The organism is Klebsiella sp. OBRC7 (genome assembly GCF_000293135.1).
GTDB classification, from domain to species: Bacteria; Pseudomonadota; Gammaproteobacteria; order Enterobacterales; family Enterobacteriaceae; genus Klebsiella; species Klebsiella michiganensis.
This window is the reverse complement of record NZ_ALNJ01000031.1, coordinates 1-56611: the sequence shown is the minus strand read 5'-3', so window position 1 is coordinate 56611 and position 56611 is coordinate 1. Positions and strand designations below refer to the sequence as shown.

At 55.4% G+C, this 56611-nt stretch carries 56 protein-coding genes (1 of these 56 cut by a window edge); 26 read left to right on the top strand and 30 right to left on the bottom strand.

Annotated features, from left to right (window positions below):
* The 14 genes from leuA to HMPREF1144_RS08885 form a co-directional block, all read right to left on the bottom strand.
* Positions 1-51 carry the start of a 2-isopropylmalate synthase gene (gene leuA, locus HMPREF1144_RS08950; protein ID WP_009652537.1) on the bottom strand. It extends 1626 nt beyond the left edge of the window, so 51 of the gene's 1677 nt are visible here — the first part of the coding sequence; the start codon lies at positions 49-51; the stop codon falls past the left edge of the window.
* A gap of 144 nt (positions 52-195) precedes the next feature.
* The gene (gene emrB, locus HMPREF1144_RS08945; RefSeq protein WP_042927333.1) at positions 196-1734 is read right to left on the bottom strand and encodes a multidrug efflux MFS transporter permease subunit EmrB; all 1539 of its coding nucleotides are present in this window, start codon (positions 1732-1734) and stop codon (positions 196-198) included.
* 15 nt (positions 1735-1749) lie between these two features.
* A complete protein-coding gene (gene emrA / locus HMPREF1144_RS08940; protein WP_004853464.1) occupies positions 1750-2922 on the bottom strand; it encodes a multidrug efflux MFS transporter periplasmic adaptor subunit EmrA in 1173 nt (390 codons plus the stop codon).
* A gap of 132 nt (positions 2923-3054) precedes the next feature.
* On the bottom strand, positions 3055-3585 hold the full coding sequence (mprA, locus tag HMPREF1144_RS08935) for a transcriptional repressor MprA (RefSeq protein ID WP_004104785.1): 531 nt from the start codon (positions 3583-3585) through the stop codon (positions 3055-3057).
* A 91-nt stretch (positions 3586-3676) separates the two neighbouring features.
* A complete protein-coding gene (gene ygaH, locus HMPREF1144_RS08930; RefSeq protein ID WP_009652550.1) occupies positions 3677-4012 on the bottom strand; it encodes an L-valine transporter subunit YgaH in 336 nt (111 codons plus the stop codon).
* Positions 4002-4748, bottom strand: coding sequence for an AzlC family ABC transporter permease (locus tag HMPREF1144_RS08925; protein ID WP_009652545.1), 747 nt, complete (start codon positions 4746-4748; stop codon positions 4002-4004). The genes ygaH and HMPREF1144_RS08925 overlap by 11 nt, the downstream gene beginning before the upstream one ends.
* Before the next feature lie 275 nt (positions 4749-5023).
* Positions 5024-6019, bottom strand: a complete 996-nt coding sequence (proX, locus tag HMPREF1144_RS08920; RefSeq protein ID WP_004853458.1) for a glycine betaine/L-proline ABC transporter substrate-binding protein ProX — start codon at positions 6017-6019, stop codon at positions 5024-5026.
* 62 nt (positions 6020-6081) lie between these two features.
* Positions 6082-7146 carry a glycine betaine/L-proline ABC transporter permease ProW gene (gene proW, locus HMPREF1144_RS08915; protein WP_004853456.1) on the bottom strand — a complete coding sequence of 355 codons (1065 nt, stop codon included), beginning with the start codon at positions 7144-7146 and terminating at the stop codon, positions 6082-6084.
* On the bottom strand, positions 7139-8341 hold the full coding sequence (proV, locus tag HMPREF1144_RS08910) for a glycine betaine/L-proline ABC transporter ATP-binding protein ProV (RefSeq protein WP_004853455.1): 1203 nt from the start codon (positions 8339-8341) through the stop codon (positions 7139-7141). The genes proW and proV overlap by 8 nt, the downstream gene beginning before the upstream one ends.
* A 345-nt stretch (positions 8342-8686) precedes the next feature.
* Positions 8687-9649 carry a class 1b ribonucleoside-diphosphate reductase subunit beta gene (nrdF, locus tag HMPREF1144_RS08905; protein WP_009652553.1) on the bottom strand — a complete coding sequence of 321 codons (963 nt, stop codon included), beginning with the start codon at positions 9647-9649 and terminating at the stop codon, positions 8687-8689.
* Positions 9650-9659: 10 nt separating this feature from the next.
* Positions 9660-11804 (bottom strand): class 1b ribonucleoside-diphosphate reductase subunit alpha, encoded by a 2145-nt coding sequence (gene nrdE, locus HMPREF1144_RS08900; RefSeq protein ID WP_009652555.1) that lies wholly within the window; start codon positions 11802-11804, stop codon positions 9660-9662.
* Positions 11777-12187 (bottom strand): class Ib ribonucleoside-diphosphate reductase assembly flavoprotein NrdI, encoded by a 411-nt coding sequence (nrdI, locus tag HMPREF1144_RS08895; protein WP_004104769.1) that lies wholly within the window; start codon positions 12185-12187, stop codon positions 11777-11779. Before nrdI ends, nrdE begins: the two co-directional genes overlap by 28 nt.
* Positions 12184-12429, bottom strand: coding sequence for a glutaredoxin-like protein NrdH (nrdH, locus tag HMPREF1144_RS08890; RefSeq protein WP_004853449.1), 246 nt, complete (start codon positions 12427-12429; stop codon positions 12184-12186). Before nrdH ends, nrdI begins: the two co-directional genes overlap by 4 nt.
* Before the next feature lie 183 nt (positions 12430-12612).
* Entirely contained in the window at positions 12613-13044 is a 432-nt protein-coding gene (locus HMPREF1144_RS08885; protein ID WP_004853446.1) for a carboxymuconolactone decarboxylase family protein, read from the bottom strand.
* Between the two features lie 87 nt (positions 13045-13131).
* Here HMPREF1144_RS08885 and HMPREF1144_RS08880 point away from each other — a divergent pair, with 87 nt between their 5' ends.
* Positions 13132-14490, top strand: a complete 1359-nt coding sequence (locus HMPREF1144_RS08880) for a PLP-dependent aminotransferase family protein (RefSeq protein ID WP_004853445.1) — start codon at positions 13132-13134, stop codon at positions 14488-14490.
* A 63-nt stretch (positions 14491-14553) separates the two neighbouring features.
* Here the strand turns inward: HMPREF1144_RS08880 and HMPREF1144_RS08875 are convergent, their stop codons facing one another.
* Positions 14554-14880 (bottom strand): DUF883 family protein, encoded by a 327-nt coding sequence (locus HMPREF1144_RS08875; protein WP_004123945.1) that lies wholly within the window; start codon positions 14878-14880, stop codon positions 14554-14556.
* A 149-nt stretch (positions 14881-15029) separates the two neighbouring features.
* On the opposite strand from HMPREF1144_RS08875, the gene HMPREF1144_RS08870 reads away from it, so the two are divergent.
* Positions 15030-15380, top strand: a complete 351-nt coding sequence (locus HMPREF1144_RS08870) for a DUF2002 family protein (RefSeq protein ID WP_004123942.1) — start codon at positions 15030-15032, stop codon at positions 15378-15380.
* A gap of 41 nt (positions 15381-15421) precedes the next feature.
* Here HMPREF1144_RS08870 and alaE read toward each other — a convergent pair whose 3' ends face one another.
* Entirely contained in the window at positions 15422-15871 is a 450-nt protein-coding gene (gene alaE / locus HMPREF1144_RS08865; RefSeq protein ID WP_004853442.1) for an L-alanine exporter AlaE, read from the bottom strand.
* A 705-nt stretch (positions 15872-16576) separates the two neighbouring features.
* Here alaE and stpA point away from each other — a divergent pair.
* On the top strand, positions 16577-16978 hold the full coding sequence (stpA, locus tag HMPREF1144_RS08855) for a DNA-binding protein StpA (protein ID WP_004853439.1): 402 nt from the start codon (positions 16577-16579) through the stop codon (positions 16976-16978).
* Between the two features lie 46 nt (positions 16979-17024).
* On the opposite strand, the gene HMPREF1144_RS08850 is transcribed toward stpA, so the two are convergent.
* The 3 genes from HMPREF1144_RS08850 to HMPREF1144_RS08840 all read right to left on the bottom strand — a co-directional run bounded on the left by HMPREF1144_RS08850 (position 17025) and on the right by HMPREF1144_RS08840 (position 18126).
* Positions 17025-17204, bottom strand: a complete 180-nt coding sequence (locus tag HMPREF1144_RS08850; RefSeq protein WP_004853438.1) for a hypothetical protein — start codon at positions 17202-17204, stop codon at positions 17025-17027.
* Positions 17205-17295: 91 nt separating this feature from the next.
* Positions 17296-17817, bottom strand: a complete 522-nt coding sequence (locus tag HMPREF1144_RS08845; RefSeq protein ID WP_009652543.1) for a rhodanese family protein — start codon at positions 17815-17817, stop codon at positions 17296-17298.
* Positions 17818-17826: 9 nt separating this feature from the next.
* Complete coding sequence (locus HMPREF1144_RS08840; RefSeq protein ID WP_004853434.1) at positions 17827-18126, bottom strand: ArsR/SmtB family transcription factor; 300 nt, start codon at positions 18124-18126, stop codon at positions 17827-17829.
* Positions 18127-18308: 182 nt separating this feature from the next.
* Between HMPREF1144_RS08840 and HMPREF1144_RS08835 the strand changes: the two genes are divergently transcribed.
* Positions 18309-18905, top strand: a complete 597-nt coding sequence (locus HMPREF1144_RS08835; protein ID WP_042927329.1) for a phosphatase PAP2 family protein — start codon at positions 18309-18311, stop codon at positions 18903-18905.
* A 13-nt stretch (positions 18906-18918) separates the two neighbouring features.
* On the opposite strand, the gene HMPREF1144_RS08830 is transcribed toward HMPREF1144_RS08835, so the two are convergent.
* Positions 18919-20706 carry a sigma-54-dependent Fis family transcriptional regulator gene (locus tag HMPREF1144_RS08830; RefSeq protein ID WP_009652547.1) on the bottom strand — a complete coding sequence of 596 codons (1788 nt, stop codon included), beginning with the start codon at positions 20704-20706 and terminating at the stop codon, positions 18919-18921.
* A gap of 250 nt (positions 20707-20956) precedes the next feature.
* Between HMPREF1144_RS08830 and HMPREF1144_RS08825 the strand changes: the two genes are divergently transcribed.
* The 7 genes from HMPREF1144_RS08825 to HMPREF1144_RS08795 all read left to right on the top strand — a co-directional run bounded on the left by HMPREF1144_RS08825 (position 20957) and on the right by HMPREF1144_RS08795 (position 29965).
* A complete protein-coding gene (locus HMPREF1144_RS08825) occupies positions 20957-22477 on the top strand; it encodes an aldehyde dehydrogenase family protein (RefSeq protein WP_004853428.1) in 1521 nt (506 codons plus the stop codon).
* Positions 22478-23146: 669 nt separating this feature from the next.
* On the top strand, positions 23147-23743 hold the full coding sequence (locus tag HMPREF1144_RS08820) for a fimbrial protein (protein WP_009652531.1): 597 nt from the start codon (positions 23147-23149) through the stop codon (positions 23741-23743).
* 149 nt (positions 23744-23892) lie between these two features.
* On the top strand, positions 23893-24552 hold the full coding sequence (locus tag HMPREF1144_RS08815; protein WP_009652535.1) for a molecular chaperone: 660 nt from the start codon (positions 23893-23895) through the stop codon (positions 24550-24552).
* Positions 24553-24578: 26 nt separating this feature from the next.
* Positions 24579-27113: a fimbria/pilus outer membrane usher protein gene (locus HMPREF1144_RS08810; protein WP_009652544.1), complete on the top strand. Its 2535-nt coding sequence runs from the start codon at positions 24579-24581 to the stop codon at positions 27111-27113.
* Between the two features lie 48 nt (positions 27114-27161).
* Entirely contained in the window at positions 27162-28226 is a 1065-nt protein-coding gene (locus tag HMPREF1144_RS08805) for a fimbrial protein (RefSeq protein WP_049077509.1), read from the top strand.
* A 135-nt stretch (positions 28227-28361) separates the two neighbouring features.
* A complete protein-coding gene (locus HMPREF1144_RS08800; RefSeq protein ID WP_004853416.1) occupies positions 28362-29156 on the top strand; it encodes a CatB-related O-acetyltransferase in 795 nt (264 codons plus the stop codon).
* Between the two features lie 35 nt (positions 29157-29191).
* Complete coding sequence (locus tag HMPREF1144_RS08795; protein WP_009652524.1) at positions 29192-29965, top strand: transporter substrate-binding domain-containing protein; 774 nt, start codon at positions 29192-29194, stop codon at positions 29963-29965.
* A 39-nt stretch (positions 29966-30004) separates the two neighbouring features.
* On the opposite strand, the gene HMPREF1144_RS08790 is transcribed toward HMPREF1144_RS08795, so the two are convergent.
* The gene (locus HMPREF1144_RS08790; RefSeq protein ID WP_009652529.1) at positions 30005-30925 is read right to left on the bottom strand and encodes a LysR substrate-binding domain-containing protein; all 921 of its coding nucleotides are present in this window, start codon (positions 30923-30925) and stop codon (positions 30005-30007) included.
* Positions 30926-31070: 145 nt separating this feature from the next.
* Between HMPREF1144_RS08790 and HMPREF1144_RS08785 the strand changes: the two genes are divergently transcribed.
* Positions 31071-31847 (top strand): SDR family NAD(P)-dependent oxidoreductase, encoded by a 777-nt coding sequence (locus tag HMPREF1144_RS08785; RefSeq protein ID WP_004853412.1) that lies wholly within the window; start codon positions 31071-31073, stop codon positions 31845-31847.
* A 63-nt stretch (positions 31848-31910) separates the two neighbouring features.
* Positions 31911-33104: an MFS transporter gene (locus HMPREF1144_RS08780; RefSeq protein WP_004853410.1), complete on the top strand. Its 1194-nt coding sequence runs from the start codon at positions 31911-31913 to the stop codon at positions 33102-33104.
* On the opposite strand, the gene HMPREF1144_RS08775 is transcribed toward HMPREF1144_RS08780, so the two are convergent.
* Positions 33101-34003 carry a LysR family transcriptional regulator gene (locus HMPREF1144_RS08775; RefSeq protein ID WP_009652525.1) on the bottom strand — a complete coding sequence of 301 codons (903 nt, stop codon included), beginning with the start codon at positions 34001-34003 and terminating at the stop codon, positions 33101-33103. The two genes, HMPREF1144_RS08780 and HMPREF1144_RS08775, sit on opposite strands and share 4 nt — an antisense overlap.
* A 136-nt stretch (positions 34004-34139) precedes the next feature.
* Between HMPREF1144_RS08775 and speB (HMPREF1144_RS08770) the strand changes: the two genes are divergently transcribed.
* The 6 genes from speB (HMPREF1144_RS08770) (at position 34140) to HMPREF1144_RS08745 (ending at position 38649) form a co-directional block, all read left to right on the top strand.
* Positions 34140-35111 carry an agmatinase gene (speB, locus tag HMPREF1144_RS08770; protein ID WP_009652541.1) on the top strand — a complete coding sequence of 324 codons (972 nt, stop codon included), beginning with the start codon at positions 34140-34142 and terminating at the stop codon, positions 35109-35111.
* A gap of 15 nt (positions 35112-35126) precedes the next feature.
* Positions 35127-35942: an ABC transporter substrate-binding protein gene (locus HMPREF1144_RS08765; protein WP_042927328.1), complete on the top strand. Its 816-nt coding sequence runs from the start codon at positions 35127-35129 to the stop codon at positions 35940-35942.
* Positions 35943-36170: 228 nt separating this feature from the next.
* Positions 36171-36452: a PTS sugar transporter subunit IIB gene (locus HMPREF1144_RS08760; protein WP_009652557.1), complete on the top strand. Its 282-nt coding sequence runs from the start codon at positions 36171-36173 to the stop codon at positions 36450-36452.
* A gap of 3 nt (positions 36453-36455) precedes the next feature.
* Positions 36456-37820 carry a PTS galactitol transporter subunit IIC gene (locus tag HMPREF1144_RS08755; protein WP_004853400.1) on the top strand — a complete coding sequence of 455 codons (1365 nt, stop codon included), beginning with the start codon at positions 36456-36458 and terminating at the stop codon, positions 37818-37820.
* Positions 37817-38272 carry a PTS sugar transporter subunit IIA gene (locus HMPREF1144_RS08750; protein ID WP_009652558.1) on the top strand — a complete coding sequence of 152 codons (456 nt, stop codon included), beginning with the start codon at positions 37817-37819 and terminating at the stop codon, positions 38270-38272. The genes HMPREF1144_RS08755 and HMPREF1144_RS08750 overlap by 4 nt, the downstream gene beginning before the upstream one ends.
* Before the next feature lie 50 nt (positions 38273-38322).
* On the top strand, positions 38323-38649 hold the full coding sequence (locus HMPREF1144_RS08745; protein ID WP_004853397.1) for a hypothetical protein: 327 nt from the start codon (positions 38323-38325) through the stop codon (positions 38647-38649).
* A 17-nt stretch (positions 38650-38666) separates the two neighbouring features.
* Here HMPREF1144_RS08745 and HMPREF1144_RS08740 read toward each other — a convergent pair whose 3' ends face one another.
* The 8 genes from HMPREF1144_RS08740 to speB (HMPREF1144_RS08705) all read right to left on the bottom strand — a co-directional run bounded on the left by HMPREF1144_RS08740 (position 38667) and on the right by speB (HMPREF1144_RS08705) (position 46459).
* Positions 38667-39461 (bottom strand): SDR family NAD(P)-dependent oxidoreductase, encoded by a 795-nt coding sequence (locus HMPREF1144_RS08740; protein ID WP_009652522.1) that lies wholly within the window; start codon positions 39459-39461, stop codon positions 38667-38669.
* Between the two features lie 74 nt (positions 39462-39535).
* On the bottom strand, positions 39536-40468 hold the full coding sequence (locus HMPREF1144_RS08735; RefSeq protein ID WP_009652533.1) for a 2-hydroxyacid dehydrogenase: 933 nt from the start codon (positions 40466-40468) through the stop codon (positions 39536-39538).
* 5 nt (positions 40469-40473) lie between these two features.
* Positions 40474-41202, bottom strand: coding sequence for a class II aldolase/adducin family protein (locus tag HMPREF1144_RS08730; protein ID WP_004853394.1), 729 nt, complete (start codon positions 41200-41202; stop codon positions 40474-40476).
* Positions 41203-42723 carry an amino acid ABC transporter permease/ATP-binding protein gene (locus HMPREF1144_RS08725; protein ID WP_004853393.1) on the bottom strand — a complete coding sequence of 507 codons (1521 nt, stop codon included), beginning with the start codon at positions 42721-42723 and terminating at the stop codon, positions 41203-41205.
* A gap of 24 nt (positions 42724-42747) precedes the next feature.
* Positions 42748-43551, bottom strand: coding sequence for an ABC transporter substrate-binding protein (locus HMPREF1144_RS08720; protein ID WP_009652546.1), 804 nt, complete (start codon positions 43549-43551; stop codon positions 42748-42750).
* A gap of 9 nt (positions 43552-43560) precedes the next feature.
* On the bottom strand, positions 43561-44637 hold the full coding sequence (locus HMPREF1144_RS08715) for an isopenicillin N synthase family dioxygenase (protein ID WP_009652534.1): 1077 nt from the start codon (positions 44635-44637) through the stop codon (positions 43561-43563).
* Positions 44638-44649: 12 nt separating this feature from the next.
* On the bottom strand, positions 44650-45498 hold the full coding sequence (locus tag HMPREF1144_RS08710) for a sugar phosphate isomerase/epimerase family protein (protein ID WP_009652556.1): 849 nt from the start codon (positions 45496-45498) through the stop codon (positions 44650-44652).
* A gap of 10 nt (positions 45499-45508) precedes the next feature.
* A complete protein-coding gene (gene speB, locus HMPREF1144_RS08705) occupies positions 45509-46459 on the bottom strand; it encodes an agmatinase (RefSeq protein ID WP_009652521.1) in 951 nt (316 codons plus the stop codon).
* A 116-nt stretch (positions 46460-46575) separates the two neighbouring features.
* Between speB (HMPREF1144_RS08705) and HMPREF1144_RS08700 the strand changes: the two genes are divergently transcribed.
* From HMPREF1144_RS08700 to HMPREF1144_RS08670, 7 genes are all read left to right on the top strand, one after another.
* The gene (locus HMPREF1144_RS08700) at positions 46576-47487 is read left to right on the top strand and encodes a LysR family transcriptional regulator (protein WP_009652526.1); all 912 of its coding nucleotides are present in this window, start codon (positions 46576-46578) and stop codon (positions 47485-47487) included.
* Between the two features lie 296 nt (positions 47488-47783).
* Entirely contained in the window at positions 47784-48188 is a 405-nt protein-coding gene (locus HMPREF1144_RS08695; protein WP_004853381.1) for a hypothetical protein, read from the top strand.
* The gene (locus HMPREF1144_RS08690) at positions 48185-50098 is read left to right on the top strand and encodes an FKBP-type peptidyl-prolyl cis-trans isomerase N-terminal domain-containing protein (protein ID WP_009652532.1); all 1914 of its coding nucleotides are present in this window, start codon (positions 48185-48187) and stop codon (positions 50096-50098) included. Before HMPREF1144_RS08695 ends, HMPREF1144_RS08690 begins: the two co-directional genes overlap by 4 nt.
* A gap of 284 nt (positions 50099-50382) precedes the next feature.
* A complete protein-coding gene (locus tag HMPREF1144_RS08685; protein WP_009652538.1) occupies positions 50383-51291 on the top strand; it encodes a dihydrodipicolinate synthase family protein in 909 nt (302 codons plus the stop codon).
* 15 nt (positions 51292-51306) lie between these two features.
* Positions 51307-53274, top strand: coding sequence for a YjhG/YagF family D-xylonate dehydratase (locus tag HMPREF1144_RS08680; RefSeq protein WP_009652554.1), 1968 nt, complete (start codon positions 51307-51309; stop codon positions 53272-53274).
* A gap of 288 nt (positions 53275-53562) precedes the next feature.
* Entirely contained in the window at positions 53563-54942 is a 1380-nt protein-coding gene (locus HMPREF1144_RS08675; RefSeq protein WP_009652523.1) for a glycoside-pentoside-hexuronide (GPH):cation symporter, read from the top strand.
* Between the two features lie 12 nt (positions 54943-54954).
* On the top strand, positions 54955-56574 hold the full coding sequence (locus HMPREF1144_RS08670; RefSeq protein WP_009652551.1) for a glycoside hydrolase family 43 protein: 1620 nt from the start codon (positions 54955-54957) through the stop codon (positions 56572-56574).
* Positions 56575-56611: the final 37 nt, after the last annotated feature.

Genomic DNA, 56611 nt, shown 5'->3' with positions numbered 1-56611 from the left:
CAGGGCAATCGGCGGATAGGGACGGTATTTTTCACCGGGTTGAGTCAGCATGATTTTCTCCTTCTTAGCGGATCTTCATCGTGCATGACAAGGCGAAAAGTCATCTCCAGCGAACTGGACATCAACTAGCGTAAACCGGACAACCTGCGTTTTGGGCAATAAAAAAGGGATCCGCAGATCCCTTCAGGTCAAACCTTAGTGCGCGCCGCCGCCGCCGCCGCCGGCGCTAAATGGCGGCCTGGCAAACCACACCAGCCCGAGCAGTAGGATAAATATCGCCGCCGAGAACCAGAAAATTTCGTTGGCGGAGATAATCAGCCCCTGGTTGGTTATCTGCTGCGCTATCCAGCCGGACGCCTGCTGTTGCGTCATCCCTAATCCCTGCAGCTGATCGTACATCTGCTGGGCGTTGGGATTATACGGCGTCACCGACTCGGTAAGCTGAGCATGGTGCAGCGCCTCGCGGTTCGTCCACATGGTGGTGGTAATCGAGGTGCCGATGGAGCCCGCAAGGGTACGCGTGAAGTTCGACAGGCTCGACGCCGCCGCCAGCCGTTCCGGCGGCAGGCCGGAGAGCGTGATGGTCGTCAGCGGCATAAAGAAGCAGGCCACCGCGAAGCCCTGGATAAACTGCGGCCACGCCGAGGCGCCGAAGTCCATACCCGGTTCGAAGGTCCATGCGCGCCAGTAGAAACAGACCGCGTACATGATAAAGCTGAAGGTGACCAGCCGACGCATATCCAGCTTATGCGCAAAGCGGCCGATAATCGGCGACAGGATAACCGGGATCACCCCGACCGGCGCCGAAGCCAGACCGGCCCAGGTGGCGGTATAGCCGTATACCTCCTGCAGTAGCTGCGGCAACAGCACGATAGCGCCGAAGTAGAGCATATAGGCGAGGCTGATACACAGGCAGCCGATGGTGAAGTTTCGCGACTTAAAGAGCGACAGGTCGACTATCGGGTTGTCGTCGGTTAGCTCCCAGACGATCAGGAAGCTTATCGCCACCACCGCGACAATGGTCAGGATGATTATCTCCTTTGAGGCGAACCAGTCCAGCTCTTTACCCCGGTCGAGCATCACCTGCAGGCTGCCGATACCAATGATCAGCAGCGCCAGGCCGACGCTGTCAATCCGCCGCTGCTCGGTGCGGGTTTCGCGGTTGCGCAGGGTCTGTAGCGTCATGACCACCACGGCGATGCCAATCGGCACGTTGATAAAGAAGATCCAGCCCCAGTGGTAGTTGTCGCTAATATAGCCGCCGAGGATAGGGCCGCAAATCGGCGCGACGATCACCGTCATTGACCACAGCGCCAGGGCGATAGAGCGCTTGGCGGGCGGGTAGTTGCTGAGCAGCAGACTTTGCGACAGCGGGATCAGCGGACCGGCGACGATCCCCTGAATCACGCGGAAGAAAATCAGCATTGTCAGGCTGTTTGACATGCCGCAGGCCCAGGAGGCGATGGCGAACGCCACCGTCGACCAGAGGAACAGCTTCACTTCGCCAACGCGCTTTGCCAGCCAGCCGGTAATCGGAATGGAGATAGCGTTCGCCACCCCAAACGAGGTGATAACCCAGGTCCCCTGGCTCAACGATGAGCCAAGGTTACCGGCGATGGTGGGGATGGCCACGTTGGCGATGGTGGAGTCCAGCACCTGCATAAAGGTCGCGAGCGACAGCGCAATGGTCATAATGACCAGCTGCGCGCCTTCCAGCGGTTTTTGCTGTTGCATTACGCTCACCCCGAATTATCCGGCGTTGGCCTGGATGATGTCGTTTATCAGCTTATTGACCGGCTCAAGGCCGATTTCGCGGGCATTACTTTCGTAAACCGGCGAGCTGCGCACCTGGCTTGCCAGCATCTCGCCGCCGCGGTCGGTGGTGTTCACCTCAACCAGGGTAGAAAGGCCGATGCGCAGCGGGTGCTCTGCCAGCTGTTTTTCATCGAGCTCGATACGTACCGGCAGGCGCTGAACCACTTTGATCCAGTTGCCGGTGGCGTTCTGCGCGGGCAGCAGCGAGAAGGCGCTACCGGTACCCATATCGAGGCCGACCACTTTACCGGTGTATTTCACATCGTCGCCGTAAATATCGCTGATCACGGTGGCCGGCTGACCGATGCGCATATGCGCCAGCTGCGTTTCTTTAAAGTTGGCGTCAATCCACAGATTGGTCGCCGGAACGACGGCCATCAGCGGCGTGGTGCTGCTGATTTGCGCGCCGGGCTGTACGGAGCGACGCGATACGTAGCCGCTAATCGGGCTGACGATTTTCGTCCGCTGCAGGGCCAGCCAGGCGTTACGCACTTCAGTGGCCGCCTGCAGCACCGCAGGCTGCTGTTCCAGCTTCGTGCCCAGAACGATCGCCTGATTGGCGTTGTATTGCTGAATCGCCACGTCCAGTTCGGCCTGCGCGCTGGCAACCGTGTCGCGCGCGTGCTGCAGCTCTTCGCGGCCAATCAGGTTGGCGGCCCCCAGCGGAATACGGCGGTTAAGGTCGGTCTGCGCCTGGGAAAGCGCGGTTTTTTTCACGTCGATGCTGGCCTGCAGCTGCTTGCTGTTGATCATCTGCTGGCGCGTTTGACGCACGCTGGCGGCCAGCTGGGTTTGCGCTTTTTCAAACGCCTGCTGGGCATCGGTCTGGTCGAGGGTGACCAGCGGATCGCCTTTTTGCACGTAGTCGGTGTTGTCGGCCCAGACTTTCGTCACGCTGCCGGACACCTGCGCCATAATTTGTACCTGATTCCCTGCCACGTACGCGTCGTCGGTCTCTTCGAAGTGACGCAGTACCAAAAACCAATAAATCCCGTATGCCACGGCAACAATAATAAAGAGCAAGGTCAGCAGCAGGAGGGCGCCTTTACGTTTCCCTTTTTTGCTGCCCGGTTGCTGCGGGGTTTGGCTCTCCGCATTTGCGCTCATGTTATTCTCCACGATCTTATTATTTCACATCGGCTGAGCCGACCTGTTTATCAGAAAGGCCAGCAGAAGATCTGCTGGCCTGTCCGTTTTCCTTGTCAATCCAGAAAAATTGTTGAGCGGTTGGTTCCGCGCTTAGCGCAGAGACTCCGCAAGCACGCCATCCTCTTCCATTTGGTCAAGGCGACCAAGCAGCTTACGGGTGATGTGCTCGAGCTGATCTTTTTCGCTGGTGCTTAAAGAAGACCAGAGTTGATGCAGGCAGTTGTGCTGCGGGGGTAACACTTCGCGCAGGAACTGATGCCCCTTTTCGGTAAGCTGTAAATGCAGGCAGCGACGATCGTTATCGCTTTCGCGGCGCTCAATCCAGCCGCGTTTTTCCAGCTCGTCGGCAATGCGCGTGGCGTTGGTACGCGAAGAGCCCAGCGCGCAGCTCAGCTCGGAAGGCTGAATGCTGTGGTTTTCCTGAGACTCGAGCGTGATCAGCGCCATAAACAATGTCTCGTTAATCCCTTGCGCTTTCAGCATCTTGTTGCGATTTTCCAGCAGTTTTCCCTGCATATGCATGCAAAGACGGGTAAGCAGAATCTCCTGAAAAGGAAAGTCTTCGTGACGGCTGGCGCGGAACTTGAGCATTTGCTCAATGGGAGTAAACGAACTATCCATTTTGGTTATGACCTCATTAATTACAGTCGATATAATAACTATTGTGACAAATAAATCAAATGAATTATTGACAGAAATTGATACTTTAAGCTTATAGCCATGTGCCGATTTTCCAGACAACACCGTAGGTTAGGGCGCTTAATAGTGTAGGCAAAATAATGCTGCGCGTTTTCCAGAAAGCCAGGCCCAGCACGGCGAAGCCAGCCAGCGTGGGCAGCAGGCGGCGGGCATCGTGGAGAATTTCCGGTACGCTGGAGACCACCAGCAGCGCGCAAATAGAGGCGATGCCGATGGTGTCCAGCAGCACGCTGACCGGCCCGCGACGCGTCGGACGCGCGTTCCCGGCGCGCAGACGCAGCGGCAGATAGCGGAACAGATAATTTACGCAGCCGACCACGACGCCGATAATTAAAACATCACTGTTCATCGGGCATCCCCTCAATGCTGGCCTGCACCAGCGCTGTCAGACAGCCGCAGACGATCCCGGCAAGGATGGCGGCGGGAATGGAAAACAGGTTGATCCCCCCCAGCGCCCCTGCCAGCGCGGCGGTTACGCTAAGCGACTGCTTGCGCTGGAAAGAAGCCAGCAAAAAGCTCATAAACAGCGCGGGAAGCATAAAGCCCAGCGCCGCTTCCACCGCCGGAAAGCCGGTCAGCAGGCCGCTGCCCGAATAAGCGCCGATCAGCGTACCGAAGACCCATGACGCCCAGGACATCAAAGCGATACCGATCATCCAGTTTTCGCTCCAGCGTCGATTGTCGCGTACCAGTTTAGCGGTGGCGGCGGCAAAGACCTCATCGGTCAGGCCGAATGCCCACATCGCGGTTTTTTTCTTGCTCAGCGCGCGCTGGATGCGGCTGCGCAGGGAAGGGCCGTAGAGAACGTGGCGAACGTCCATCGCCATGACGGTGAGCGCGGCGACCCACAGCGAGCTTCCCGCCGCCAGCATCGCGGTGATGACGAACTGGCTGGCGCCCGCGTAAATAATGCAGGAGAAAAACAGGCTTTCCAGCGGAGTGAAGCCGAGCTTAGTGGCGTTGAGGCCGAAGGCAAAGGCCACGGGAATATAGCTGATGACGATCGGCAGGCTGTCTTTCAGGCCTTCAGCCAGCGTGGCCGCGTTAGCGGGAGGAGAGTGCGTCAATGCGTCAGGATCTTCCATAGGAATTGCTTATTAATAACTCACGTGAAAATCACATGATTAAACAGGTGGATTTACCTTAGCAGAGAGCGGTGTGGCTTAACAGTAACGAAAACGTTGATGGCTAAAGTTATGCAGTTTATTTGCATATCAATCCATCATTTAGAACAGGAGATGTCGTGTTGTGCAGGATGCCGTTTTCCCCGGGGGCGGCGCAAAGCGCCTTGCCCGGGCTACGGGTTGTGCAGCCCGGGCAGATGCGTAGCATCGCCTCCGGGAATTGGTTATTTGGGAGATTATTTCTGCGCGGCCAGCGCTTCGTTCACCCAGCCGTCAAACTGCTGCTGGTGGGCTTTGATCCAGCCGTCGACGTGGCTCTGGATATCTGCTTCTGAACCATGTCCCTCGTGCATCATGGCATTCTCGGCGTTGATGTCGGCAATCGGCAGCTTCATGATGCTAAACAGCTTCGCCGCCGCCGGGTTTTTCTCGGCCCAGGCCTTATTGGCGACGATATGCATGGTGCTGACCGGGAAGCCGTAGTTGGCGCCATTAGAGAGCTTAGTGTCGATATTTTTTTGCACACCCGGCAGGGAGGAGAATGGCACCTGCAGCCAGACGACGTCTTTACCCGGCTTCAGCACATCGCTGACCCAGTAAGGCGTCCAGGTGTAGTAGATGACCGGCTTGCCCTCTTTATAACGGGCAATGGTGTCGGCCATCATGGCGGCATAGTTACCCTGATTGTGGGTGACGGTATTATTCAGGCCATAGGCATCAAGCTGATGGTTGATCACCGCTTCACAACCCCAGCCCGGGGTACAGCCGGTCAGGTCGGCTTTGCCGTCGCCGTTGGTGTCAAACAGTTTGGCGATTTTCGGGTCTTTTAACTGATCGATAGATTTAATGTGGTACTGCTCGGCCGTTTTCTTATCAATCAGATAGCCCTGCGCTGCGCCGTTCACAAACACGCCTTCGCGGTAGAACTTTTTATCCCCGCCGGCGGCAGCGTACATATCGTCGTGCAGGGGCTGCCAGTTGACGGCGGTAAAAGTGGCGTCGCCGGAGGCGAGCGAAGTATAGCCAACGTTGTAATCCACTTCGCTGGGCTTATCGACGGTATAACCGAGTTTCTCCAGCGCGCGGCTGACCAGCAGGGTCTGGAAGGTCTCTTCCGAAATGGTGCTCTGAATCGGCTTAACGGTAATGCCTTTGCCAGGCAGATCCGCCGCGAAGGCGGTGGTGGAAATGAGGGCGGTTAACGCTGTGGCAAGGATCGCTGTATGTCGCATCGTTGTTCCTTTTACTTATCAGAAGGGAAGTCTATCCCCCCGGCTGCCGGGGGGATGGGCTCTTATTTACAGAAAGGGCGAGTTATCAGCCCCAGTGGGCCGGTTGCATACCAGCGGCGGTTGCCGCGGCTGCGCGAGTCCCGTCCTACGGCCTGAGTCAGACGGTCAAGAATAATGGCGAGGATAACAATCCCGACGCCGCCAACGGTGGCCAGGCCCATATCAAGGCGACCGATGCCGCGCAGTACCATCTGGCCGAGACCGCCAACGGCAATCATTGAGGCGATGACCACCATCGACAGGGCCAGCATCAGCGTCTGGTTGACCCCGGCCATAATCGTCGGCATGGCCAGCGGTAGCTGAACCTTAAACAACAGCTGACGCGGGCTGGCGCCGAAGGAGCGCGACGCTTCAATCAGATCAGCCGGTACCTGGTTAATCCCCAGAATGGTCAGACGAACAATCGGCGGCAGGGCGAAGATAATGGTGACCACCACGCCCGGAACGTTGCCGATACCGAACAGCATCACAATGGGCACCAGGTAGACAAACGCCGGCGTGGTCTGCATCGCGTCGAGCAGCGGACGGATAATTTTCGCCGCCCGCGGGCTCCGCGCCAGCCATATCCCAAGCGGCAGGCCGATCAGCATACAAAACAGCAGCGCGGTCAGCACCAGCGCCAGGGTCACCATCGCCTGCGACCAGGCGCCGATAGCGCCGATAGCGATCAGCGAAATCAGCGTCGCCGCGCCCATGCCGACGCTGGAAATCTGCCAGGCAATCAGCGAGAAAATAATAATCGCCACCGGCGCCGGCATACCCAGCAGCAGCTGCTGGAAGGCGCTCAGGATGTAATCCACCGGTACGCGTATCCCCTGGAATACCGGACGAAAATGCATCACCACCCAGTCGATACCGTGCGTGACCCAGCTGTCGAGCGGGATCAGCGTTTTATGGAACGGGTCCATAATATTGAAGTGTTCCGGCTGCGGCGCGGGCGCGCTGCTCAGCCAGTCGGCACCGCCGCCATCGGTCGGCGCCGGCGTAGAGGTGCCCCAGGCATCGGCGGATTGCGCTGCGCTATCCGCCGCCGGTGCGGTGTCCCACGGGTTAGATTGATCAGCCATTGTTTGCCCCCTCGCGATCTAAAGCCTGCAGCAGCATCCGTTTGGAAATGATGCCGATGTACTGGTGCCCCTCGTCGACAACCGGCACCGCGCACGGTGCATGGCCGACGTGAGAGAGCAGCTCGCTGAGCGGCGTTTGCGCATCCACCGCCTGCGGTGAGTCGATTAACGCCGCATCAATTCCCTGACCTTCGCTTAGCGCGGCTTTCAGGGAATCAATGGAGACAATGCCAACAAACTTATTCCCGCGTTCAATGACGTAGCCATATTCGCGGTCTTCATCCTGCAGCAATTTCAGCGCGGAACGCGGGCCAAAGCCGGGCGTTTTGCGAATCAGCCCCACCGGGCTACGGCGGGCAATATCTTTGGCGCTGAACACCTGGCTAATATCGACGCCGCGGAAGAAGGTTCGGACATAATCATTGGCCGGATTATTGAGTATTTCATCCGGCGTGCCGACCTGAACCACTTCACCATTTTGCATAATGGCAATCCGATCGCCAATACGCATGGCTTCATCAAGATCGTGGGAAATAAATACCACGGTACGCTGATGTCGGGCCTGTAATTTAGTTAACTCATCCTGCATTTCGGTACGAATTAATGGGTCGAGCGCGGAGAAGGCTTCATCCATTAACAGAATATCGGGGTTAATCGCCAGCGCGCGGGCGAGACCAACGCGCTGGCGCATGCCGCCGGAGAGTTCGTCCGGGTATGCATGAGCATAGTTTTCCAGGCCGACCTGACGCAGCGCCTCCAGCGCTTTCTCCTGGCGTTCCTGAGTCGGCACGCCTGCCAGCTCCATGCCGAAAGCGGCGTTGTCGAGCACGGTCATATGCGGCATAAGCGCAAAGGATTGAAAAACCATCGCAATCTTTTTTCTGCGCACCTCGCGGAGCTCGGCGTCAGAGATTTTAGCGATATCGATGCCGTCGATCAGGACCTGGCCGCGGGTGGGTTCAATCAGGCGATTGAGAAGGCGAACCATGGTGGATTTCCCCGACCCGGAGAGCCCCATGATGACGAATATCTCGCCTTCTTCAATGGTCAGACTGGCGTTCTTTACGCCAAGCGATAGCCCCGTCTTTTCCAGTATTTGTTCTTTCGATAGTCCTTTATCGATATATTTGAAAGCCCGCTGCGGGTGCTCGCCAAATATCTTATAGAGATTCTTGATTTCTAATTTAATTGCCATGCAATAGAGTGTTTCCTGTTATTTATTAATATCGATACGGTACCCGGTGGTGATAATTGCTTTTTTACACCCTAACATACTGAGAATCTGTGACAACCCTTTATGTGGCGTTGCCAGGGAAATGCGCAAGGGAGAATTCCGGTGCATCCCCCGTGATATAAGGGCTGAGCGCGAATGACTTGTGGCCGATATTTTTTAGTTATGTTGCGTTAATTCAGGCGAAAATCGCGGGCATGCTGTTGAATATGACACGGTGATGACCGAAAGATATTGAGTGAGGCGAAAACAAATAATGTGAAATAAATCACCAGGAAATATGCTGATATATTCCTGGTGAAAGTAAGGCTAAAAGTCCCAATCGCCGTCGACGGTTTCTTCCGCTTTTCCCATCACATACGATGAACCTGAACCGGAAAAGAAGTCGTGGTTTTCGTCGGCATTCGGCGAAAGCGCGGCGAGGATCGCCGGATTGACGGCGGCCATTTCCGCCGGGAACAGCGCGTCGTAGCCGAGGTTCATCAGCGCCTTGTTGGCGTTGTAGCAGAGAAAGGCGTTGACCTCCTCAATCCAGCCGCTATCAGCGTACAGTTCGCGGGTATAGGCCAGTTCGTTGTCATACAGATCCATCAGCAGGTCGAGGGCGAAGTTTTTCATCTCTTCGCGCTTCTCGGCGCTGGCTATTTCCAGCCCTTTCTGGAATTTGTAGCCAATGTAATAACCGTGTACCGCTTCATCGCGGATAATCAGGCGAATCAGATCGGCGGTGTTGGTCATCTTCCCCCGGCTGGAGAAGTACATCGGCAGCCAGAAGCCGGAGTAGAAGAGGAACGATTCGAGAAAGACGCTGGCGATTTTTTTCTTCAGCGGTTCATCTGCCTGATAGTACTCCAGCATCAGCTGCGCTTTGCGCTGCAGCGGCGCGTTTTGTTCGCTCCAGGCATAGGCGGCATCGACGTCTTTGGTCTGGCAGAGCGTCGAGAAAATGGAGCTGTAGGAGCGGGCGTGCACCGCCTCCATAAAGCTGACGTTCGACAGCACCGCTTCCTCATGCGGGGTGAGGGCGTCGGCCATCAGCGCTGGGGCGCCAACGGTATTCTGGATGGTATCGAGCAGCGTCAGGCCGGTGAAGACGCGAATCGTTAGCTGCTGTTCCGCCGGGGTGAGCGTTTGCCAGGCGGGGATATCGTTAGACAGCGGCACCTTCTCCGGCAGCCAGAAGTTGCTGGTCAGCCGATTCCAGACCTCCAGATCCTTATCATCTTCAATTTTGTTCCAGTTGATGGCGCTGATGCGCGATAAATGGGTCATCCTGTTCTCCTTACAGCGCGCAGGACACGCAGCCTTCGATTTCGGTACCTTCCAGCGCCAGCTGGCGCAGACGGATGTAATAGAGCGTTTTGATGCCTTTCTTCCACGCGTAGATTTGCGCTTTATTGATATCGCGCGTGGTGGCGGTATCGGGGAAGAACAGGGTCAGCGACAGCCCCTGATCGACATGGCGCGTCGCCTCGGCGTAGGTGTCGATGATCTTCTGCGGGCCGATTTCGTAAGCGTCCTGATACAGCGCCAGGTTGTCGTTGGTCATAAACGGCGCCGGATAGTAAACGCGTCCGGTTTTCCCCTCCTTGCGGATCTCTATCTTCGACACGATCGGATGGATGCTGGAGGTCGCGTGGTTGATGTACGAAATAGAGCCCGTCGGCGGCACCGCCTGCAGGTTGCGGTTATAAATGCCGTAGCGCATCACGTCATCGCGCAGCTGCCGCCACATATCGCGGTCGGGCAGGACAATACCGGCACGGGCAAACAGCGCGCGGACTTTCGCCGTTTTCGGCTGCCAGTTGCCTTCCAGATAGGGGCGGAAAAAGTCGCCGCTGGCGTACCGCGACTGCTCGAATCCGGCAAAACGCGTGCCTTTTTCCCGCGCTATCAGCATCGAGGTGCGCAGCGCGTGCCAGGTGATGGTATAGAAATAGAAATTGGTGAAATCCAGCCCCGCTTCGCTGCCGTAGGCAATACCTTCGCGCGCCAGATAGCCGTGCAGATTCATCTGCCCAAGGCCGATGGCGTGCGAAGCGGCATTGCCCGCCGCGACCGACGGTACCGAACGGATATCGCTCATTTCGGACACCGCGGTCAGACCGCGCACCGCGACCTCGACCGTGCGGGCGAAATCAGGAGAGTCCATGGTATGGGCGATATTCAGCGAACCGAGGTTACAGGAGATATCCTGGCCGATGCTGGCGTAATCCAGGTTTTCGTCAAAGGTAGAAGGCGCGTTAACCTGCAGGATCTCCGAGCACAGGTTGCTCATATTGATGCGCCCGGCAATCGGATTCGCGCGATTAACCGTGTCTTCAAACATGATGTACGGATAGCCGGATTCAAACTGAATTTCCGCCAGCCGCTGGAACAGATCGCGGGCGCGGATCCAGCGCTTGCAGACCCGCTCGTCGGCCACCAGTTGCGCATACATTTCGCTCACCGCGATATCGCCGAACGGTTTACCGTACAGGCGCTCGACGTCGTAGGGCGAGAACAGCGCCATCTGCGCATCTTCTTTCGCTAGCTGAAAGGTGATATCCGGAATCACCACCCCGAGTGAGAGCGTTTTAATGCGGATTTTTTCATCGGCGTTCTCGCGTTTGGTATCAAGGAAACGCAGGATATCGGGATGATGGGCGTGCAGATAGACCGCGCCGGCCCCCTGGCGCGCGCCAAGCTGGTTAGCGTAGGAGAAGGCGTCTTCCAGCATTTTCATTACCGGCACCACGCCGGAGGACTGATTCTCGATGCGCTTGATTGGCGCCCCGGCTTCGCGAAGATTGGAGAGCAGAAACGCCACGCCGCCGCCGCGCTTGGATAGCTGCAGCGCCGAGTTCACCGCCCGGCCAATGGATTCCATATTGTCTTCGATGCGCAGCAGAAAGCAGGAGACCAGTTCGCCGCGTTGCTGTTTACCGGCGTTGAGGAACGTCGGCGTGGCGGGCTGAAAGCGCCCGGAGAGGATCTCATCGGTTAGCTGCCGGGCCAGCGCCTCGTGACCCTGCGCCAGGACCAGGGCCACCATGCAGGTGCGGTCGGCAAAGCCTTCAAGGTAGCGCTTACCATCGAAGGTTTTCAGCGCGTAGCTGGTATAGAACTTCCATGCGCCGAGAAACGTCTGGAAGCGAAAACCGCCGTCCCGGGCATGGGCAAACAGCTCAAGAATAAACTGGCGATCGTAGCGTGCCAGCACCCTGGCATCGTAATAGCCTTCGGCGACCAGCCACGTCAGCTTGTCGTCCTGGCTGGCAAAGGGCACGGTATTTGGCTCAACGTGGTTGGCCATAAACGCCGCCACCGCCTGATGGTCTTTGTCAAACGGGATGCGGCCGTTGCTGTCGTAGAGATTCAGCATCGCGTTGAGGGCGTGGAAATCCGGCGCCTCGGTGGTTATACGTTCTGCGGTTGTCGTTGCCAAAATTCGCTTACTCCTTTACGCACGTTGTCGACATCTTGCGGGGTGCCCATCAGCTCAAAGCGATAGAGATACGGTACGCCGCATTTCTGCTTGATGACGTCGCCTGCCCGGCCGTAGGCCTCGCCAAAATTACGATTGCCCGCGGCGATGACGCCGCGAATGAGCTGGCGGTTATGCGGATCGTTGAGGAAACGGATCGCCTGCCGGGGGACCGCGCCCGCCGTGCCGCCGCCGCCATAGCTGGGGACGATAAGAATGTAGGGTTCGTCTACCTGGATGCGCTCGCGTTCGTTAAGCGGTATACGCACGGCGGGCAGCCCCAGACGCTGGACGAACCGGTGCGTATTTTCGGAACTGCTGGAGAAGTAGACGATCAGGCTCATACGCTGGCCGCTGACGCTGTCGGGCGCAGGCGATTGATCATATCGGGACGGAAGCCGGACCAGCGAGTCTCTCCGGCAATCACCACCGGCAGCTGACGGAAACCCTGCTCGCGCAGCATATCGACGGCTTCAGGGTGGTGGTCGATGTTGATCATGTCGAATTCAAACCCGCGGGTCTCCATGGCCCGTTTAGTGGCATGGCATTGCACGCAGTCGTTTTTAGTGTAAATAGTAATGCGCATGATTTGTATTTCCATTTAAGATAACAGTACGACGTAAAAATTGACGTCGCGTGCTATGGGTTATCGTTGAAGGAAATACTAGATGTAGTTATTTAAAAGTTCAACAACTCAATATATATGGTTTTTGTAAAGGTTAGCCCCCGCGGGAGGATCCGGCGGGGGGCGGGATTTCTTGCCGTGAAATTACAGGCGCATACTCACCGCCAGACGATTAAAGGCGTTCATCAGGCTGATGGCGAAGGTCAGATCGCTGATCTGGCGGGCGCTGAAATGGTCCAGCAGCGGCTGATAAACGGCGTCTTCCGCATGGCTTTCGGCGATATGGGTCACCGATTCCGCCCACGCCAGCGCCGCGCGTTCCGCATCGCTGAAATGGGCGCTCACCCGCCAGCCTGCCAGCGCGTCCAGCTTGTTTTGCGCGACGCCGGATTTACGCAGGGCTTTGCTGTGCATCTCCAGGCAGAAGGCGCAGCCGTTGATTTGCGATACCCGCAAATACACCAGCTCGATCAGCGCGCCATCCAGCTCGCTTTTTTCCAGCGCAATTTTGGCCTGAACCAGGGCGTTATAGACTTCCGGGCTAAGTTCATTGTACGGCTGACGCAGTGTGTTCATTTTACTCTCCTCATTAAGACGCGAGGAAAATAGCACTATAATGGACTGCATAAGATAGCCATATTGCGATGAAAAAAGCAGACCATGATGGACGGTAAAAAAATTCCGCACTACCAGCGCATTGCCCGACAGCTTAAGCAGGCGATTGAGCGCGGCGAGCTGGCTCCGGGCAGCAGGCTACCTGCAAGTCGGGTCTATGCTCAGGAGCTTGGCGTGTCGCGGGCGACGATTGAGAACGCGTGGGGAGATCTGGTGGCGCAGGGGTGGCTGGAGCGGCGCGGACAGGCGGGGACCTTTGTCAGCGATCGGCTGCTGCCGCAGCAAAACGCGCCCGTTCAGCCCATCACGGGCGATGAACCCGCGGCGCCGCTGCCGTTTCAGCTGGGGCTGCCCGCGCTGGATTTGTTTCCACGCGGCCTGTGGGCGCGCGTGATGGGGCGGCGTCTGCGTACGCAAACGCGTTTTGACCTCGCGCCAGGCGATCCCTGCGGTGAACCGACGCTTCGCCGGGCGATCGTTGATTATTTGCGTCTGTCGCGCAGCATTGAGTGTCGGCCTGAGCAGGTCTTGATCACCGGTAGCTACGCGGCCTCGATGCGCCTTATTTTGCGCACGCTGGCGCGGCCTGGCCAGCAAATGTGGATGGAAGATCCGGGGTTTCCGCTGATCCGGCCGGTAGTGAACGACGAGGGGGTGGCGATCAATCCCGTTCCGGTCGACGACGACGGGATGGATATTTCCTGGGCGCAGCGGCATTACCCGAGTGCCCATTTCGCGCTGCTGACCCCTGCTCATCAAAGCCCGCTCGGCGTGGCGCTATCGCTGGCCAGGCGCAGACAGCTCCTGCTATGGGCGGCGCAGAATAACGCGTGGATTATCGAAGATGATTACGATAGCGAATTCCGCTATCACGGTAAGCCGCTGCCGCCGCTGAAAAGCCTCGATGCCCCGCAGCGGGTCATCTATGCCGGGGCGTTCAGCAAGTCTTTGTTCCCGGCATTACGCGCCGCCTGGCTGGTAGTGCCTGAGCCGCTGGTGGCGCAGTTTCGTGAACAGGCCTTGCTGATGTGCTGTAGCGTACCGACGCTGTGGCAGCAGACGCTGGCGGATTTTATTCGCGAAGGCCACTTCTGGCGGCATCTGAAGAAAATGCGCGCCAGCTATGCCCAGCGCCGCCTGTGGCTTGAGTCGGCGCTGCGGGCGCAGGGATTCACCGTCGTGCCTCAGGCGGGCGGGATCCAGATGGTGGTCAGGGTTGCCGGAGACGATCGGCCTCTGGCGCAGCGCGCCAGACGGGCCGGTCTGGCCGTACAGGCGCTGAGCGACTGGCAGATGGAGACTCGGGGAGAAGGGGGGCTGATAATGAGCTTCACCAATCTGACGTCGGAAGAAATGGCGAACCAGGCTGTGCGTAAGCTTTATGCCGCGCTTTACCCGCAGAGATAACAAAAACCCCTGCAGTGCAGGGGTAGACGCGTATTTGTTATCTTCATGGGTCTGGCAGTTTTATTATCGACGTAAATTCAGCAATACGCCAATAAATACCCCAACGGCAGCTGCGGCGCCGACGCTTTGCCACGGTTTATCGCGCACATAGCTGTCAGCGCAGCCCATGGCGTCGCATGCCGCCTGCTGAACGCGGTTATTACCGTTAAGCCGCGCGCGGGTCTCTTTCAGCAGCGCCTGCGCTTTTTTACGCGCGGCCTCCGCTTCGTCCTTGGCGTCGCTGCCCCATGATTTCAGCACTTCTTCCAGCGTATCCGCTAATTGGCTGACATCATTATGGATATCTTCAGCGCTCTCTTCTACGTTGTTGCGGTTTGCTCGGTTGGCCATTGGTTTCTCCCTTTATTCCATTGAGTCTATAAGTGTAGGACAAGATTTTGAATTATGCTGTAAATAGCTCTTTATGGAATATTCCGAAAGCGTTGCCTTTAATGAATAAGGTAAGGTTAACGTGCGGTAAAAGATAATGAGGAATGAGTATGTATTTAAGACCCGATGAGGTGGCGCGTGTTCTTGAAAAAGCCGGCTTCACCATGGATGTTGTGACGCAAAAAGCGTACGGCTATCGCCGTGGCGATAATTATGTTTATGTGAACCGTGAAGCTCGTATGGGGCGTACCGCGTTAATTATTCATCCGGCTTTAAAAGAGCGCAGCACAACGCTTGCGGAGCCCGCGTCGGATATCAAAACCTGCGATCACTACGAACAGTTCCCGCTCTATTTAGCGGGCGATGCTCAGCAGCATTATGGTATTCCACACGGGTTCAGTTCGCGCATGGCGCTTGAGCGTTTTCTGAGTGGCCTGTTTGGCGAAACGCAGTATAGCTGACAAAAAGCGGCTGGCTTAACCAGTCGCTTTTTTGTATCAACTCAGGCTTTGGCCTGCTGATAGGGACTGACGCGAAACAGGCGGCGGCAGTAGTCGAGGAAATAGCCGTACGCTGCGCCCATCATCATCGATACCACGATGTTGGAACTTACCGCCGCGGCGATCTGATGCCAGTCGGCGCCGACAACCAGCAGAATCGCGACGTATACCGGCGACTGGAACGTCACATAGGCCACCACATCCGCAATATTCTTCATCCAGCCGGATGCGCTAATGCGGCGCGCCTGGCGCATCGCGAAATCGCGATAAAAGCCGTAAGGCACGGCAATAATAATGTTCACCGGAATCGCCACCAGTCTCGAAGATAACGACTGCTGGAAGGTCATTCCGGAGAGAAAAATTTCGATCATCATGTTCACAACGGTGCAGTACACCACCATCGCGAAGGTGTCTGCTACCGCATGACGCAAGCGGGACTGCGCAGAGAACATTGGTATGCTCCTCGAAAATGAAGTCGATAATGCCAAAAGATTCGCGGTTATTCAGCGTTTTTGGGTGTCTGTTTTAATGTGCGTAGATTATATCTCTGCATTAAAAGAGGCAACTAGCTATAAATTTTTATTTAAAGGCTTTTGGTCGATAAAATACTCTGCGTCAGGCTATTTTTTGTTCGTTACGCTACTTTTGTTCTCTTTGTTGATTTTTTTATTGTTTTTCAATTGGTTGTAAAATAAATGCGTCATATGGATGAGAGCCAATCCGGGTCGTGAGGGGGGATTTCGCGACAGAATCGCGTAGCGGTGTGAGTTGTGTCACTTTTGGCGTTTTTTACACGTATAAACGAGGAATGGCAGCATTATATGCTGATTTATCTGATGGGTGGGCATTCGGATTTTTTGCATGACTATTCTATAAACGCCCGTAGCGCCCTGCGAGGCGCAATCGTAAATATATGGATAACCTGCGGAGCATACAGGTAATAAGATAAAGACGTTACCTGGCGAATAGTATTATTTGCAAAAGAATTTATTCAGTGTTGATAATTTCGCTTTTATCGATTTGTTTGCCTTATTAATTGCTAAACATTTCTGGTGCTATATCAGGAATTAGTGAAAGGCTGGAAATACATTATCATATCAATTAAACTAGCGCCGTAATCTTTGTTTCATTTGCTATTTGGGAGTTTTTTGAATTATATGTCATTACTATTAGAGAAATTGAATAATATCCGTTCACTTCGCGCCATGTCCCGTGAATTCTCCATTGACGTGCTTGAAGATATGCTGGCAAAGCTAAGGACCGTCACTGAAGAAAAACGCGCTGAGGAGCAGGCGGCTCAGGCGCTGCGCGCAGAACACCAGGAAAAAATAAATACCTGGCTGGAATTAATGATGGCTGACGGCATTACCCCTGAACAATTAGTGGGCTACAACAGCACCTCTCCGAAAGGGAGTAAAAAGCGCCAGCCGCGTCCGGCTAAATATCGTTTTACCGACCATACCGGCGCCGAGAAAACCTGGACCGGGCAGGGACGTATGCCGAAGCCGCTGGCTAAAGCGGTGGCTGAGGGAAAATCCCTCGATAGCTTCCTGATCTAATATTGAAAACGGTGGGGAGCCCCACCGTTATCGTTAGCCGGCTTAATCAGCACACGCCAAAATCGCCGTCTTCTTTATAAGCCGTCACATCGTCGGCCTTCAGCGTATATTTCTCACCCTGCTCGTTGCTTGCCTGAACGGCAATAATGCGATCGTCCTGGACTTCAACGACTTTAAGTTTTGGCCCACCCGCGCGCGGTTGTACCAGGTCACCGACTGAAAACATACTGCTTCTCCTGTGTGCTGATGAATCTTTTCGCTGACATAACCATAGCTCAGCAAAAGCGTTACCAACAGCCTCTCAAAAGAGGTAGAGGCTAGCGACGGTTCCAGGGCATCAAAGCCAAAAGACGCGCCATACCGCAAAACCCGGTAATACCGGCAACGGTTAAGCCGGCGCCGACGAAGGCGCTAAGCAGAAAAAAGACGCTGCTGAAAGCGTAACCTAAAGCGACGCCAAGTAAAATCAGGGCGCCGGCGGCGATCTGTACCTGACGCATAAGCGGCAGCGGCTGTGATTTATCCTCTTTCACCGGCAGACCGGCCGCTTTCCACGCCTGAATTCCGCCAGCCAGCAGCTTTACCTGCGCCGGTGCGGCGGCCTGCGCCAGACGGGCAGCGTTATTTTGGGTGCGCGATCCCGCCTGACAGTGAAAAATAATCGTCTCTTCGGGACTGGCGTGCAGCGCTGCGCCATTCGTCAGCGTCGCCAGCGGCACGAGTTCCGCTCCGGGAATATGCTCGCGGGCGTATTCATCGGCATCGCGAATATCGATTAGCCGGCCACCCCGGGCGACGAGCGCCTGGGCTTCGGCAGGCGAAAGAGTAGCAATAGGCATAAAGACTCCTTAAGGGCAATAGATTGACTTCAGCGCGGCGACGATTTGCTGAACCGCTGGCCGGGTAATGAAGTAATGAATGCGCTGCGCCTGACGTTTGCAGCCGATCAGGCCTTCATCACGCATTCGCGCCAGATGCTGGGAAGTTGCTGAGGGGCTCAGCCCGGTTATCCGCGCCAGTTCGCCGGCGCTGGTGCCCGGCGCATCGCATAGCATGCACAGAATCAATAGCCTGCTGGGATGGCTCATGGCTTTCAGCAGCGCGGCGGCTTCGCCGGCGCTGGCCTGTAGCTGTTCGGGTGTATTCATTTATTTTAGTCTTTTCTAAATTTAGTAAAGTCTAAAATAAAAAAGCGTATTACGCCAGCAATGGATGCCGCTGTGGCTAAGCAGCGTGGCCAAAACCAGGACGATTCTTGAGCGCCGGGTTAAGCGTAACTTAAGCCAGGGTGGCGATAATGACGGAAATATGACTGTCGCGAGCTACCGCCATGAACGTACTGGAAACCCTTAACCAAAGCGCCTTTTTAGCGCTGAACGCATCCCCCGGCACGCCGGAGGCGATCCTGGCATTGGCGCGTTTTTCAGCGAGCGGGATCATCTTTGTGGTTCCGGCCATTCTGCTCTGGCTGTGGTTTTCCGGCGGGCGGCAGGGTCATCGGCAGGCGCTGTTTTGTACCTTGAGTATTCTGATCGCGCTGGGATTGGGATCGATCTGCGGAATGCTGCTGTTTCATCCGCGGCCGTTTATGATCCCGCTCGGCCATACCTGGATAAATCATCCGGCGGATAACTCTTTCCCGAGCGACCACGGCACGGTGATGTTTAGCGCCGCGTTTGCACTGCTCTCGCTGCGCTCACGCGCCGCGGGGCTCTTTCTGCTGCTGGCGGCGCTGCCCGTGGCCTGGTCGCGGATCTTTCTTGGGGTTCACTTTCCGCTGGACATGGTGGGGGCGGCGTTGGTTTCAGCCTGCGGCGTCTGCGTCGCGAAGCTTATCTGGTCGGGCATTGGGCACCGCTTAACCTCCCTGTGTGAAGCGATAAGCAGACGCCTGTTCGCCTGGCTACCGCCGCGCTTCACGCCCTGAGCGAATCAGAAGGCTATGCGCTATGGCTTCCGCGACGGGCCGCGCGGCGATACAGCGTGCTGCGCGCGACGCCTAACGCCTGCGCGGCCTTACTGATGTTGCCGTTATAGCTTGCCAGCGTGTCGGCAATCAGCTGCGCATCGTGCTGCTGAAGCCCGCGCAGCGGGCGGGCGGCGGGCGGGCTTCGATACTCCTGGGGCAAATCATCTATCCCCAGCGTTTCACCCTCTTCGGCGAGGGCCAGCAGTACCCTCAACACACTTTGCAGCTGGCGGACGTTGCCCGGCCAGGGCTGAGACGTCAGGTGTTGCACAACTTCCGGGGCCAGCGCGATGCGACGCTTTTCTCCGCCCAGCTCGCGCCACAATCGTTGGATAAACCCGGACAGTTCAGGCCATTCGCGCAGGGGCGGCAGCGTTAACGCAAACTCACGCAGGCGGTAGAGCAGGTCTTCGCGGAAGGTCCCTTCCGCGACGCGCTGCGCCAGATTGCGGTGGGTGGCGCAAATCACCGCGAAATTAACCGGCGAACTCTGGCTGGCGCCAAGCGGCGTGACCTCTTTCTCCTGTAAGATCCTCAGCAGCCGGGTCTGAAGCGTTAACGGCATATCGCCAATCTCATCAAGAAACAGTACGCCGCCGTCGGCTTCGCGAATCTTGCCGATGTAGCCGTTTTTGTTTGCGCCGGTAAACGCCCCGGGCTGGTAGCCAAACAGCTCGGATTCAATCAGTGATTCCGGCAGCGCGGCGCAGTTGATGGCGACGAATTTGCCGCCGCTCCAGCGGCTGTGCCGGTGCAGGGTACGGCTGACGTACTCTTTGCCGCAGCCGGTTTCGCCTTCGATACACAACCCAATCCCGGCGTTAAGCAGGCGCAGCAGCTTTTCGCCTTCGCGCTGGCTGGAGAAAGGCAGCTCAAGGGGGGGGCGCGCGGTCACCGCCACGCCAGCGGTCACGGGAGCGCGTAGACGGTAATAGTAGTTTCGATGTCCGGCGACGAGCGGCAGCGGTACGCTGACGGCGGTTTGCCGCAGCTGCGGAAAAAGCTGCTGGAACGTGAGGTGGCCGAACCGATCTGCGTTAAGTGAGAACTCGCGCATCGCCAGCCGGTTAGCCGCCATCAGCACATTGTCGGTAAAGACCAGCAGACATTCGTCGACGCCGTCGAGCTTTTCCACCTGAGGATGCAGGCTCATCAGCCACTGTTGCGGATGCAGACTCTGTTTAACCCACAGATATTCTATCTGCTTCGCGGCGCATTTTACCCACGCCAGCGTGCGGGCGTGCGGGTACCGGGCGGGGCCGGAGATATCCAGCACCCCGGCTATTTTGCCATCAGGACTTTGCAGCGGCACGGCGGCGCAATAAAGACCCTGGTTACTGGTCAGAAAATGCTGGCGGCCATCGATTTCGCAGCTGTCGTCAATCGCCAGCGCGGTGCCGATGGCGTTGGTTCCGCGTCCGCTTTCGCTCCACAGGTTGCCCGGCGCTAAAGCGAAGCGCTGCGCTTTCTGCATGGCGTGCGTATCGCCAAAGGTTTGCAGAACCAGACCGCTGGCGTCAGAGAGAACCACGACGGATTGCAGAGCGTTGACTTTGCGGTATAGCTCATTAACGACCGGCTGGGCCAGCGTTTGCAGGCGGCTGTGTCTGGCGAGCCTGTCGGCCAGTTCGCTGGCGTGCAGGCGAGGGAAGTCATCCGTGGCGGGGTCGAGGCCATAGCGCTGGCTACGGCACCAGGAGTCGCTGAGCAGCGGGTTCGCTTCGATCTCTGGCGTCAGGGCAAACGGATTTCCTGGCACGGGACACCTCGTCGTTTAATTTGTGTTGCAATATTGTAGCTATATGGTTTTCGTGATGTTGCGATTTGCGACACATAAGAGAGATTCTGTGCGACAGAAAGTGACGTGACCTATCTAATTCATTGAAAATTAATTTCTTTTTTAAAATATAAAAAATGGCATAACCCCTGCAATAGACGAGAGACGCAGCGAGCCGCCGTACAAAACTAAGATGCCGCTGCGCCTCAACCCTACATGAAGGAGATTCGCGATGCGTTATGCTCATCCTGGCACACCGGGCGCTTTGGTTTCACTGAAGTCAGCCTACGGTAACTTTATTGACGGTAAATTTGTTGAACCCATCGGTGGAGAATTCTTTATGAATACCTCCCCGGTCGACGGTAGCAACATCGGGCAGTTTCCGCGTTCTGATGCCAAAGATATCGACTTCGCCCTTGATGCGGCGCACCGGGCCGCCGACGCCTGGGGCAAAACGTCGGCTCAGCACCGCGCTAATCTGCTGCTGCAGGTTGCCGACCGTATTGAGGCCAACCTGGAATATCTGGCGGTAGCGGAGAGCTGGGATAACGGTAAGCCGATCCGCGAAACCCTCAACGCCGACCTGCCGCTGGCGGTCGATCACTTCCGCTATTTCGCCGGCTGCCTGCGCGCGCAGGAGGGAAGCACGGCGGAGATTGATGAAACGACGGTGGCTTATCACTTCCATGAGCCTCTCGGTGTGGTTGGACAAATTATTCCGTGGAACTTCCCGCTGCTGATGGCCGCCTGGAAGCTCGCTCCGGCGCTGGCAGCGGGCAACTGCGTGGTGCTGAAACCGGCAGAGCAGACGCCGCTCAGCATTACACTGCTGCTGGAGATTATTGGCGATCTGTTCCCGGCGGGCGTCCTTAACGTGGTTCAGGGATTTGGCAAAGAGGCGGGCGAAGCGCTGGCAACCAGTAAACGCATCGCCAAAATCGCCTTTACCGGCTCAACGCCGGTAGGCCGCCATATCATGGCCTGCGCGGCGGAAAACATTATCCCCTGTACCGTTGAGCTGGGCGGTAAATCGCCGAACATCTACTTTGCCGACGTGATGGAAGGCGAAGAAGAGTATATCGAGAAGGCGGTTGAAGGCCTGGTTCTGGGCTTCTTTAATCAGGGTGAGGTCTGCACCTGCCCGTCCCGCGCGCTGATTCAGGAGTCTATTTACGAGCCCTTTATGGCGCGGGTCATGGAGAAGGTGGCGCAAATTCGCCGCGGCGACCCCTTTGATACCGATACGATGATCGGCGCGCAGGCGTCGCGTCAGCAGTTCGATAAGATCCTTTCCTATATTAAGATCGCTCGCGATGAAGGCGGAAAGATCCTGACCGGCGGCGAACGCGCCAGCATCTCTGCCGAACTGGATAACGGTTTCTATATTCAGCCGACGCTGATTCAGGGCCGCAACGATATGCGCAGCTTCCAGGAGGAGATCTTTGGCCCGGTTATCGGCGTCACCACCTTTAAAGATGAAGCCGAGGCGCTGGCTATTGCAAACCAAACCCAGTTTGGCCTTGGGGCCGGGGTGTGGACGCGGGATACCAACCTGGCCTATCGCATGGGGCGCGGCATTAAGGCCGGTCGGGTGTGGACCAACTGCTATCATATTTACCCTGCGCACGCCGCGTTCGGCGGCTACAAACAGTCCGGCGTAGGACGCGAAACCCATAAGATGGCGCTTAACGCCTATCAGCAGACGAAAAACCTGCTGGTGAGCTATGGTACGGCGCCGCTGGGTCTGTTCTGATCGGCGCCGCCAGCTATTTATTTTAGGAAAACCCGCAATCTTCAGCATAGATTGCGGGTTTATTATTCCACAAAGAAAATAATGTTATTCGTTTTGCCTCCCTTGCTTTCACATGGAATATCCTTGCCATTGATATCCCCTATATATAATTACTCAGGTGATTATTGTTTATTTGGTTACGAAAATAAGATAAAAACCAATCTAAGATTTATCCTAATATTGTGTAAATTCACGGTCCGCTCACAGAATGATTGCCGAAAAATCGCGGTAAATTCAAGGGTAATTGTTAAATTACACTGTCTGATGTTGATTTTTAATGTTGTTGTCTCGTGATTTTTGGTTGCGTTAATTAACAAACGGCGCAATGTTTTGAATATTATTCTTATATGTAAAATAAAACAGCATTTCATTAACATAACAAAATATTGCGAATTGTAATGGGTAAGGATAGTATTTATTTGTTCACTTAATGAATGGTTTATCAATTACGCCGAAGTAACTTTCTTTTTTAATAAAAGATTCAAATAAGCAGCTCAGTTTTTTGCTGCCTGCTATCCTGCGGACGGAACGCGAATATTATTAACATGGAGGGTCTGTGCTCAGATTAGCCCGAGGCTTAAGCCATCGCGCGCAATCTGTCGAAAATATAAGTTAGAGATGAGATGAATAATGAAAACGCAATTTCGTATTATGGCAATGTTTGTCGGTGCTCTGGTTTCCGCTAGCGCATTATCCAGTCCTTCACCATCGGCCAGTTCAGTAATGACCGTTAACCCCGGCTTTAATGCGGGCACGCAGGGCACGGGCGGTCAGGTAGAATTTACCGGCTCCATTACTGACTCCTCCTGTAATGTCGATAGCACCAGTGCGAACCAAAGCGTCGATCTGGGAAAATGGGCGAGCAGCTATTTTACCGGAGCAGGTTCTGAAACGACGAAAACCGCCTTCCATATCAAAGTAAAAGATTGTCCTTCCACCGTTACCACCGTCTCGGTACTGTTTGACGGTACCCGCGATACCCACAATAGCGATCTGCTGGCGATTAACGGTACCGCAAGCGGGGTGGCGATAAAGCTTTACGAAGACGACAAGTCAACGCCGGTTGATCTCGGCGCCGTGTCACGCGGCCACAGCGTTACCGCTGGCGCGAGCGGGGCGGCGACAGGTACCGCCGATCTGGAATTCTTTGCCGACTATGTCTCAACCAGCGCGGTTTCCGCCGGTTCTGCCAACGGTACGGCCAACTTCAATATGATTTACAACTAATACCCTAAAAGCGGGTAAAGCTGCGGTTATTCATGGCTTCCCATGCTGGGCCGCTGCCTGGCTGAAATACGGGCTGCATCATTACTGCAGATTTTTTATCAGCTTCAGGTCGTGATACCCGCTTTTATTATTCCCGGACGGTATTCATTATGAAACGAACGATCGCCGCGATAGCCTTTTTATTGCTATCAACTGCGGCACAGGCCGGTATTGTCATGGGAGGAACCCGTGTTATTTATCAGGAAGGGAAGCGTGAAGCCGCAATATCGGTCACCAATGCTGATACTCATTCACCTTATCTGGTGCAATCGTGGGTGGAAAACTATGCGGAAAACAATAAAAGCCGCGTGCCTTTTATTGTGACGCCGCCACTTTTCCGTCTCGATCCCGAACAGCAGAACGTATTGCGTATTAACTATATTGGCGGAACGCTGCCCACCGATCGCGAATCCGTTTTTTGGCTCAACGTAAAAAGCATTGCGCCCACGAAAAAAGATGAAGCGAATAAGCTTCAGATCAATATTAAATCAAAATTTAAGGTCTTCTATCGCCCGAATGGTCTGGCGGGCGAGCCTGACGATGCATGGCGCAAGGTGACGTTTAACATTGAAGGTTCCAGGCTGGTTGCCCAAAACCCGACGCCCTATTTTGTCTCCTTTTTTGTTATTTCGGTTGGCGGTACAGATATTCCGGAACCCGGCATGATTGGCCCCTTTGACCATAAAACGTGGCCGATTACTCATACCGGGGTAGTTAAATGGCGTGCCATCAATGACTTCGGTGGTATTACGGATTACGCGCAACAGTAATTTTTGTTTGGCCTGGTCAGGATATTGTGAAAAATACAACCTCGGGTATGACTTCCGTTTATTCGGCGATCGCGGCGCCAACCGGTGGGATTTTATTATTGCCGACGGCGCTTATTTTACTATGCCAAAGCGGTATCGCGCGGGCGGAGGACTACTTTGATCCGGCGGCATTAGAATTTGCCAATCCGCAGCAAAAGACCGCTGATTTACACTATTTTGCTAAATCAGGCGGCCAGCAGCCCGGGACATATCCAGTCAGCATCTGGGTAAATAACCAGGAAATAGCCCAGAGCGAGGTGACATTTGTCGACAGCAACGGCGCGCTGCAGCCGCAGTTAACCCCGGCGCAGCTTGCGGAATATGGCATCAACATCAGCGCTTTCCCGGCGTTTAATACCCTGCATGAGGGAGAGCCGTTCACCCGCATCGAGCGCTATATCCCTGATGCCAGCAGCCGTTTTGACTTTGCCACTCAGCGCCTGAACTTAAGCATTCCCCAGGCGGCAATGAATGTGCAAAGCCGCGGGTACGTCGATCCGGCGCGCTGGGATGAGGGGATTCCGGCGGCGTTTGTTAACTACAACCTGACCGGCTCGCAAACCCGGCAGTCGGATGACAACAGCCGCTCCAGCTACCTGAATTTACGCAGCGGAGTGAACTTTGGCGCCTGGCGACTGCGTAACGTCTCGTCGATGGAATATGACCGGACCCGGCGCTGGAATTCACAGAGCACCTGGCTGCAGCGCGACCTGAAGTCACTCAAAAGCCTGCTGCGGATGGGCGATACCTTTACGAGCGGCGACGTTTTCGACAGCGTGCAGTTTCGCGGCGTCCAACTGATGTCCGATGATGAAATGCTGCCGGATAGCCAGCGCGGCTTCGCCCCGACGATCCGCGGAATGGCGCACAGCAACGCCAAAGTCACCATCTCCCAGCATGGCTACGTTATCTATGAAACGTTCGTCTCGCCGGGAGCGTTTGCGATAAACGACCTCTATCCAACGGCGCAAAGCGGCGACCTCGAAGTCCAGGTTAAAGAGAGCGACGGTTCGGTGCGGACCTTTACCCAGCCCTTTTCAGCCGTCCCGTTTATGCTGCGGGAAGGACGGATGAAATTTAGCCTGAGCGCCGGGCGCTACCATTCGGGGCAGAGCCAGACGCCATCGCCGACGTTTTTGCAGGGGACGCTATTTTATGGGCTGCCGGCCGAGTTCACGCTCTACGGCGGTAGCCAGCTGGCGCAGGATTACCAGTCCTGGGCGCTCGGCGTCGGACGCGGTTTTGGCGAGCTGGGCTCGCTTGGGGGCGATGCGACATGGGCGAACACCACAACGCCGTCGGGAAAGCGCTCGGCGGGCCACTCGCTGCGCGTGCAGTACCAGAAGGATTTTGCCGGAACCGGCACCTCATTTAGCCTCGCCAGCTATCGCTACTCCTCTGGCGGTTATTACGACTTTAGTGAGGCTAACGCGCTTGAAAGCCGTAATGGCCTGGTGGACAACAAGCGCAGCCGGGAGGAAATCACCGTATCGCAGGCGTTTGGCGGTATGAGTAGCCTGGCGATTTCCGCCTGGTCGCAGGAGTACTGGCACCGCCAAAGCCGCGATGAAACAATCCATCTCGGCTTTTACAGCGCCTGGCGAGGCGTTTCGTGGGGCGTGGGTTATTACTACACTCAGTCTTCCGAACGCCAAAAAGCCGATCGCTCATGGTCCTTCAACCTGAGCATTCCGCTTGGCGGCCCGCTTGCCGAGAGCGCGATTAGCTACAGTACTACCTCCGGCAATAACGGACGCACCTCGCAGCAGGCGTCGCTGTACGGTTCGATCCCGCGTAATCCCAATCTCTATTATTCCCTTCAGCAGGGCTACGCTAACGGCGGCCAGGGCAGTAACAGCAGCGCATCGCTGGATTACCATGGCGGCTACGGAACCGCGCAGCTCGGCTATCGCCGGGATAGCGCAAGCCATCAGCTGACCTGGGGCGCATCGGGCTCCATCGTCGCCCATCCTCATGGCGTGACGCTGGGGCAGACCGTCGGCGAAAGCTTTGCCATCGTTCGCGCGCCGGGAGCCGCCGATGTGGCGATTCAAAACGGCAGCAACGTGCATACCGACTGGCGAGGTTATGCGGTGGTGCCCTCGCTGACGGCATATCGCAAAAACATCATTACGCTTGATACCGAATCGCTGGCCGACGATGCCGATGTTGAACTGGAAGGACAGACGGTGATCCCCGGCGGCGGGGCGGTGGTGCAGGCAAACTATCAGACCCATATCGGCAACCGCGTACTGTTTACGCTCAGCGATAGCCGCGGCCCGCTGCCTTTTGGCGCCAGCGTTCGCCTGCGTAAGGCTGAAGACGAGCAAGGCGCGGCGCCGGGCGGCATGGTGGCTGATGGCGGGCAGGTCTATCTGAGCGGTATCCCGCAAGAAGGGACGCTTGATGTCGCCTGGAACGTCGACAATATCTCGCGGAAATGCGCGCTGCATTTCCATCTTACCGATACCGTACAGCAGGGGCAGAGTCCGGTTAAAACCGTCTCTGGCGTTTGCCAGTAGGTCAGCACTGAGGTGATTTTGCGCATAGTATCGTTTTTATTGCTACTGATGGCCGGGATTTACAGCCACGGCGGGTGGGCGGAAACCTGCAAAGGGGATATCGGTCAGATGACCGTTAACGTCCAGAATATCAAGTACCTGCCTACGCTGCCGCTGAATACGCAGATGACCAGCGTGATGGCGGATAACGGCAGCGGAATTCATTTCACCTGCGATCTTCAGCTGCCGAAAGCGGCGGCTAAACGTCTGGTGTATCGGCAGCTTAAAACTGCCTCATCGCCCCTGTCGATCGGTGGCCAGCACGTTTTTCCCTCCGCGCTGGACGGCATAGGATACTCGCTGGGCTTTCAGTGCAGCGGCGGCGCCGTTCGCGTGATTGATGGCAGCCATGCGGCCGGTAGCGCGGAGTCCGTGACGGTTTGCGACAGCAATGAGATGGCTAACCTTCTGAACCAGCAGCAGATTGTGGTGAAAGTCTTTGTGACGTTTTATAAGACCGGCAATGTTGCCCTGGTCAGCGGCAACCACGCGAACGTACCGGCGCAGCCGCAGATTGGTGAACTCACTATTCAGCAGCAGGCCGACAGCAGCGCCGCTTTTGTCGCCAGCCCGCCGGTCACGCTCGATATGGCGGCGCTGAATGTCGATATCGGCAGCAGCGGCAGCTGTCAGGTTTCAACCGCGAATATTCACGTTAGCCTCGGCGCGGTAAATAAAGCGGAGTTTAAGGGCAAAAACACCACCGGCGGCGGCGCGAAGCGCTTCTCCATACCGGTCTTCTGTTCCACGCCAACCGATATCCGCATCGGCTTTTTTGGCGTCACCTCGCCATCCGGGGGGACGGATACTTTGGCGCTAAGTAAAACAAACGCCTCCGCGAGCGGGGTAGGAGTCAGGCTCACCTACGGCAATAACAGTGCCCCAGCGCCGGCCGCCGGAACCGGCGTCAAAATCAATGAGGCCAGTAACTTACCTGTACTCAAGCGGATTACCGCCAGCAGCGCGGGTGCGGCGGAAAATATCAACTTCAACGCCCAGTACGTACAGACGGATGACGCGGTCACCGCCGGTACCGCCAATAGCATGGTGACATTTGCGCTGGAGTATAACTGACCGTCGCTTTCGCGCTGTCGCTCACAAAAAAGAGAAGTCATAACGATTTTTCGCACGGCGAGCGGATCGGTACGCTATCAATGATCGAGAGATTAAGCGGCTGTCCGGGAATACTTTTGTGCGGGAAAATCGATAATGAAAATCGCCTTTGGGGAGCTTAAGCCACTATTGCAGGCGCAGCGGATTTTTGTCGGCGGGCAGACGCTGGCCTGCGGCCACGCCTTTTACCGTGACGACCTGTCCATTGAGATACCGGAAAACTTAGCCACCGAGGCTTATACCACCTACTGGGGGCGCTGCGGCGAACGGCTGGCCTCACTGGGCGCCTTTAGCTATACGCGAACCCTGCTGCCGGCGCTGATTAACGTGGGGCGCTACACGTCGATTGCCGATCGGTTACAGGTGCTCGGCGACCGACATCCCCTGGAGTGGGCCAGCGCCAGCCCGGTGTTTTATGCCCATCATTCCGGCGTGATGGCGACGCTGGCTGCCGATAGCGGCAGGCCCAACCGGTTTTATCCTTTTGCGAAAATGCCCCGGCCGATAACCATCGGCAACGATGTGTGGATTGGCCAGAATGTCACCCTGGCGCAGGGGATCGCTATTGGCGATGGGGCTGTCATTGCCGCCAACGCGCTGGTGGTCAAAGACGTCGCACCGTACGCCATAGTCGGCGGTAATCCCGCGAAGATTATCCGCATGCGCTTTAGCGAGGCGATTATTGAGCAGCTGATGGCGCTACGCTGGTGGCGTTACTCCGCCCAGGATATTGCCGGGTATCCGGTTAATCAGGTTGAGCGCTTTTGCGAGCAGCTCGCCGGGCGGGTGGCCGAAGGAACGATGCCGCCTTTCTCGCCGCCGGTATTGACGGTATCCATGATTAAAGATTTTATAAACAATAAACAGCATCCGCTGCGCAGCGCGGTGTAATCATAAACGGTTCACATTTGAACAAGGATATAACGATGAAGTTGAAGTCAGGTCTTGTTTTCGTCATCGCTGCCGTCGCCTTTGGCGCCCAGGCGCGCGACATGAACAGCATTCAACAAAGCGGCGAACTTAAAGTCGGCGTCCCGGGCGATTACGCGCCGCTGGCGTTTCATAATAAAGCCGGGGAGCTGGTGGGCTACGATGTTGATATGGCGAAAGATCTCGGCAAGCGGCTTGGGCTAAAGGTGAGCTTTGTGACGACCAGCTGGCCCACGCTCTCCGCCGACCTGAAGGCCGATAAGTTTGATATCGCCATGGGAGGGGTGACGGAAACCGCAGCGCGGGCGAAAGATTTCGCGTTAAGCCAGCCGGTGGTGCCGAACGGTAAGATTGCGCTGGCGAACTGCGCGGCGGCGCCGGCGCTCGGTAGCCTGGAAAAAATCGACCAGCCAAACGTGAAGGTGGTGGTGAATCCGGGCGGCACCAACCAAAGCTTTGTCGATGAACATATCAAGCAGGCGCAGATTATTCGGGTGAAAAACAATATCGATAATCTTGAAGCGCTGCGGCAGAAAACGGCGGATATGATGGTGACCGACCTGATTGAAGGCGTCTATTACCAGAGCAATGAACCGGGCGTGTTTTGCGTGGCCAATGAGCAGCCGTTCCCGGGCACCGCCAGCTTCAAAGTCTATATGATGAATAAAGATAACCCGCAGCTGCTGGATAAGGTTAACCAGTGGCTGGCCAGCCAGGACAAAAACGTGCTGAAACAGAAGTGGCGCATTTATGACCAGCTAAAACCATAAACCAATAAAGGTTTTCTATGCGGGTATGGCGGAAGATAATCAGCGCATCGGCTTTTCCGCCAACACATCGTGAAGCAGCCAGTCATAAAACACCTTCACTTCCGGGCGCATGACCGCATGCTGGGGCGTCACAATATAGTAGGACCAGGAGAGCGGCCAGCGGCGGGCCGGGTGTAGCTGAATGAGCTGACCGGTGGCGAGGAGCTGTTGTACCAGCGCCCGGCGGACAATAGCGACGCCGCGCCCGCTGAGCGCGGCCAGGATGACCGCCGACGTTGAGTTAATATGCAGCCCGCTATCGCGCGCCGTTGGCGCCTGAGCGGCCTCCAGCACTTCCGCCCATGATGGAAAGCTGGCGCCGGGATAGGGCGTATCATCATGAATCAGCTTTTGCGCCGCCAGCCACTCGCCGCAGGCGGTTTTGTCTGCCGGGACGATTAGCGGGCTGCACACCAGCACCGCTTCTTCATCCATCAGCCAGGTTTTATCGACCCCGGGCCAGTTGCCGCCACCGCAGCGAACCGCCAAATCCGCTTCGCCGTGGGCAACATCCATCAGCTTTTCCGTAACGTTGAGACGCAGGTCGATATTATCATGGACTTCAGAGAAGCGGTTTAAGCGCTCCATCAGCCAGTTCATCATCAGCACCTGCGAGGCGGTAATCACCACCACGGAACGCGCCCGGCGGCCGCGAAGCTTATTCAGACCGCTCTCCAGCTTATCCAGCCCCTGAGTAATATCCTGCAGCGCCGCCTGCGCCTCGCTCACCAGGGTGAGACGTTCTTTACCGCTACGGGTACGGTGCAGCAGCGGATGGCCGACCCACTCTTCCAGCGCTCTGACCAGTTGCCCGACGGCGGCGGGCGTCACGCCCAGCTCGCGCGCTGCGCCGGTAAAGCTGCCGTGGCGGGCGGTGGCTTCAAACGCGTGAAGCCATTTCAGTCGGTTAAGCGATCGCATGGTGAATATCCCTCAGTAAATTTGCGTCTCAGTATAGGCCATCAAGATAGATTTTCTTTGTCATTGGGTTATTTCTTCTCATTCGTCAGCGCGCTGCAGGAAAGGCATGCTTAGGCCATACAAATCAAGCGTGAAGAGGTGAATGATGAATACGGCGTTTATGGGGAAAAAACTGTTAGTGGTTGGCGGGACAAGCGGTATGGGGCTGGCGACGGCCAAACGGGTGGTGGAGAATGGCGGCAGCGTGGTGCTGGTGGGCAATCGTCGTCAGAAAGCCGAACAGGCGCGTCAGGCGCTGGCGGCAGAGGGGAGGGTGGATGTTATCGTCGCTGACCTGATGAGCGAAAGCGGTATGCAGCAGGTTATGGCCGCTATTAACGCGGAACATCAGGATATCAGCCTGCTGGTCAACGCCGCCGGCGTCTTCTTCCCGAAGCCGTTTATCGAACATGAAATGGCTGACTACGATCGGTATATGCATCTCAACCGCGCGACGTTTTTTATCACCCGCGTGGTGGTGCGCAATATGCTGGCGAATGGCATCAAAGGTTCGATTGTGAATATCGGCTCGATGTGGGCGCAGCAGGCCATCGGCGCAACGCCGTCGTCAGCCTACTCCATGGCGAAAGCGGGTCTGCATGCGCTGACCAAAAATCTGGCGATTGAGCTGGGCGGCAGCGGGATTCGGGTCAATGCGGTATCGCCGGCGGTGGTGCATACGCCGATATATGAAGGGTTTATCCCTAAAGAGGATGTGAAGGATGTGATGAACAGCTTTGACGGCTTCCATCCCATTGGCCGCGTCGGCACGCCTGATGATATCGCGCAAACCGTGGTTTTTCTGCTCAGCGATAGCACCCGCTGGGTGACCGGCGCGGTTTGGGATATTGATGGCGGCGTGATGGCTGGTCGTCATGCCTGATTACGTTCATTATGTCAGTCAGGGTAGTGGCATAACGCAAACGAATTCAGGATAAAGAGAGTCATGAGCGCTGAGATAACGCTGCCCGTCGGACAGCAAAACCAAAATATTGTTCGCCTGGCGACGGCGCAGGCGCTCGCAGGGGCAAACTCGGTGGTGTTTTATGCCACCGGGGCGATTGTGGGCAACGCCATCGCGCCCTCTCCGACGCTGGCCACGCTGCCCATCACCATTTTTGTGCTGGGGATGGCGGCCTGTATTTTGCCGTTTGGCGCGCTGGCCAGAAGACGCGGGCGCAAAACGGTCTTTATGGTCGGTACCGGCGCCGGCGTGTTGACGGGAGCGCTGGCGGCGCTGGCGGTCGCGATCGCTTCGTTCGGGCTGTTCTGTCTCGCGGCCTTTTTCGGCGGCGCCTATGCGGCGGTGGCGGTGTCCTTCCGCTTTGCCGCTACCGACGGCGTCAGCGGCGAGCGGCGCGCGCGGGCGCTCTCGCTGGTCATGGGCGGCGGCGTGGCGGCGGGGATCATCGGCCCGATGCTGGTGACCGCGACCATGAATTTGTGGCCGCCGCACACCTTTGCGATGACCTTTATCGCTCAGGGGCTTGTGGCGGCGGTATCCGCGCTGGTCTTGCTGGGAGTAAAAACCCCCGAGCCGGCGGCGCAGGCCAAATCGGGCGGGCGCCCGCTGGGCGAAATTGTGCGCCAGCCGGGGTTTTCCCGGACGGTTTTTAGCGGCGCAATATCCTATATGGTGATGAACTTCCTGATGACCGCGGCGCCGCTTTCCATGCATATGCACGGGATCTCCCAGCAGGCGTCGAATCTGGGCATTCAGTGGCACGTGATCGCCATGTACGGTCCCGGATTTTTTACCGGCAAGTTGATTAATCGTTTCGGCGCCCGGCGTATTAACGCGGCCGGTTTAGTTCTGCTGCTGCTGTCGGTGATGGTTGGCCTCGCCGGTATCGACGTGATGCACTACTGGCTGTCGCTGATCCTGCTGGGTATCGGCTGGAACTTCGGCTTTACCGGCGCGTCGGCGCAGATTATGGATTTCCACCGGCCGGAAGAGAAAACTCAGGTGCAATCGCTAAATGATTTTATTGTCTTCGGCGTCATGATGATTGGCTCATTTTCCTCGGGCGCGTTGATGAACCTCTTCGGCTGGAATGCCGTGCTGTGGGGATCGCTGGTGCCGGTTGTCATCGCGCTGCTTGCGTTGCTGGTCGGCGGACGAGCAGCGGAACGGGCCTAATTTTTGCGTGATTTAACGCCAGCACGCACGGCATCTCGCATTGAGCGAATTAAGGTTTCTTTGCTGCGACCCCGGCGGAAAATCAGCGAGAAGGGAGCCTGATAGCCATATTCTGTTGGCAGCAGGGCGCGCAGCTTTTGCGATTGCACCCAGGGCAAAGCGTAGTGTTCCGGCAGATAGCCGACGTATTTGCCGGACAGAATCAGCATCAGCTGCGCTTCCATACTTTCTGCACTCGCGACGCTCTGCTTAAAGCCTTTGCGCCCTAAATCGCTGCTGCTCCAGTAGCTGCGAGTGACCATTCGCATCTCGGAAATAAGCGCTTCCGTCGGGTGCTTAACGGTAAATAGAGAGTGTTTGTCACCGCAATAGAGCCAGTTTTGTTCGCGATAAAGTGGGTGAGACACCACGCTATTGGCCTGTAAAGAGAAGGTGCCCACGGCGAGATCCAGTTCATTATTCAGTACGCCCTGCAAAAGCGCGTTCGGGCTTCTGACCTGTAAATTAATATGCACCAGCGGGAAGCGTTCGCTAAACGTGGCGATGATTTCGCTCATCGGCAGCATCGGGTCGGTAATCGTCGAGTCAATTACGCCAAGATTAAAAATCCCAGTCTGCTCGCCGCGCAGCGTCGCCGTATTGCGCTCAAAATCCTCCATCGAATTCAGCAGGTCGATGCTTTGCTGGAGGACGGTTTCCCCTTTTTCGGTCAGAGAAAAACCGCCTCTACCGCGACGACATAGGGTGATGCCGAGCTTCTCTTCCAGTTCACTCATATAGTTGCTGATAGCCGAAACCGTCAGGTTAAGTTCCTGCTGCGCATTGGCAAAGCCCTGATATTTCGCCACGGTAATAAAAACGTGTAACAGCCGCAGATTCGGAAATTTTCCAACTGACATAAAGGGGATGCTCCGCTGTAAGCCCCGGGGTTTGTTTTTGTTTTTCTAAACTAATTTTTTGCTTTTGACTATTTTTTCTCTCATCCGCGTTCAGCAGTATGTCTTCATCGCCCCGAAAAGCCCTGGAGACACAGCAATGACATCCTTAATTGAACATGAATACCCGCAGCCGCAGGATGGCGAAATTCCACGTTTTAGTGGATTACCGACCTTTTTTCGTCTCCCTTTTGCGCCACAGGCCGCCGACCTGGATATCGGCGTGGTAGGCGTGCCGTGGGACGGCGGAACCACAAACCGTGCCGGGACTCGCCACGGGCCACGCGAGCTACGCAATGCTTCAAGCCTGGTGCGTCGAGTCCACCAGACCACCCGCCGTTCTCCCTATGATTACGCCCGCGTGGGCGATCTGGGAGATGTGCGTATCAATCCGGTAGATATGCAGGATAGCCTGGCGCGCATTGAAGCCTGGTATCGCGCCCTTGATGAGCAGCAGGTGATGCCTCTAACCGCGGGTGGCGACCATCTCAGCACGCTGCCGATTTTACGGGCGCTCGGGCGGGATAAGGGGTTGGGGATGATCCATTTTGATGCCCACTCGGATACTAACGACAGCTACTTCGGCGGCGAGCGCTTTACCCACGGTACTCCGTTTCGTCGTGCGGTAGAGGAAGGTGTTCTCGACCCGCAACGCACGGTGCAAATCGGCATCCGCGGAGCGCTGTTTTCCGCCGATGAGCACCGCTGGGCGGAGGAGAACGGTATCACCATCATCCGTATGGAGCAGGTGGACGAGCTGGGAATCGACAAGGTGATGCAGAGGGCGCGTGAGATTGTTGGCGAGCAGCCTACCTATATCAGCTTCGATATCGATGTGTTGGATCCGGTCTATGCGCCCGGTACCGGAACGCCGGAAATTGGCGGGATGACCACGCTGCAGGCTCAGCGCTGCGTTCGTCAGCTTGCTGGATTGAATCTGATTGGTGCTGACGTGGTGGAAGTCTCGCCGCCCTTTGACCAGGGCAATCTTACCAGCCTGACCGGAGCGACCATGATGTTTGAACTCCTGTGCCAGCTTGCCGACGCCCATCATCGGCGTATTTCTCAATAACAGCGGAGAATTATGATGAAAAGAAATCTCTCATTGCGCTATCTCGCTACCGCGTTGGTTCTGGCATCAGGCCTTTTTACGGTGGCCAATGCGGCGGATGCGACTCTGTCGCCGGGAAAACTGAAAATAGCAATGGAAGTCGCCTACCCGCCTTTTGAATCCTGGCAGGATGACAAAATTGTTGGTTTTGATGCTGAACTGGCGGCGTTATTAAGCCAAAAAGCGGGCCTGACGCTACAGCTGGTGGATACCAAATTTAGCAGTCTGATCCTCGGCCTGAGCGGGGGACGCCAGGATGCGGTGATCTCTGCGCTCTATATTACGCCGGAGCGAACCCAGCAGGCGGTTGCGATCCCTTATGCTAAAACCGGAGCCTATATCATGGTGCGCAGCGATAGCAAAGTTGCGCCGCAAACGGAAAACGAACTTTGTGGCTTAACCATTGGGCTGCAGCAGGGTACATCGTGGGTGAAAAAGCTGCATGAGCTTTCGACGAGCTATTGCCAGGCGCAAGGTAAAGGGGCGATTGAGATTAAAGAGTTCCCGACCGCGCCGGAGACGCTGCAGGCACTGCTCTCCGGCAATATTCAGGCTCAGGTGGATATTGCTGGCGTAGTCAGCCTGTTTACCCAGCGCAGCAAAGGCCGACTGAAGGTCAGTTCCCCGCAGACGATATATCCGCAAACGCTGGGTATTTACATCAAGAAGGGTAACCAGGCGCTGGCGCAACAGTTGACCTCCGCACTGAAAACCCTGCGTGAAAATGGTGAGTACAGCGCCTTGCTGAAAAAATATGCGGTATACGGCATCACCGATGACACGGTGCAGTAGTATGTAATAAATCTAAAATATACAGATGAACGGATACTGCAATGAGATGTTCATCGCATTTTTAGCGTGATTACACATTTGCGTATGATTTAAAATCAATACTTATCAATGACTTAATTTTAACCCTATAATTCATTGTGTACTCAGTGTGTAAAATTACACACTGGTCACAATTCATATTTTTCCTGCATGCTTTAATTCCTCTCACCAAAACAGAGAGGATTGCTCATGAAACACATGATGATTTGCTGCGGCGCCGGTGTAGCGACCAGCACCGTTGCTTTAAATAAACTGCAGGATTTCCTGAAGAAAGAGAATATTCTCGATAAAGTCCGTATTTCCCAGGGAACCGTGGCTGAAGCCAAAACCCGCGACGATGTAGATTTTATTGTTTCTACTTCGCCGGTTGCGCTTTCTATTCCCGTTGTTAACGCTCTACCGCTATTAACCGGTATGGGTACTGATAAAGTTTTCAGCAGCGTGAAAGAATTAATTCTCGCCGAGGGTTAAGCCATGTTTATTGTTGATTACATTGTAGGTTTAGGGGCATCGGTCATGATGCCGCTAATATTTATGCTCCTTGGTTTGATATTACGCCTGTCGCTGAGCAAAGCATTAAAAGCCGGTTTAATGGTCGGTATTGGTTTTATCGGTTTGAGCATTACCGTTAATCTGATGATCGATTCCCTGACCCCGGTAAGCCATGCGCTGGTGGAGCGTTTTGGTCTGAATCTCAACGTGCTGGACGTGGGCTGGCCTGCTGCCGCAGCGGTAGCGATGGGGACCCGGGTCGGCGCGCTGGTGATTCCAGTGTGCGTCGCGATTAACGTGTTGATGCTGTATACCAAAACCACGCGGGTGCTGAACGTGGATATCTGGAACCTGTGGCATCATGCCTTTACCGGTTCCCTGGTGACGATTATTACCGATAGCCTGTGGCTGGGGATATTTGCCGCTGGTATCAACTGTATTATTACGATGGTGATTGCCGACCGTACCAGCGGCGATGTTGAGAAATACCTGAACTTGCCTTCTATTTCGGTACCGCACGGTTTTTCCGCATCATTTGTCCCGGCTGCGTGGTTGGTGAATGCCATTGTTGACCGCATCCCGGTTATTCGTGATATCAAAATTGATACCGAAGTTATCCAGAAACGGTTATCTATTCTCGGCGATCCGGCCTCTCTGGGGGCAATTATCGGCGCGCTGTTGGGTATAATCGCGGGTATCGAAGTGAAAGCTATTCTGCAAACCGCAATCACCATGGCGGCGGTCATGACCATTATTCCGCGGATGGCGAAAATGCTGATGGAAGGGGTTTATCCGATTAGCGAACGTATTCAGGAGATAGCTCAGTCGCGTGCCGGTTCATTCGGCAAAATCGCTATCGGCCTGGATTCAGCCGTGAGCGTTGGGCACCCGGTGACGTTGTCCGTGTCGATGCTGATGATCCCGGTGATGCTGGTACTGGCGGCGATTATTCCGGGCAACCAGTTCCTGCCGTTCGCTTCTTTGACCGGCCTACCGTTCGCCTTCGTGTTGGTGACGGCGGTTTGTCGCGGTGATATGTTCCGCACGCTGCTGACCGGGCTGTTAACCTTAAGTCTGGCGTTGTTGATTGGTACCAACCTGGCGCCGATTGTCACCAGCACTGCGGTGAGCACTGGCTTCTCGCTGCCGCAGGGGACCACCAGTATTAGCAGCGTGGATTATGCCGGGGCGATGCTGCCGTGGGCGATTATCCAGAGTTTCCATCTGAAAGAGATTGGCGTAGGTATCCTGACGCTGTGCACCATCGTGCTGGTGCTGTGGAATCGCCGTAAACTGGCGCAGGAAAATGAACAGATGGCCGAAGCGAGCGTGGAGGGCGGGAAATGATGTTTAGCGCACAGCGGGTGGTGAAGTTTACCGTTTCTGTCAGTCGGACGGCTTTACTGACCCGCCTGGCAGATAGCCTGCAGGCCGACGGGCTGGTTAAACCGAGTTTTGCCGACGGAGTGCTTGAACGGGAAAAAGTCTATCCAACCGGGATATTTATGGAGACCCATAGCGTCGCCATTCCGCATACCGAGTTTGAGCATGTTAACCAGACCGGTTTTGCAATCGGCATTAACCTGGCGGGGGTTGAATTTCAGCGTACCGACGAGCCTGAAGAGAGCGTTGTCCCACAGATAGTCGTGATGATGGCGATTGATAAAACTTGCGAAAAAGTGGCAATTATTCAATCCTTGTTCGCATTATTGGCCGATCGCGATCGAGTTAACGATATCGTGAAAATGACGCCAGAGGAGATTGCAAAAGTGTTCACCGATGCCGTCGTCACGCAGTAAGATAAAATGATGAGCTCAATACGGTGAAGCCGCAACCGACGAGGGACAAGATGTTACGAATCAGCGACGTCATAGAGTTAGCGATGGTCAGTCGTAAAACTATCTATAACGCAATCAACAGTGGCCGGCTGAAATATCAGTTGGTGAATGTTGATAATCGTCAGGTTCGTATGTTCCTCGAAGAAGATGTTTTCGAAGCTTTTCCGAAAACCAACCGTGCGGTGACTCAGGAGCAAGAAGTGCAGGCGCTACGTGAAGAGGTCGCTTCGCTTAAGTTTGCTCTGGCGGAGCTGCAAAAAGCGGTGAACGCCATGGATCCGGAAGGCAAGTACGAAATGACCAGCGTTAAAGAGCCATCTAAAACGCCCGACCGCTAACCTGCGGGCGGGTCTTATCAGACGATGTCATCCACCACGCCGCCATCCACGCGCAGCGCCGCGCCTGATGTTGCTGAAGCCTGAGTCGAGCAGACATAAACCACCATATTGGCGACTTCTTCCACCGTGGCCGCACGTTGAATCACCGAGCCTGGACGGTTCGCCATCACGAACTCTTTTGCCAACTGCTCCAGCGATTTCCCGGTTTTCGCGACTTCATCTTTCATCATCTCAGCAAAGCCATCAGAGATAGTCGGCCCCGGCAGTACGCTGTTGACGGTGACGCCGCTACCGGCGACAAACTTCGCCAGCCCGCGGGCCAGCGACAGCTGAGCGGTTTTCGTCACGCCGTAATGAATCATATCCGCCGGAATGTTACGCGCCGATTCCGAAGAGATAAACACAACCCGACCCCAGCCGTTCTGTACCATCGCCGGTAGCAGAGCGCGAGAAAGACGCACTCCCGACATCACGTTGGTTTGCCAGTAGTTCTCCCAGGTTGCATCATCGGTTTCATAGAAATCCTGCGGGCCGTAAATACCGGCGTTATTGACCAGAATGTCGACTCCGTTAACAGCCTGCACCAGCTGATTGACGCCTTCAGCGCTGCTTAAGTCGGCAATTGCCGGGCGCAGTTTCGCGCCGGGAACCTCATTCTGCAAACGGGCGATGGCCGCGCTCACGCTACGCTCGCTGCGACCATTAATCATCACTTCCGCACCGCTAGCCGCCAGACCTTTGGCGATGGCGTAACCAATACCGCCGGTGGAGGCGGTGACCAGTGCGACTTTCCCCGATAAATCAATATTCATGCTGATAGCCTTATTTTTTGTCGGACAGACCATTAAGCGTAGCAGCGGATATGAGGCTATTGACGTTTTCGGGATTAATAACCGCTCTGTTTGTTAACAAGATTTTTCAGCGGCAGCGCCTGCCGCTGCCGCTGGATGTTATCCAGCAGCTGGCGGGCAATCACCTCCGTCTGCGCGATGGAGGCCATATGCGGAGTGATAACCACCTGCGGATGTTGCCACAGCGGGTCTTCCTGGGGCAGCGGCTCGACGGGGAAGACGTCCAGCAGCGCGCCGGAGAGCTTGCCGCTATCCAGCGCCTCGAGCACGTCAAGATTCACCATATGCTCGCCGCGGCCGCAGTTAATCAGCGACGCGCCGTCGGGCAGCTGCTGCAGTAAAGGATGGGCGAGGATACCTCGCGTCTGCCCGGTTAACGGCAGGATGTTGATCAGCGCATCCAGCTGGCCAAGGAATTCGCCAGCCTGCGCCTCTCCGTGGTAGCAGCGCACGCCGGCAAGGGATTTTTCACTACGCGCCCAGCCGGAAACCCGATACCCCAGCGCGGCCAGCTGCGAGGCGATATAGCCGCCAATTTCGCCGAGGCCCATGACGCCAACGTGATAATCGGCCGCCGCTCGCTGCGGATACATCTTCCAGACGCGCTCGCGCTGGTGGGCCAGCGCCCGGTCAAAGCGACGCTGAAACCACAGCACGCCCCACAGCGCGTATTCAAACATACCGTGACGAAAATCTTCATCCACCACCCGGCAGAGCGGAACGTCGCTGGCGAAAACGCTGGCGGGCAAATGGTCTACGCCGGCAGACGCGGCCTGGATCAGCTTCAACTGAGGCGAGCGCGCCAGCAGCTGCGGGTCGGGAAACCAGCAGCAGGCGTAGTGCGCCTCGCGAGCGGCGGGGTCCTCGGGCAGAACCGCTTTCACTTCCGGGAATAGCGCGAACGCGGCGCAAATCTCCCGGGTGTACTGAGGATCGTTACAATCCACGACGATGGTGAACTGGGTCATAGGCATTAGCTCTTATAAGAAGTATCAAGACGGTCGAGGCGTCGCAGCCACGCCTGCCACACCAGCTGGCGTTCATGTTCAACCCCCATCAGCTGCTCACAGGCGTGCCGGCTCAGCGGTTCAGGTATCGTATGGATGGGGCCGAGCGGCGCCAGCTGCGCGGCGGCCATCTGGATCTCGCAGGCGCGGTTCAGGTAGTACATGATGTAAAACGCATCGGCGACGGTGCGCCCGACCGACAGCAGCCCGTGGCTTTGCAGGATCAGGGCAATGTTCTCGCCGAGCGAGCGCTGGATCCGCACGCGTTCATCGAGATCGAACGCCACGCCTTCATAAGGATGGTAGCCGACGCGTTGATAAAATTCGGTGCTGATTTGGTTAAGCTGTAGCAGCCCGTCTGCGCAGGCGGCAACCGCCATCCCCGGCAGCGTGTGGGTGTGGATCACGCAGTGGGCGTCTTCCCGGGCCATATGGACCGCGCTATGAATGGTAAATCCCGCCGAGTTTGCCGGGGCGCTGCCCTCGACGACCTTACCCTGCATATCGACCACGATTAAGTTGCTGGCGGTGACTTCGTCAAACATCATGCCAAAGGGGTTAATCAAAAACCGCGGCTCGCCGTCGCCGGGCAGGCGCACGGAGAAGTGGGTATACAGCGTGTCTTCCCAGCCGAAGAGCGCCGCCAGACGATAGGCGGCGGCCAGCTGCTGGCGTAGTTCCCGTTCAGTTGCCATTTATTGCACTCCCATAAATTCACGAATGCGGGTGAGGGACGGATCGGCGGCATCGCTGCGAATGCGCTGCGGCGGCATATCGCTCTGCACGACGCCGTTTTCCATCATCACCACCCGGTCAGAAATTGATAAGGCGAAGTCCATCTCGTGGGTCACGATAATCATCGTCATGCCTTCGCGGGCGAGGGACTGAATGACCTTCAGCACTTCGCCAACCAGTTCAGGGTCCAGCGCCGACGTGGGTTCATCAAACAGCATGATGTCCGGTTTCAGCGCCAGGGCGCGGGCGATGGCCACGCGCTGCTGCTGGCCACCGGAGAGCTGGTACGGGTACTTTTCGGCGTGCGCCAGCAGACCGACGCGATCCAGCAGCCACAGCGCCTGCTCTCTGGCGGCGGCGCGGTCGAGCAGCTTGTGATAGAGCGGGGCGAGCATCACGTTATCCAGCACCGTGCGGTGGGGAAACAGATTGAAGCCCTGGAACACCATGCCGATGCGGCGTACGCCCGCGCGCATTTGCTGTTTATCAACAACGGAGGCGCCCTTCAGGTAATCCTCGCCGTAAAGAATGATCTCGCCGCCGTCGATGCTTTCAAGGGCGTTAATGGTGCGGATCAGGGTGGTCTTGCCGGAGCCGGACGGGCCGATGATGCTGATTACCTCGCCGTTTTCCACTTTCAGGTCGATGCCTTTCAGTACGTGGTGCTGGCCCCAGGATTTTTCGATGGCGTGCAGATCCAGCGCCGGCGGGTTGCCGCTGGCGGCCTGCGCTTTTTGCGTCTGTACCGGCGGCTTCAGGTTCTGGCGCAGGGTTTCGCATTCATGCTCGTTGAGCGTTTGCGGGCGCTTACGCTGAATATCCAGCAGGTTTTCCAGCGCCCGGAACAGCCAGCTAAACACCGTGACGACCATAACGTAGTAAATGGCGACCGCCAGCAGCGTCTCCATGACGAGAAAATTCTGCGCGTACAGGCGCTGGCCGGTCAGCAGCAGCTCCGGCAGCGAAATAACCGACAGAATCGAGCTGAGCTTGATGATGGTGATGTATTCGTTAATCAGCGTGGGCAGGGAAATACGAAACGCCTGCGGGATAATAATTAAGCGCTGAATCCCGATAAAGCTAAAGCTTAAGGCATGCCCGGCTTCGCTTTGTCCCCTGGCGACCGAAAGCAGGCCGCCGCGATGGATTTCCGCCATGTAGGCCGCTTCGGTCACCGTCATCGAGACCAGCCCGGCAATAAACGGAACGCCGAGCAGCGGTTGGGTGGCCGGAAACAGCTGCGGCAGGTTATAGACAAAGACCAGCAGGACCATCAGCGGTACGCTGCGGAAAAACCAAATATAGAGTTCGACGGGAACCTTCAGCCAGCGCGGGCCAGAGAGCTTAGCGCAGGCTAAAAGAAAACCTAATATCAGGCCAATAAACCAGGACAATGAACTGACGACAACCACGGTGACACACGCCTGCCAGAATGCCCCAACGCTAAATAATGAAAAAAAGTATCCCCAATCGAACTCCATACCGACTCCCGTTTAATTATTGTATTAATTGATGCTTTCTAAGTTGTATTTCTTGATGATGGCGTCATATTTGCCGTTGGCTTTAAGGGTGGCTAACGTTGATTTAATGGCCTCGGCCAGCTCGGTGTTGCCTTTGGCGACGTAAATTCCCAGCGGCAGCGGATAGACCAGGCGGTTTGAGCTAATGGCCAGGCGGCCGCGGCTTTTCTCGACGATAATTTGCGCCGCCGGGGCGATTTCTAACTGGGCGTTGATGTTTTTCGACAGCAGAGCCTGGGAGGCTTCCGGCGCGGTCGGGAATTCCTGAATACTAATGGCCGGTTTGCCGTTTTTCAGGCAGTACTCGTCGGAGTGCGTTTTCAGGCTGGAAACCCAGGCGGTACCCGCCTGCAGACCTACCTTCACGCCGCACAGTTCGTCTTCCGTTTTTGGCTGAATGGCGCTGCTTTTCAGCGCAATAATGGACGCGCCTGACAGGGCGTAAGGGATGGCATCCGCCTGCTTCTGGCGCTCGGGCGTCACGTACATCCCGGAGATCACCGCATCGTATTTTTTACCGATACCTAAGATCAGGCTGGTGAATTTCGTGTCGATAAGCTGCGGTTTGGCCTTCAGCTGTTCGGCGATCAGCGCCGCGAACTCCGGGTCGATGCCGACAATATTGTTATTGCTGTCATAGGATTCAAAAGGCGGATAGGTCACCTCCATCCCGACTTTAAAGACGCCCTCGGTCAGCAGCTCAGCGGCCTGAGCCAGCGGGGAAAAACAAGCGGTGACGGCGATGGATAAAGCCACACGGCGCGAGAGTTTTTTTAGCGTTTTGTTCATCATTTATCCTCACGGGTTATTTACGGTTTTTTGCTGTGCTTGTTTTTTCAGATGGCCAAAGGTGTTAGTGCCGCGGGCGCGTTCGGGGAGCTGGAGCTCGCCTCGGGTGACTTTCTCGCGCAGGTAGCGATAGGTCTGTAACGCCTGGCTCCACATATGCTCGCCAATGCTCAGTTCTTGATACTCGCTGGCTTCGCCTGCCTCAAGGAAGCCCGGCAGCGGACGAATCAGCGTGTGGTAGTCGCAGGCGAAAAACAGCGGGAAGGAGTAGCGTTCCTGCGGCACCTTGCGTACGCGGTGTGCGGTTGCAACAAATGTGCCAGCGCTCAGGACTTCCAGCATGTCGCCGATATTAATCACGAAAGCCTCTTCTCCGGTCGCGTTCTTCAGCGGCGGGGCGTCGATCCAGTCGCTATCTTCATTTAGCACTTCAAGACCCGGCTGGTCGGCGAGCAGCAGGGTGAAGCATTCATAGTCGGTGTGTGCACCAATACCGGGAACATCTTCGGCGCTGGCGTCAAAGGGGTAGTGGATCAGCCGCAGCTTTGACGGTGGGCAGGTAACCATCGACCTGAAATAGCCCTCCGGCAGGCCAAGGGCGAGAGCGAAGGCGTCAAACAGGCGATGCCCAAGGGCGAAGACCGCGTCATAGTAGGCCAGCACGCGGGATTGAAATTCCGGCACGTCCGGCCACTCGTTGGCGCCAATCAGCGGCGTTTTCGCCACGACGAACGGGTGGTCGTCGGCGGCCTGAAAGCCGATATCAAACGCCTCTTTGTGATCCGGCTTGCCGGAGCCGTAAATCTCTTCCCCTTCGGGAACGTAGCCCTTATGGCTTTTCGACTGTCCGATGTAGTACGCCATCTTGCGCTCCATCGGCAGGGCGAAAATCTCTTTGGCCGCCGCGCGGATCCCGGCAATCAGTTCGGGCGCAATGCCGTGGCCGGTAACGTAGAAAAAGCCGACTTCGCGGGCCGCCTGGCCGATGGCGTCGGCCACCGCCTGGCGTCGGACGAGATCGTCGCAGGCCAGGTCGCTGATATCGATGGTCGGTAATTCAGTAAACGAACTTTTTGCAGCGGTCATTTCTTCCGTTCCTTATTCAGTTTGCGAAGTGAATTCAACAAAATGCTGCTGTTCACGCTGGGCCATCCAGGCGTTCAGCGACCACAGGTCGGCGACCGGAACGTTGGTAAACGGCAGGTGATGCAGGTAGCCATCGGGGCCAAATTCCGGCGTAAGCGTGGTGTGCTGGTAGCCGCGCCGGCGCTGCGATTGCCAGATCTGTTCCCAGACGCGCTGTTGAAACCGCAGGGCCGACTGATATTCCGGCGCGGCGGGATGCGGCACCTGCGGCCCCTGGTCGTACCCGGCGCGGGCCTGAATATGGTGGACCCGTTCGATAAAGGCGCTGAAGTCATCGCAGGGGTCATCCAGCAGGCGTTCGCTTACCACGATCCAGTGGCTGATATCGGCGGTAAAGCGCAGCTGCGGCAGCTGTTGAATTATCTCCAGCGTCAGCCACGGGCTATACAGCGACGTGGCGCGATGGGTTTCAAAGCTGCAGAACAGCTCATATTCGGCGGCGAGCTCATGCGCTCTGCCGAGAAAATCCACCTGCTGCGCCAGCGGCCAGCGGTCGTTACCGGCCAGCAGATTGACGAAGCGCGGATTAAGCGCTTTTGCCGCCGCAAAACGTTCTTTTAAGCGCTCCAGATGCTGTGCGGGCGTCTCGGCCTGGGCCGGAATAACGCCGCCGCCGCTGAACACAATGGCGATATACTCAAGCGCGGACGCTTCGATGCGTTGGGCCAGCGTCCGCTGCTCTTCTGGCGTTAGCGGAACACGTGCTTCAATACCGCAGCAGCCGACGCTCCGGAGTTCGCTGACCGTTTGCTGCCACGGGGTGGTGACGCCCCACAGCGTGCGAAAGACGTTAAGCTGCATGGTTTTTCCTCTATGGATATTTCACGCCAGGGAGAACGCAGAGCATTTCATACAGCAGGTTGGCGGCCAGCTGGGACGTGTTGCCGCTGACGTCATAGGGGGGCGAGACCTCGACCAGGTCGCAGCCAATCAGGTTCAGGCCGCGGCAGCCGCGCACGATTTCCAGCGCCTGAATCGACGTCAGTCCGCCCACTTCCGGGGTTCCGGTGCCGGGGGCCCAGATCGGGTCGAGGCTATCGATATCAAAGCTGAGATAAACCGGGCCAGCTCCCATTTGCTGGCGCACTTCGGCCATTAGCGGGGTCAAAGATTTGTGCCAGCACTGCTCGGCCTGGACCAGACGAAAGCCGCGATCGACGCCCCACTGGAAGTCACCGGCGGCGTAGCCCTGCGCGCGCTGGCCAATCTGGACGACGCGTTTAAGATCCAGCAGCCCCTCTTCGACGGCGCGGCGGAAGGTGGTGCCGTGGGCAATCTTTTCGCCGAACATCTCATCGTTGGTATCGGTGTGGGCATCGACGTGAATCAGCCCAACCGGACCGTGCTTTTTGGTCAGCGCTCGCAGGATCGGCAGGGTAATGGTGTGATCGCCTCCCAGCGTCAGGGGGATAAGCGGAAAACTATTTAAACCGGTGTAGTAATCCTCGATAATCTGCACCGATTTGAGCAGGTTGTAGGTATTGATCGGTACATCACCGATATCTGCCACCGACAATGAATCAAAAGGCGCGGCGCCGGTGGCCATGTTATACGGGCGAATCATTACCGATTCGGTACGAATATAGCGCGGTCCGTAACGCGTTCCGGAACGCTGTGAGGTTCCGATATCCAGCGGGATGCCGATAAACGCTGCATCAAGTCCCTGTAAATCTTCGATAAATGGCAGGCGCATCATCGTGGCGCGGCCACCAAAACGCGGCATCTCGTTGCCACCCTGCGGTTGATGAAAGACGTTATCCATTTCAGCTCCTGAATCTGACAAACAAAACTCAACAGCAGGGATAGTGCGAAAGATGTGCTGGACTTTAAATCGTCTGCCGCAAATACTTAGTTCATTTATTAGTGAACTAAGACGCCATGCTTAACGACGCGACGCTTAACATTCGACAACTCCAGGTTTTTGAGGCGGTGGCCCGTCTTGAGAGCTATGGCCGGGCCCAGCAGGAGCTGGGGATTTCCGTTTCCGCGATCAGCAATGCGATGTCGCAGCTGGAAGGCCAGCTTGGCTTTAGCCTGTGTCAGCGCGGGCGCGGCGGCTTTGCATTGACCGAAAAAGGGCAGCATTTTTTACAGCAGGCGATCCGCGTGCTGAGCGAACTGAATGAACTGGAGCGCCAGTCGGCGCTGCTGAAAGGCGAGCATAGCGGCACGATTTGTATCTCAACGCTTGATTCCATCGAGACGGAAACCGCGCTGTCGCTGCCGGTGGTGCTGCGCAGCTTTAGCGATAAGTTTCCTAATGTGCATATCAAGCTGATTATTCGTACTCCGGCGGAACAGCTTAACGGCGTATTGAATAACCATATCGATCTCGCCATCGGCAGCTACAACTCGCGGGTGCATAATATCATCAGCGAACCGCTTTACCGCGAGCAGCACTGGCTCTACTGTAGCGACCTGCATCCCATGTTCTTCAGTCGACAGCTCGATAAAGAGCTGATCAGCCAGTGTCCGCTGGTGACGCGCAGCTACTGGAATACCAGCGATCTGCGGCGGCGCGGGTTCAGCAAGGGCAGCGCGACCGTTGAAACCGTCGATGCGCAGCTGCTGCTCATCCTCTCCGGGAAATATATCGGCTACCTTCCCGAGCACTACGCCTGGCCGTGGATTAAGGAGAATCGCCTGCGCGTACTGCTGCCCAATGAGTTTGGCTTTCAATCTCCCTTCTCGGCGATATGCAAGCGCGGGCGCAGCAACGAACCCTTTCTGAAGGAGTTTCGCAATCTACTCAAGAAGAATACGGTGGCCAGACCGAAGTGGAGTGAATGAGATTCGCATTGAATGAGTAACAGTTTATGCCTGATTTGAGTAGTAAAAAGACCGCTCAATATCAGGCATATAAAAGATAATGTGCCATTAATCATATGGGGTTAAGAAAAAGCTTAGATAAAAATATCGTCCTGCACCTGGATAATTCCCATTCTCAGCCTGGTTAAAAAATGACCTTTTTGTGTGTTTTTTCTGAATTAATGTTAAATCCAACGCCTGACGTTGTTTGTTAAAATTTTTTCTGCTGCAATCGACAAATATATTTTTGACGTATTTTTTTTCTAATGGATGGGAAGATGATAAGAAATAGCTTACTGGCATTAATGTGCATTTCTGTAGGTTTATTACAGGGATGTACTAATGGTAAAAAACCGCAGAGCGTACTCATAAAAAAAGATGTCATTCAAAATGAACAGCCCGCGCAGGTTCCTGCTTTACAGCAGTGTATTCAGGATGCCGACGCTTTAGTTAAGCTCGATAAAAAGTTTCAGCAGGACTCAAACGAGCTGTATGGTTTAATCAATGACGCTAAGTTTTATGCTTCTGTTTCAGACCAAACGTCCGCCAGCGTAAAATCAACGATTACACCGCTTTTTGAATACAAGATAAACGATAAGTGTAATAGCATTTCGCAGAAATTAATTAAAGAGTTTGAAAGCCGGGCAAGAAAAGCTGAACTCAAGGATGGGCTGGCCAGATGATGGACGATAAGGGGAAACTGAATATATGCAATCTACGAGGTCCTGCGATTGTATTTGCTCTTTTTACCCTTACTATTGTGTTTCCTGCTCGTGCTGAGCCGGGAGACTTCCTTGATAATATATCGAAACTCGAAATAAACAATCCGCCGGCCTCAGGTGCCGCCAGCGGAGAGTCGGTCTCGTCTAAGCAAAATAACGATAGCCCTGATAAAAAAACGCCGCAGAAGCAGGACGTCGTCAGAAAAAAAAGTTATCAGAATAAAACAGAGAGTACGATTAACGCTCTGCGGAAACAAAATGCGGATCTGAGCGCTGCCGCTAAAGCGGCGGAGAAAAAGCTTGCTGAAACGACGCGCGAACTGTCGGCGCAGATCGCCGCGCTGAAGGCTCAGAGTGAACAGCATGTACAGAAAGAGAGCGGCGAAACTGCCGCCGTGAGCGCGCTGAGCAAAAAGAACGCCGAGCTGGCCGCCGCTGCTGAAGCGGCGCAGAAAAAACTGGATGAGACCACCCGCTCGCTGACGGCGCAGATCGCCGCATTGACGGCACAGCGTGCACAGAATGAAAGCGGACAGACCACCGCGCTTGATGCGCTGAGCAAAAAGAACGCCGAACTGGCCGCCGCCGCCGAAGCGGCGCAGAAAAAACTGGATGAGACCACCCGCACGCTATCGGTGCAAATTGCCGCGCTGAAAACGCAGAAGGAGCAGAGTGAGAACCTGCAGAAATCGACGATCGATACGCTGACGGGAAAGAATCTGGAACTGCGCGCCGCTGCCGAATCTGCACAGAAAAAGCAGGATGAGACTACCCGCGCGCTGTCGGCGCAGATTGCTGCGCTGAACAAGCAGCGCGCGGAGAGAGAAGGCCAGCAGAAAACCGAGCTTGATGCGCTGACCAAAAAGAACGCCGAGCTGGCCGCCGCCGCCAAAGCGGCGCTGAAAAAGCAGGATGAGACCACCCGCGCGCTGTCGGCGCAGATTGCCGCGCTGAACAAGCAGCGTGCGGAAAGAGAAGGCCAGCAGAAAACCGCGCTTGATGCGCTGACCAAAAAGAACGCCGAGCTGGCCGCCGCCGCCGAAACGGCGCAGAAAAAGCAGGATGAGACCACTCGCACGCTGTCGGCGCAGATCGCCATGCTGAACAAGCAGCACGCGGAGAGGGACGAGCAGCAGAAAACCGCGCTTGATGCGCTGACCAAAAAGAACGCCGAGCTGAACGCCGCCGCAGCAACCGCGCAGAAAGAATATGATGTTTCAGTCGCTGCTTTAAACGATAAAAATAAAAAATTACAGTCTACGCTCGATAGCCTGGCCATCAAGCAAAGTGATTTAAGCCTTGCGGATAAAAGTCATAAAAATGCCTATGCGCTCGGCGTTTTCTACCTTACCCAGGCGCTATCCGATGTGAATAAAATGGCCGACAATGATGTTAAGCTGGCACCTTCAGCGTTGGTTTCCGGGTTTAACGATGCCTATAATAAAAAACTTAGAATGAAAGAAAACGAAATTGAAAGCATCGTCAACATGCTTAACGAAAAACTATCGTCTAAGTACGTTGATATTGAAAAAAGAATCATGGCTAAAATCAAAAACAAGAAATATGAGGTTTTGCCTAATGGCGTCTATTTTGTGATTGATAAAAAAGGGAAGGCTCCGTACAAGCAGAATGAGACTTTATCCTTGAATATTCTGGAGAAAAAGCTTGATGGTACGCCGATACTTAATACGATGAATTCAACGATGGTGTACGATAAACAAACCGATCCTCTGATGGCGAAGGTATTATCATCGGGTTTTAAAGGCGGAACGGTTACGCTCTATGGTCAGGCCGGTTCGCTCTATAGCAGCACCCCCGATGAGATTAATCCGGACACGCTGATCTCAATTACCTTCGAATTACTTCCATAGCCGAACCAAACGGGCGCTGCGTAAGAAAGCCGCGAGCCCTATCTGAGCTATACCTCCATACAATAGCGGTACTTTGGTCAATACCTTAGCGTTCAGCTGGCGCGGGTGGCAAAGACAATACAAACCACTCGATGGTTTTCACTCTTTCTGTGATCCAGATAATAAAAACCAGACTCTTGCGCGTAACCACGTTTACCTTTCCCTTCAAGGCGTCATAGTATAAACGTTAAATTAATGAACGCTGTTCTATAATGTAGAACAATCATAAGCTAAGGGGAAAGGATATGCAGCATAGTGCCCATTTCGCGGGGATTATCCCTCCTGTCTCAACTATTTTTACGCCTGAAGGCGATTTCGATCGACAAGGCACCGGGGCGCTAATTGACAACCTGATCGTGGCGGGCGTTGATGGACTGTTTTTTCTCGGCAGCGGCGGGGAGTTTTCTCAGCTCAACGTAGAGGAACGAAAAAACATTGCCGCTTTCGCCATCGCGCATGTGAATGGGCGTGTTCCGGTGCTGATTGGTACCGGCGGAACGAATGCTCGCGAGACGATCGCACTCAGCCAGCATGCGCAGCAAAACGGTGCGGATGGGATTGTCGTTATCAATCCCTACTACTGGAAAGTCTCTGAGGCGAACCTAATCCACTATTTTCAGCAGGTGGCTGATAGCGTCACGTTACCGGTGATTTTGTATAACTTCCCGGCCCTGACCGGCCAGGATCTGACGCCGCCGTTGGTGAAAAAACTGGCGGATTCACGTGCGAATATCGTCGGTATCAAAGACACCATCGACTCTATCGCCCATTTGCGCAGTATGATTAGCCTCGTGAAGGCAGAGCATCCGCGCTTCTCCATACTTAGCGGATATGATGACCATCTCTTCAATACCCTGCTGTTGGGCGGCGATGGCGCTATTTCTGCGAGCGGCAACTTTGCGCCTCAGCTTTCAGTTGGTTTATTGCAGGCTTTTCGCGACGGGGATCTGGCGCAGGCGTCAAAACTGAACCAGACCTTACTGCAAATTCCGCAGATATATCAGCTTGATACACCATTTGTGAATGTTATCAAAGAGGCTATGGCGCTTTGCGGTCAGCCGATTTCAACCTATGTTCTCCCACCCGCTGCACCGCTTAATACAGAGAAAAAAGCGCAGTTAGCCACCCTGCTTCAACGACTTCAACTCTGCTAGCACGCAAGGATAACTATGGCTATTGATAACATCTTCACGCCGCAAAATGAGCGTTTTTACGCCGTTACCACCCATGCTGCCGGCCCTCAGGGGGCGCTGCCTTTAACGCCGCAAATGCTGATGGAGTCGCCAAGCGGCAATCTGTTCGGTATGACGCAGAACGCGGGTATGGGTTGGGATGCGAACAAACTGACGGGTAAAGAAGTCTTGATTATCGGGACTCAAGGCGGGATCCGCGCCGGGGACGGGCGGCCAGTCGCGCTGGGGTACCATACCGGGCACTGGGAGATTGGTCTGCAAATGCAGGCGGCGGCGAAGGAAATTACGCGCAATGACGGTATCCCATTTGCGGCTTATGTCAGCGATCCATGCGACGGTCGTTCACAGGGGACGCACGGTATGTTTGACTCTTTACCCTATCGTAATGATGCGGCTATGGTTTTTCGCCGCCTGATTCGCTCTTTACCGACGCGTCGTGCGGTCATTGGCGTGGCCACCTGCGATAAGGGGTTACCCGCGACCATGATCGCTCTGGCGTCAATGCATGACCTGCCGACGATTCTGGTACCCGGAGGCGCAACTCTGCCGCCGACCGTTGGCGAAGATGCCGGGAAAGTACAGACTATAGGCGCGCGTTACGCGAATCATGAATTGTCGTTGCAGGAAGCATCTGAACTGGGCTGCCGCGCCTGCGCTTCGCCGGGAGGTGGGTGCCAGTTTCTGGGAACTGCCGGAACGTCGCAGGTGGTGGCGGAAGCGCTGGGGCTGGCTCTGCCGCATTCGGCCCTGGCGCCATCCGGGCAAGATGTCTGGCTGGAGATCGCCCGTCAGGCGGCGAGAGCCGTGATCGATCTTGATCATCGGGGGATTACCACCCGAGACATTTTGACCGATAAAGCGATTGAAAATGCGATGGTTATTCATGCTGCGTTTGGCGGCTCAACGAACCTGTTGCTGCATATACCGGCGATCGCCTATGCGGCAGGATGCACGATTCCTGATGTTGAACACTGGACGCGCATTAACCGCAAGGTGCCGCGTCTGGTAAGCGTACTGCCAAATGGTCCCGATTATCACCCGACGGTACGCGCTTTCCTTGCCGGCGGCGTACCTGAGGTGATGCTGCATTTACGCCAACTTGGTCTGTTGCATGAAGACGCTATGACGGTGACGGGCCAGACGGTTGGGGAAAACCTGGACTGGTGGCAATCTTCGGAACGGCGAGAGAAGTTCCGTCAGTGTTTGCGGGATCGGGATGGGGTAGATCCGGATGATGTTATTCTTCCTCCTGATCTGGCGAAGTCCCGTGGATTAACATCAACGGTGTGTTTCCCGGTCGGAAATATTGCTCCTGAAGGCTCGGTAATTAAGGCAACGGCTATTGACGCGTCGGTTGTAGATAGCGATGGCATTTATCGCCATACGGGGAGAGCGCGGGTATTTGTCTCAGAAGCGCGGGCCATCGGCGCCATCAAGAAGGGGGAGATTGAGCAGGGCGATATTATGGTGGTGATTGGCGGAGGTCCTTCGGGCACCGGCATGGAAGAAACCTATCAATTGACCTCGGCGTTAAAGCATATTTCCTGGGGAAAAACAGTTTCGTTAATTACTGATGCACGCTTTTCCGGCGTCTCAACCGGAGCTTGTTTTGGCCATGTTGCACCGGAAGCGCTAGCTGGAGGGCCTATTGGTAAATTACGTGATAACGATATTATTGAAATTATCGTCGATCGTAATAAATTAACCGGAAGCGTTAATTTTATAGGCACGACCGAACGGCCGCTGACGCCCGAGGAGGGGGCGTATGAACTGGCGATGCGCTCCGTGCATCCTGAACTGCGTGCCCATGCGTTTTTACCTGATGATACCCGCCTGTGGGCGGCGTTACAGTCTGTTAGCGGTGGAACCTGGCGAGGTTGTATTTACGATACCGATAAAATTATCGACGTCATTAACGCCGGTAAAAAAGCGCTCGGACTGTAGCTGAATCATAATTATCCGTCTGCGGGATTTATTTCGCGGACGGATTTTTCTTGCCCGTTATTTATTATTCTTTTCACTTATTCCTATAAAGATGCTCATCACAAAAGCAAAATATCATAATTCATAAATAAGATATGACCATTGCCTCGAAAATATACTAATCAGTAATATCTATATATATCAATTGTTATATTGGCACACGATATAAGGGTGTATTCCTGATGCGCTAGCGCTCATCCAGGTCCCTCGTTTGCTTTGTATCATCTACTGGCGTTGGGGGATTCAAAAATGCAATTAACGATGAAGGATAAAATCGGCTACGGGTTGGGTGATACCGCCTGTGGCTTTGTCTGGCAGGCGACGATGTTCCTGCTGGCCTATTTCTATACCGACGTATTTGGTTTGTCAGCAGGTATTATGGGAACGCTGTTTCTGGTCTCCCGGGTGCTTGATGCAGTAACCGACCCGCTAATGGGTCTGCTGGTGGATCGTACCCGCACCCGCTATGGTCAGTTCCGCCCGTTCCTGCTCTGGGGAGCTATCCCGTTCGGTATTGTCTGTATGTTAACGTTCTATACGCCTGATTTTTCAGCAAATGGCAAAATTATATACGCCTGCGTAACCTACATCCTGCTCACTCTGGTCTATACCTTCGTTAACGTACCTTACTGCGCAATGCCTGGGGTGATTACCGCCGATCCGAAAGAGCGCCATGCTCTACAACCCTGGCGTTTTTTCCTCGCCGCGGCGGGATCGCTGGCGATAAGCGGTATTGCTTTACCGTTAGTGGGCATTATTGGCCAGGGGAATGAGCAGACAGGCTATTTTGGCGCCATGTGTGTACTGGGCCTGAGCGGAGTGGTGCTGTTGTTTGTGTGTTTCTGCACCACAAAGGAGCGCTATACCTTTGCGGTCCAGCCGGGAGCTTCGGTGGCGAAGGACCTGAAGCTGCTGTTGGGTAACGGGCAGTGGCGAATCATGTGCGTATTTAAAATGATGGCAACCTGCTCAAATGTGGTACGCGGCGGAGCAACGCTGTACTTCGTTAAGTACGTGATGGATCACCCGGAGCTGGCGACGCAGTTTTTACTCTACGGTAGCCTTGCCACCATGTTTGGCTCGCTATGCTCTTCACGTCTTTTAGGCCGCTTCGATCGTGTTAAGTCGTTCAAATGGATCATCGTGGCTTATTCGCTGATCAGCCTGCTGATTTTTGTGACACCAGCCCAGCATATTGCACTTATTTTTGCTCTCAACATTCTGTTCTTATTCGTGTTTAACACCACCACACCGCTGCAATGGCTGATGGCTTCTGATGTTGTCGATTATGAAGAGAGCCGCAGCGGGCGTCGTCTGGACGGACTGGTGTTCTCAACCTATCTCTTCAGCCTGAAAATTGGTCTGGCTATCGGCGGAGCGGTCGTTGGCTGGATCCTGGCGTTCGTTAACTATTCCGCCAGTAACAGCGTGCAGCCGGATGAGGTACTGAGCACGATAAAAATTCTTTTCTGCGTTGTGCCTGTGGTTCTCTACGTTGGCATGTTCATCATGTTGTCGCTCTACAAGCTGTCCGATGCGCGAGTGGAGGCGATAAGCCAGCAGCTTACTAAAAGGCGGGCCACGCAGAGTGAGGAACTCCCTGCCGCCGCCACAGCTATATCCCATTAACAGGAGGTTACCATGTACACTATCACCAACCCGATTCTGACAGGTTTCAATCCGGACCCTTCGATCTGCCGCCAGGGTGAGGATTATTACATCGCCACCTCAACGTTTGAGTGGTTTCCGGGCGTACGTATCTACCACTCGCGCGATTTAAAAAACTGGACGCTGGTGAGCACTCCGCTCAATCGCGTATCGATGCTGGATATGAAAGGAAATCCAGATTCGGGCGGTATTTGGGCGCCCTGTCTGAGCTATAGCGACGGAATGTTCTGGCTGCTGTATACCGATGTGAAAATCGTTGATTCACCGTGGAAGAATGGCCGAAACTATCTGGTTACGGCACCTTCGATTGAGGGGCCGTGGAGCGAACCTATCTCGATGGGTAACGGCGGCTTTGATCCTTCACTTTTTCACGACCGCGATGGGCGTAAATACTATATCTATCGGCCATGGGGGCCGCGTCATCACAGTAATCCGCACAATACTATTGTGCTGCAAGAGTATTTTCCGGCGACCGGGGAGCTCGCAAAACAGCGCAAAACGTTGTTTACCGGCACCGCGCTGGGTTATACCGAAGGCGCTCACCTCTACTATAAAGACGGTTGGTACTATTTGATGGTGGCGGAAGGGGGCACCAGCTACGAACATGCGGTGGTTATCCTGCGGTCCAGGCAGATTGACGGCCCATATGAACTTCACCCAGAAGTGACGATGATGACCAGCTGGCATACACCGGAAAACCCGCTGCAAAAAAGCGGTCATGGTTCGATGCTGGAAACGCATACCGGCGAATGGTATATGGCCTGGCTGACCAGCCGCCCTTTGCGCTTACCCGGCGTGCCGCTTCTTGCTTCTGGCGGACGTGGATATTGCCCGCTGGGACGCGAAACGGGTATCGCTCGCGTCGGCTGGCATGACGGCTGGCCGTATGTCGAAGGCGGTAAACACGCGCCATTAACGGTTCCCGGGCCGAAAATGACGGAATGTGCGGCCGTGAACAATGGCGACTGGCGCGATGACTTTACGCATGGTGCGCTGGATCCTGAGTGGCAAACCTTACGTATTCCCTTTGACGAGACGTTAGGCTCTCTGAGCGCGCGTCCCGGTTTTTTACGTCTTTATGGGCATGACTCTTTGAATTCAACTTTTACGCAGGCTACGGTTGCTCGCCGCTGGCAGCACTTCACATTCCGCGCCGAAACGCGGATGCAGTTTTCGCCCGTTCACTTTCAGCAGAGCGCAGGGCTGACGTGCTACTACAACAGTAAAAACTGGAGCTATTGCTTTGTGGATTTTGAAGAGGGGAGAGGCAGAACGCTGAAGGTTTTACAGCTCGACCATAATGTTCCTTCTTGGCCGCTGCATGACGATCCCATTGTAGTACCGGAACACGTAGAAAGTATCTGGTTACGGGTCGATGTGGACAAGCTGGTATATCGCTATGCCTATTCTTTTGATGGCAAGCAGTGGCATACGGTACCGGTAACGTATGAGGCGTGGAAACTTTCGGATGATTATGTCGGCGGACGTGGTTTCTTTACCGGCGCCTTTGTGGGCCTGCATTGCGAAGATATCAGCGGTGATGGTTGCTACGCTGATTTCGACTATTTTACCTACCAGCCGACGGTAAAGTAGGCATTTAGCCCGGGTAACCCAGCGCGCGCGAAAGCTG

Bases quoted from the DNA above. Each gene is read 5' to 3' on its own strand.
- HMPREF1144_RS08750 (WP_009652558.1), top strand. From the start codon at position 37,817: ATGATGTTTAGCGCACAGCGGGTGGTGAAGTTTACCGTTTCTGTCAGT.
- HMPREF1144_RS08710 (WP_009652556.1), bottom strand. From the start codon at position 45,498: ATGCAGCTTAACGTCTTTCGCACGCTGTGGGGCGTCACCACCCCGTGG.
- nrdI (WP_004104769.1), bottom strand. From the start codon at position 12,187: ATGAGCCTGATCGTCTACTTCTCCAGCAGTTCCGAAAATACGCACCGG.
- HMPREF1144_RS08875 (WP_004123945.1), bottom strand. From the start codon at position 14,880: ATGGCCAACCGAGCAAACCGCAACAACGTAGAAGAGAGCGCTGAAGAT.
- HMPREF1144_RS08775 (WP_009652525.1), bottom strand. From the start codon at position 34,003: ATGTCAGTTGGAAAATTTCCGAATCTGCGGCTGTTACACGTTTTTATT.
- HMPREF1144_RS08795 (WP_009652524.1), top strand. From the start codon at position 29,192: ATGAAGTTGAAGTCAGGTCTTGTTTTCGTCATCGCTGCCGTCGCCTTT.
- HMPREF1144_RS08825 (WP_004853428.1), top strand. From the start codon at position 20,957: ATGCGTTATGCTCATCCTGGCACACCGGGCGCTTTGGTTTCACTGAAG.
- HMPREF1144_RS08880 (WP_004853445.1), top strand. From the start codon at position 13,132: ATGGACGGTAAAAAAATTCCGCACTACCAGCGCATTGCCCGACAGCTT.
- HMPREF1144_RS08845 (WP_009652543.1), bottom strand. From the start codon at position 17,817: ATGCCTATTGCTACTCTTTCGCCTGCCGAAGCCCAGGCGCTCGTCGCC.
- HMPREF1144_RS08815 (WP_009652535.1), top strand. From the start codon at position 23,893: ATGAAACGAACGATCGCCGCGATAGCCTTTTTATTGCTATCAACTGCG.
- HMPREF1144_RS08680 (WP_009652554.1), top strand. From the start codon at position 51,307: ATGGCTATTGATAACATCTTCACGCCGCAAAATGAGCGTTTTTACGCC.
- HMPREF1144_RS08820 (WP_009652531.1), top strand. From the start codon at position 23,147: ATGAAAACGCAATTTCGTATTATGGCAATGTTTGTCGGTGCTCTGGTT.
- HMPREF1144_RS08690 (WP_009652532.1), top strand. From the start codon at position 48,185: ATGATGGACGATAAGGGGAAACTGAATATATGCAATCTACGAGGTCCT.
- HMPREF1144_RS08785 (WP_004853412.1), top strand. From the start codon at position 31,071: ATGAATACGGCGTTTATGGGGAAAAAACTGTTAGTGGTTGGCGGGACA.
- proW (WP_004853456.1), bottom strand. From the start codon at position 7,146: ATGGCTGATCAATCTAACCCGTGGGACACCGCACCGGCGGCGGATAGC.
- HMPREF1144_RS08700 (WP_009652526.1), top strand. From the start codon at position 46,576: ATGCTTAACGACGCGACGCTTAACATTCGACAACTCCAGGTTTTTGAG.
- speB (WP_009652541.1), top strand. From the start codon at position 34,140: ATGACATCCTTAATTGAACATGAATACCCGCAGCCGCAGGATGGCGAA.
- HMPREF1144_RS08760 (WP_009652557.1), top strand. From the start codon at position 36,171: ATGAAACACATGATGATTTGCTGCGGCGCCGGTGTAGCGACCAGCACC.
- HMPREF1144_RS08730 (WP_004853394.1), bottom strand. From the start codon at position 41,202: ATGGCAACTGAACGGGAACTACGCCAGCAGCTGGCCGCCGCCTATCGT.
- stpA (WP_004853439.1), top strand. From the start codon at position 16,577: ATGTCATTACTATTAGAGAAATTGAATAATATCCGTTCACTTCGCGCC.
- HMPREF1144_RS08695 (WP_004853381.1), top strand. From the start codon at position 47,784: ATGATAAGAAATAGCTTACTGGCATTAATGTGCATTTCTGTAGGTTTA.
- HMPREF1144_RS08805 (WP_049077509.1), top strand. From the start codon at position 27,162: ATGGCCGGGATTTACAGCCACGGCGGGTGGGCGGAAACCTGCAAAGGG.
- HMPREF1144_RS08790 (WP_009652529.1), bottom strand. From the start codon at position 30,925: ATGCGATCGCTTAACCGACTGAAATGGCTTCACGCGTTTGAAGCCACC.
- HMPREF1144_RS08850 (WP_004853438.1), bottom strand. From the start codon at position 17,204: ATGTTTTCAGTCGGTGACCTGGTACAACCGCGCGCGGGTGGGCCAAAA.
- speB (WP_009652521.1), bottom strand. From the start codon at position 46,459: ATGGATAACGTCTTTCATCAACCGCAGGGTGGCAACGAGATGCCGCGT.
- HMPREF1144_RS08840 (WP_004853434.1), bottom strand. From the start codon at position 18,126: ATGAATACACCCGAACAGCTACAGGCCAGCGCCGGCGAAGCCGCCGCG.
- HMPREF1144_RS08670 (WP_009652551.1), top strand. From the start codon at position 54,955: ATGTACACTATCACCAACCCGATTCTGACAGGTTTCAATCCGGACCCT.
- emrA (WP_004853464.1), bottom strand. From the start codon at position 2,922: ATGAGCGCAAATGCGGAGAGCCAAACCCCGCAGCAACCGGGCAGCAAA.
- HMPREF1144_RS08745 (WP_004853397.1), top strand. From the start codon at position 38,323: ATGTTACGAATCAGCGACGTCATAGAGTTAGCGATGGTCAGTCGTAAA.
- nrdH (WP_004853449.1), bottom strand. From the start codon at position 12,429: ATGCGCATTACTATTTACACTAAAAACGACTGCGTGCAATGCCATGCC.
- HMPREF1144_RS08765 (WP_042927328.1), top strand. From the start codon at position 35,127: ATGAAAAGAAATCTCTCATTGCGCTATCTCGCTACCGCGTTGGTTCTG.
- HMPREF1144_RS08925 (WP_009652545.1), bottom strand. From the start codon at position 4,748: ATGGAAGATCCTGACGCATTGACGCACTCTCCTCCCGCTAACGCGGCC.
- alaE (WP_004853442.1), bottom strand. From the start codon at position 15,871: ATGTTCTCTGCGCAGTCCCGCTTGCGTCATGCGGTAGCAGACACCTTC.
- HMPREF1144_RS08740 (WP_009652522.1), bottom strand. From the start codon at position 39,461: ATGAATATTGATTTATCGGGGAAAGTCGCACTGGTCACCGCCTCCACC.
- ygaH (WP_009652550.1), bottom strand. From the start codon at position 4,012: ATGAACAGTGATGTTTTAATTATCGGCGTCGTGGTCGGCTGCGTAAAT.
- HMPREF1144_RS08800 (WP_004853416.1), top strand. From the start codon at position 28,362: ATGAAAATCGCCTTTGGGGAGCTTAAGCCACTATTGCAGGCGCAGCGG.
- HMPREF1144_RS08735 (WP_009652533.1), bottom strand. From the start codon at position 40,468: ATGACCCAGTTCACCATCGTCGTGGATTGTAACGATCCTCAGTACACC.
- HMPREF1144_RS08885 (WP_004853446.1), bottom strand. From the start codon at position 13,044: ATGAACACACTGCGTCAGCCGTACAATGAACTTAGCCCGGAAGTCTAT.
- nrdF (WP_009652553.1), bottom strand. From the start codon at position 9,649: ATGACCCATTTATCGCGCATCAGCGCCATCAACTGGAACAAAATTGAA.
- emrB (WP_042927333.1), bottom strand. From the start codon at position 1,734: ATGCAACAGCAAAAACCGCTGGAAGGCGCGCAGCTGGTCATTATGACC.
- HMPREF1144_RS08870 (WP_004123942.1), top strand. From the start codon at position 15,030: ATGTATTTAAGACCCGATGAGGTGGCGCGTGTTCTTGAAAAAGCCGGC.
- proX (WP_004853458.1), bottom strand. From the start codon at position 6,019: ATGCGACATACAGCGATCCTTGCCACAGCGTTAACCGCCCTCATTTCC.
- HMPREF1144_RS08835 (WP_042927329.1), top strand. From the start codon at position 18,309: ATGAACGTACTGGAAACCCTTAACCAAAGCGCCTTTTTAGCGCTGAAC.
- mprA (WP_004104785.1), bottom strand. From the start codon at position 3,585: ATGGATAGTTCGTTTACTCCCATTGAGCAAATGCTCAAGTTCCGCGCC.
- proV (WP_004853455.1), bottom strand. From the start codon at position 8,341: ATGGCAATTAAATTAGAAATCAAGAATCTCTATAAGATATTTGGCGAG.
- HMPREF1144_RS08725 (WP_004853393.1), bottom strand. From the start codon at position 42,723: ATGGAGTTCGATTGGGGATACTTTTTTTCATTATTTAGCGTTGGGGCA.
- HMPREF1144_RS08685 (WP_009652538.1), top strand. From the start codon at position 50,383: ATGCAGCATAGTGCCCATTTCGCGGGGATTATCCCTCCTGTCTCAACT.
- HMPREF1144_RS08780 (WP_004853410.1), top strand. From the start codon at position 31,911: ATGAGCGCTGAGATAACGCTGCCCGTCGGACAGCAAAACCAAAATATT.
- HMPREF1144_RS08755 (WP_004853400.1), top strand. From the start codon at position 36,456: ATGTTTATTGTTGATTACATTGTAGGTTTAGGGGCATCGGTCATGATG.
- HMPREF1144_RS08720 (WP_009652546.1), bottom strand. From the start codon at position 43,551: ATGAACAAAACGCTAAAAAAACTCTCGCGCCGTGTGGCTTTATCCATC.
- HMPREF1144_RS08675 (WP_009652523.1), top strand. From the start codon at position 53,563: ATGCAATTAACGATGAAGGATAAAATCGGCTACGGGTTGGGTGATACC.
- HMPREF1144_RS08715 (WP_009652534.1), bottom strand. From the start codon at position 44,637: ATGACCGCTGCAAAAAGTTCGTTTACTGAATTACCGACCATCGATATC.